The organism is Streptomyces litmocidini (assembly GCF_014649755.1).
GTDB lineage: Bacteria > Actinomycetota > Actinomycetes > Streptomycetales > Streptomycetaceae > Streptomyces > Streptomyces litmocidini.
Map to the genome: position 1 here is coordinate 225,467 of NZ_BMTQ01000007.1, position 56,146 is coordinate 281,612.

Genomic DNA, 56,146 nt, shown 5'->3' on the forward strand with positions numbered 1-56,146 from the left:
ACGGGCGCCGCCAAGGGCACCGCTCGTGCCGCCCCGATGCGGTGGGGCGTCCACGCCGTCCACCGGCCGGGGGCGGACGACCGGCACCGGATGCCGGGCGGGGCGGCGGTGTGCGCGGCGCCGGCGCGCCGTGGGCGAGGGCGACCGGAGCCGGGGTGGCTTGCGCCGGAGGGGGTAGGTGGGGACGGCACACGACCATCCCGTCTGCGAAGGAGACGAGCATGACCGACGACGCCTACCTGTTCCTCGTGGACGACCCGGCGACCCCGCTGGGCGCCTCCGTCACGGCTGTGGGAGACCTGGCGTGCCTGGAGACGCCCGCCGTACGGGCCTGGCTCGACGCGCACGGCGTCACCGCCTCCTCCCCGGGCGTCCGGCTGCTGCCGCCGGAGGAGACGGGCGCCATCCCCGACGGGACGGAGAAGGTGCCGGTCCCGTTGAGCGACGAGGAGCTGAACCAGCTGCGCCACGCGCTGACACCGGGCGCCCTCGCCCGCGTGGAGGAAGAGCTGCTGGCCTACCGCGACTGCGCGGGTGAACGGGACGCCCTGCTGGCGCGGGCCACGGCCGCCGGGATTCCGCTGCACCGCATCGTCGAACTCACCGGCGAGGACACCCGGACCGTGACATCGGCGGCGCAGGGGCAGGACCGTCCGTCGGATCCCGGTCCGCGGCAGCGGTGACGGGGGAAACATGACGCCCGAGGAGACGCGTACGAGGCTCCGAGAGCTGGAGGGCCGGCTCGGCGAGCGCACCCCGGCACCGATCGAGGGACAGACCCGCATCCCCCTCCCCCGACCCACCCGGGGGGACGACGAGGACGAGAGGGCGTGATGGGCGGCCTCGGAGGAGTGGGGGTCAAGGGTGTTTTCTGCGCACAGCGGGCGCGGTCGGGGCCCGGACAGTACGGGGACCAGCCCGCCCTGCGCTGACGAGCTCGTGCGCGGTGAGCGGTGAGACGTCGGGCCCCGGATGGCCGACCAGGGTCGGACGGTGGGGACTGTGACGCGTGCAGGGATCGCCGGCAGCCGCCGGATCACGGGGCTGCCGGCCGGTGCGATCGCTGAACTCATGGCCGAGGCGGACCCGTTGTGGCGTGAGCGTCACCGGGCCAGGCTGGTCTCCCGGCCGCGGAAGCGGGCGGTGGGCGCCGGTGCTTCGCACCGGCTGGTGTTCGTCGACCGGCTCCCGGCCGCTCTCGTCCCTCTCCGCCGCGGGGCCGCTCATGACGTGTCGGCCTGCTGGTTCGGCGTGGACCGCTCCCCCTCACCCGGGCCGTCGGGGAGGTGCGGCCGCTGTGCCGGTGCCCGGTCCGACGTTCGCGGATCCTTCGAAGGGTTCCTCCGAGCGGTCGAGGCCGAACATCCGGTTCACGGCCTGCTTGACGGTGGGACCGCCGTGCTCACGCGGGCCGGGCACCGGGGCTGGGGGCGGGAGCTCGACCGTGAGGGTCTCCACGCGCTGGCCGGGCACAGCCTGGGCGGCGATGCGGTCTCGCTCGCGCTCGGTGGCTGCGAAGAGGACCAGCGGGGCCAGCACGTCGCGCAGGGCGGGGACACGGCCGGCCACGGGGCAGATGACCGCGTACGGCTTCCCACGGACGTACACGGGCACTCCCATCGCGAACTCGGGGATGCCGTCGCGGCCGAGGGCCGGGTAGACGCCGGCCTCGTGGAAGACGAACTCCACCACCGGCTTGACCAAGGCCTTCTGCCGCTGGAGCAGGGCCTCGATCGCCGCCACGTGCTCCCGCTCGGCCGCCGCCCTGGCCTCCCGCTGACGCTGCTGGACCGCCGCCAGGCGCTCCCTCACCTGCTTCCGCCAGGACGTGGCCCGGACCTGTTCCTCTTCGAGCTCGAAGTACCGCCGGGTGACCCACCGCCAGGTCTCGCCCTTCTCCCAGCTCGGCACGCGCAGGCGGTGCGGACGGGTGCTGTTCGCACAGATGGCGGCGACGAACCGGTCGAGCGGGAACGGCCCGGCCGCCGCCCACTTCCCGTGCCCGCCACACGGCACCGCTCCTTCGACACCCCAACTGTTCCGGTCGCAGTCGGCACGGTCGTGGCACCACTCCGGCTCGAAGCGCGCGGCACCGGCCGTGACCTGGACGGCGCCGCCGTCCTCGGGACGAACGATCTGGACGGACGGCACCGCGTCGAGCCAGGGCACGGTCTTGCGGTCGGTGAACCAGCACGCCTCGACGCCGGCGGCGGCGTAACGGTCGGTGCGGGCCTTGACGTCGGTGAGGGAGAGGGAGGCCATCTGCGCCTCCAGGGCGACCCGCCGGGTGCCGTCCGGGGAGGTGGCCATCACGTCCGCGCGCCAGGAGCCGTCCGGGGCGGCGACCTCGTACTCGGCGCTCCAGCCGGCCGCGCGCGCGTGGTGAGCGAGGTCGAGCTTGAGGAGGTGGTGCGCCATGCCCTCGCCCGCGAGCCGCGCCTCGCAGTGCGGGGCGTGGGCGGCATGCCGCAGGAACCACAGCTCGTACGCGCCGTGGGTCTTGTGGACCAGGTGCAGCCGCCAGCCGCACTCGTCACAGGTCAGCGGCGCGGGCGGCTTCGCCTTGTGGATGCTCTCCCGGTCCTGTCCGCACCCGAGGTCGGCCTGAGTGGCGTCGATCCGCCCCCACTCCCCGTGCACCCCGACGAACACCATCGCACTCTCTCCTTCACCGAATCCGTGCCGGGCTGGACTCAACCCGCAGGCGGACCGTAGGGCCCCCTCCGACAAGGCATCCCCCGGATGGAGCAGCGTGATACCCCGTTCGCAGGAGGGCGACCCTTCCTCCCGCGTACCGGTCAGGAACTCCGTTGACGTGCTGCCGGGCCGTATCCGAGGAAGAGGGCCGGACCGCGGACGGCCCGCCGGAGCACCCGGGGTGTTCCGGTGGAGTCCTGCTCGGCACCGAACGGTGCCCGGGCAGGCGGTGACCGCTTCGCGGACACCTGTGGCCGCCCGGTCGGGGGCGCCCGCTCTTCATGCGTCCCGCGCTGGGTGGGGACCGCTCCCCGGATACGGAGAGGTTGTCCGATGCCCTCTCCCCCGCCGCTACCGTTTCGGTCATGACCGAGACGTCCCGCCCGCGCTCCTCCGTCCGCGCCGGCCTCACCGAGGCACCCGAGCACGACGGGCCGCTGTCCGGTGCAGGAGGGCACCGGACGACTCGGGTCGGTACGATCCGGGACGCGTTCGGCGGGCCGTTGCGGCCGGGCCCGGTCACCGGTGGGCGCCGTTCGCGGTTGCCGGTTCGTTGAGCGTCGAAGGTGGGCCGATGTCCTGGCCGGATGTCACGGTGGTCGACGCGTGCGTGCGGCGCGACGGCCGGGGCGGCAGCCCCACGGCTGTCGCCGACGACGACCCGGCGGCGACGGACGCGGACCGGCGTGCGGTCGCTGCTGCGGCCGGCACCTCGCACGCGGCGTTCCTCGGCCCGGGGCGGACGCCGGACGGTGGCCGGCCGGTCCGGTTCTTCACCGCGTGAGAGCCGCTGCTGCTCGTTCTTCACCTTCACCACCACGCCCGGCGAAGACCTGGTCGGCCTGGACATCGCGGTGGACCCGGCCCACGAAGCCGTCCTGGACGCCCTGGCCGCACGGACCTCCGGGATGCCACGGTGAGCGTGGCCCCGCGCAGCGGGCAGGTCGCCGAGGCGGCGGGGGTGAACATCCAGCCCCTGCGTCACCACGAGCGGCGCGGCCTGCCGGCCGAGCCGGAACGCCGCAACGGCGGCCGCCGCCCTTGCGGCGAGGACGCGGTGACCGCGCGGCGGGTGATCAAGGCAGCCCAGCGCCTCGGGTTCACGCCGGAGGAGATCGCCGATCTCACCGCCGTCCGCGCCGCCCCGGCCGCGGCCGTCGAGGTCGTGTCCGTCACCCGTTTCACGCGCGAGGGATGAGTTCGGGCGACGCATCGGGTCTGCCCTGGTATGACTCGCATCATCGCTGACATCTCGGTCTCTCTCGACGGCTTCGTCACCGGGCCCGACCCCGGTCCCGACAACGGTCTGGGCACCGGCGGCGAGGCCCTGCACCGATGGGCGTTCTCCGACGACCCCGACGACCTCCGGATCCTGCGCGAGGGCACCGCCCGCTCGGGCGCCGTCGTCCTGGGCCGCCACCTCTTCGACGTGGTCGACGGGCCGAAAGGCTGGGACGACACGGTCGGCTACGGTGCCGGCGAGGTCGGCAGGCCCGCGTTCGTCGTCGTGACGAGCTCGCTGCCGGATTCGGTGCGGACCGCCGACCTCGACTGGACGTTCGTCACCACCGGGCTGCCCGACGCCGTCGCCGCCGCGCGCGAGCGGGCCGAGGCCGCGTCGTCGGACCGGGGCGAGGACCTCGACGTGGTCCTCATGGGCGGCGGGGCCACGGTCGCCTCGGCGCTGGGGGCCGGGCTGGTCGACGTGCTGGCGCTGCACCTCGCGCCCGTCGTGCTGGGTGCCGGGACGCCGCTGTTCACCGGCGGGGGGCCGCGGGCGCTGGTGCGGCGGAGCGTGGTCCCGACCTCGACCGCGACGCACCTGACCTACGACGTCGTGCGGTGATCCGATGACCACTGTCAGTGTCCGTGGGATCGCCTTGGGCATCGAGTCGTTCGGTGAGGACGACGCGCCGCTCGTCCTGCTGGTGGGCGGGACGACGATGCTCTCCTGGCCCGACGCGCTGTGCGAGCGCCTCGCCGCCGGCGGGTGCCGCGCGGTGCGCTACGACCTGCGCGACAGCGGGGAGTCGACGACGGCGGATCCGCAGGCGCCCGCCTACACCCTGCGTGACCTGGCCGCCGACGCGGCGGCCCTTGCCGGTGCGCTCGGCGGGGGGCCCGCGCACCTCGCGGGGATCGGCGTGGGCGGGATGGTCGCCCAGGTGGCCGTGCTCGACCATCCGGACGCGTTCTCGGCGCTCACCCTGGTCGGCACCCGCGCGGTCGCTCCCGGTCCGCCCGATGACGACCTTCCCGGCCATGACCGGGCGACGATGAGCCGGCTGTTCGCGCGTCCGATGCCCGATTGGACCGACCGCGAGGCGGTCGCGGAGTTCGCCGCCGGCAGCGCGGAGATCCTCGGCGACGACCCCGTCGCCGCGCGCGCGATCGCCGCGCGCGTCTGGGACCGCACGCCCGGCACCACGCCCCCGGTCCAGATGGCCGACCAGATGGGCACGGTGTTCTCACGGCTCGACTGCGCGCCCCGCTGGCGCGAGCGCCTGCCCGGGATCGAGGTCCCCACGCTCGTTGTCCACGGCCGTCGCAACCGGTTCTTCCCCCTCGGCAACGCCGAGGCGATCGCGCGCGAGATCCCCGGGGCACGGCTGCTCGTCCTCGACGAGGCCGCCACCGCGATCCCCGACGCAGCGGTCGGCGAAGTCACCGGGGCGATGCTCACGGTCGGACAGGGGACAGCAGGCGCGACCCGGGCTCGTGGAACTCGATGCGCACCCCGAAGAACACCATGATGCGATCCTGACACGTCACTGCGGGGTGCGAGCCGAGCGGGAGACAGCGGTGTCCGTGCGCGGGTCAGAACCGGGACCGTCCCCGCGGGCGTGGTGGCGGCCGGCCGACGCGGTCTCCCGCGTCTTCACCGGCCCGGCCGGAACGGCCCGCCGCGGGGCCGGGTCACCGGCGGCGGCCGGTGACGTCGTCGTGGCGGCCCAGCGGGAAGCGGGCGCCAGGACGTGAACGGCCCGGACGTTCGCGTCGGGCACCGTCTCGTCGGCCGCCGTGATCAGCGTCGGCGTGATCAGCGTCGCCGTGATCAGCCACGGCGTGATCCAGCGGACCTCCGTGCCGTACGCGGGGCGGCGGGGACGAGGTCCAGGCGACCGGCCTCCCCGTCGAATGCCACGACCTTCACGTGCCCGGCGGGTTCGGGGCGGCCGTGCTGCTTCATGACGCCGGGCCCGGCCCTTGCGGACGGTGGTGCCGCCTGCGGAACGAGGGGCCGCAGGCGGCCCACCGGTCACCGGGCGATCGCCGCCGTCCACGACTCGGGGGGTGTCCGTCGACGGCGGCGCTGTCCCCCGTCTGTCCGCGCCCCCGCACTCCACACCTCGGCCGTCCGGGTGAACCCGGGTGGGTGTGGGGGACGGGTTCGGGGGCACATGGGTGTCGAGCGCATGGGACCGCTCGACCACGGCCTGCGGCCTCCCCCGCCGCACGGTCCGATGGGGTGGAGACCGGCCCGCGCCGGTGAAGGGCGCGGGCCGGTCGCCCCTGTCCTGCCTTCTTCGTGGGTTCGGACCGGCATGCGCAGGATCGGCGGAGCCCAGGGGCTCTGGGTACGGCTCGTCGCCCGTTGCGGGTCGATGCACCCGGGCCGTTTCCTTCGGACCACGTGCCTCCACGCGGACTGCAGGGCGACGGCGTGTGCCATCGCCGACTGCATCCGCACGCCCAGGACATCGCCTCCACGCCGCGCGCCCCGGCCGGAGTCGGGCCCGCCTCCCGGCCGGGGCGCGCGCCCCTGTGGCCGCCACCCGTCAGGCCTGGGAGGCCTTCCACTCCTCCGTGTAGTCGTTGAAGATCGCCCGCAGATGGTGGCCGATCTTCAGGTAGTCCAGGTCGTCGAGGTTGGCCAGGGAGACGCGGACGGACCACTCGGGGCCGTCGAACCCGCCGCCGTTGAGGAGGACGACGCCGGTCTGCTCGGCGAGCCGGAACAGTGGGTCGACCGGTTCGTAGTTCTTCTCCAGGAAGTCGGCGAAGACCTTTCCGTGGACCCGCTCGGCCTCCGCGAGCAGGTCGAGCTCGACGTAGTACCCGGCCCGCTTCGGGTCATCGGCGATCCTCATCTGGGCGCCTTCGAGGAGCAGGTCGAGCCGGCGGTGGACGATGCCCCGGATCCGCTTCTTGTAGGCCTGTCCCTGGGGGAGCAGGTCGAAGAGCGAGAAGAGCGACATCATGACCTGCTGGGGGAGCGAGAGCCCGGCGGTGTGGTTGAGGGCGACCTGCCGTGAGTCGGCGACCAGACGGTCGATGAACCGGATGCTCTCCGGCCGCAGGCTGAGCGTTCCGTACCGCCTGTTCAGGCGGTCTTTTTCTTCTTGCGGCAGGTTCGCGATCATCTCGTCGACGACGTTGTCGTCGTGGAGGCCGATGACGCCGAGCCGGTGGCCGGTGCAGCCGTAGTGCTTGGAGTACGAGTACACGAGGAGTGTGTTGCGGGGCAGGTCGGCGGCGATCGAGCGGAAGCCCTCGACGAAAGTGCCGTACACGTCGTCCGTGACGATCAGCAGGTTCGGGTTCGAGGTGGCGACGATGTCCTTGATCTGGTTCGCGACCCGCTCGCTCAGCGCCAGGGACGGCGGGTTCGACGGGTTGACCAGGCAGACCATCTTCACCGAGGGGTCGGCGAGCTTGGCGACCTCCTCTTCGGGGTAGCGCCACTTGCGCACGCCGGTCTCGGTGAAGAGGCTCGCGCTGACCGTCACGACGTCGAAGTCGTACGTGTCGAGCTCGGGGATCTCGATGTACGGGGTGAAGACCGGCACCATCAGGGCGATGCGGTCGCCCTTCTTCAGGATCCCGTTCTTCATGAGCGAGTCGAAGATGTAGCACATGGCGGCGGTGCCGCCTTCGGTCGCGAAGAGTGACATGGTCCCGGCGGGCGGCTGCCTGTCGAACATCTCGTCGTCGAGGTAGCCGCGCACGATCTGTTCGGCGTGCGGCAGCATCCGGTCCGGTACGGGGTAGTTGTCGCCGATGGTGCTGTCGGTCAGCTCGTGGACGAACGCGTCCTTGTCGAAGCCGAAGCGCTCGATCGCGTACTCCACGCAGCTCTGCAGCAGTTCGATCCCGGGCAGATCCGGGTGTCGCCGCACGAAGGCATCGAAGCGGTCCCCGGATCCGGTCGGCTCGGGCATGCCGCCGAGGTCGTCGGCGGTCCAGACGCGGCGGGACTCGGAGAGGGAGAAGTAGCCGAGCGCGAAGAAGGCCTCACGGGGGCCGGTCGCGACCCAGTTCGGGTTGCCTCGGCCCGCATTGAGCATCTGCGCCTGCGACTTCTCCTTCTGGCCGGGCTCGTCGGCCTGCGCGGCTTGGGCGAGCTGGATGAACTTGTCCTTCAGCTCGAACGGCGAGAGCTGCGCGAAGGACTGGATCTCCTCGCGGGTGAAGGTGGTCTTGGGCACGACGGATCCTTAGTGGTTGAGGATGACGATCACGGCGCCCCAGATGGTCAGCAGCACGTTGCCCACCGCGTAGGGGATGGTGTAACCGAGCGTCGGGACCTGGGACTTGGACTGTTCGTTGATGGCGCCGATCGCAGCGGTCGTCGTCTGGCCTCCGGCCAGCACGCCCATCAGGATCGGGAAGCGGATCTTCTGGACGTAGTGGCCGTACAGGAAGCCCACGATCAGCGGGAGCAGGGTGGCCACCGCACCCCAGACCAGTAGCCCCCAGCCGGCCGTCGAGAGGCCGCTGGTGAAGCTCGGGCCGGCGTTGATGCCGACCACGGCGACGAAGGCGCAGAGCCCGAAGGTGTCCATGAACCATTGGGCGCCGGGCGGCACGTTGCCGTACGTGGGGTACTTGCCGCGGATCCAGCCGAAGACCAGACCCATGATCAGCGCGCCTCCGGAGGTCGAGAGCGAGATCGGCACGCCCGATACGGTCAGCGCCGGGATGCCGATGCAGCCGCCGAGGAAGATGCCGAGGCCCACCCAGAGCATGTCGGTGGCGAAGGAGGTCGGCACGGGCTTGCCGAGCGCCTTGCCCGCCGGGTCCACGAGGCGCTTCGGCCCGGTGAGGATCACCGTGTCGCCGCGTTCGAGCGTCGTGGAGAGCCGGTACGGGAACTCCGCGCCCGAGCGGTAGATCTTGTCGATGTACACGCCCACCATGAACGGCTCGCGGCGCAGGTCGGCGACCGTTTTGCCGAGCTGCGCCTTCTCCGAGGCGACGACGTGCAGCGTCTCGGTCTGGTAGCCGAGCAGCTCGACGTCGTCCGTCTCCGCGCCGATGTGGGTCCGGGCGTCGAAGTCGACGAGCGAGCCGCGCAGCGCGCTGACCGCCACGGTGTCGCCCTCGCGGAGCACCGTCGACTGGGTGTGGTCGAGGATCTTCCCGTCTCGCCGTACCCGGGTGAGGTAGATGCGGTGGCCGAGCGTCCCCTGCTGGTTCTCGAAGTCGTCGATCGTGCGGCCGACGAGGTCGGGGCGGTCGACGCGGTACGCGCGGAGGACGACCTCGTAATACCCCTCGGTCAGGTCCGGGTCGTCGCCCGGGGCGTCCAGCTCCTTGGCGAGCTGCGCCGACTCGGCGGCCAGGTCCTTCTTGTAGAGCTTGGGCAGGACGCCGGCGAGGAGCATCGCGCAGAGGATCGTGCCGAGGGGGTACGTGACGGCGTAGCCGATCGCGACCAGGTTCTCCTCGTTCTTCATCTGGTCCGCGGAGAGTCCCGGCAGGTTGCCGATGGCGTCCTGGGCGACACCGATGACGGCGGACTGGGTGAGCGCGCCTCCGAGGAGCCCGGCCGAGAGCCCGGGGCCGTACCCGAGCATCACGGCGAAGCCCCAGGAGACGAGAAGTCCCGTCACACACACGATGACCGCGTTGACGACCTGCGGCAGGCCGTCCTTCTTCAGGCCGCGGAAGAACTGGGGGCCGACCTTGTAGCCGAGGGCGAAGAGGAACATGGTGAAGAAGAGGTTCTTCACCGTGCCGTCGATCGTGACCTTGAACTGTGCGCCGAGCAGCAGACCGGCGACCAGGCAGCCGGTGACGGCGCCGAGCGCGATCGCCTTGTAGCGGAGCTTGCCGAAGAGGAAGCCGAGTGCGACCGCGATGAAGATCAGCAGCTCGGGATGGGGCCGGAAGACGTTCCGGTCGAGGAAATCGATCATGAGGCCTGCTCACGCTCCGAGGATGCCGACGAGCAGCGGGCCGGTCAGCGGAAGCAGGAAGTTCGAGAGCGTGTACGTGATCGTGTAGCCGAGCATCGGCACCGAGCTCTGGGCCACCTGCGTGATCGAGGTGATCGCGGGCGTCGAGCACTGCTGACCCGCGATGGCACCGATGAGCAGCGGCTTCTCGATCTTCAGGAACTTGCGGCCGACGAACAGTGAGATCGTCGCGGGGATCAGGACCATCGCGATCCCGGCGAACGGCAGCAGCGCGCCGTATTCCTTGAGCAGCGGCCAGGCCTGCGGGCCCGACACCAGGCCCGTGCACGCGATGAAGATCGCGAGGCCCATGTCCTTGAGGGTGGTGGCGGCCTGTGGCGGGAACGCGCCGAAGGTCTGCGTCCGGGAGCGGAACCAGCCGAAGAGGAGACCGGAGATCAGACAGCCTCCGCCGGTGCCGAGCGACATGGGGACGTCGCCGAACGTGACGACGACCTGGCCGAGGAGCGAGCCGCAGGCGATGCCGAGGCCCAGGTAGATGAAGTCGGTGGCGTCGTTGTTGACCACCGAGCCGACCTTGGATGCCAGCTTGCCGAGACCCGCGCGGGCGCCGACCAGGGTGAGGACGTCACCCCGGGCGACGACGGTCTCCGGGGTCGCCGGCAGGTGCTGGTCGTTGCGGAGCACGTCCGTCACGTACACCCCACCGGAGGAGAACTCCGGGTGCTCCCTGGAAAGGGTGTCCAGGGACTTGCCGGCCGCGCTCCTGTCGGTCAGTGAGATCTGGGTGGTGGCGAGCGGTGTGTCCAAGCCGGGGACGGCCGGGGTTTCGGGGCCGATGATCCGGCCCGCCTCGATGATGTTGGCCCGCCGGCCGACGGTGAGCACGAGGTCGGAGAGGGTCAGCTCGAATTCGGGCGGGGGCGGGGTGAGGACCTTGCTGCCCCGCTTCACCGCCTCGACGGTGACGCGGCCGCCCAGCCGTCGCTCCAACTCCCCGACCCGGGCTCCGTCCGCGAGCGTGACCAGGTACGTCCGGCCGACCATGCCGGGCAGCGCCTCGCGCTCGTCGTCCTCCAGGCCGCCGCCCGAGCCGCGCATCTTCTCCCACAGCTCGCGGCAGGCGTCGCGGAGGTTGATCCGCATCAGCATCGGCATGATCTGGCTGGTGTAGATGACGATGGTGACGAGGCCGAAGAGGTAGCAGACGGTGTACGCGGTGGCCACATGACCCTGGTATTCGGCGATCTGTGCCTGCGTCAGGTCGGAGAGGTTGCCGATCGCTTCGGTCGCCGTACCGACGACCGCCGACTCGGTGGCGGCGCCGGCAAGGATGCCGGCGGCGGTGCCGACATCGAGGTCGAACGCCTCGGCGAGACCGAGGGCGATGCCGACGACGCAGAGGACCTCGATGAGGCAGAGGGCGAAGTACCTCAGGCTCTTCTTGTTGAGGTTGGCGAAGAACTGTGGGCCGGCCATGTAGCCGAGCGAGAAGATGAAGAGCGCGAAGAAGATCGTCTTCACGTCGTCGGAGACGGTCACCTTCGCCCAGGCGCCCATGAGGAGCGAGACGATCAGGGTGCCGCAGATTCCGCCGAGCGTGATGGGGCCCACCCGGAGTTTGCCGACGAGGTAGCCGACGGAGAGACAGAGGAAGAGGGCGAGTTCGGGATTGTCGCGCAGGACTCCCATCCGACCTCACCCCGCCAATTCTGGGCTAATGGTGAGAAAAATGGACATAGCGCGAATCTAGCAGGGGGTCGGCGGAAATGGATCAAGGCCTTGCTTCGCACGAGTGAGCTAGCCGCTGTTTCCCGGATCTCATGACAGGGTCGGGGTGTTGAGGTCGGGCTCGGTTGTACGGGTACGGCACGCGACGCGCCCAGGACCTCCTCACCGCGGCACCCGGCGACCCATGGGAACGGACGGTCACCGACTGCCTGACCGTCCTCTGCCACGATGCCGCCGGCCTCCCGCCCGACGACCGACACGCCTCTCCGGCGGAGACGTGCATCTCGGGGCCGTTCGGCCCCAGCGGGATGCCCGTCCCGGGGAACAGACTGGTGACGTCGGATCCGGGAGGCCTCCATGAACGCCCAGCCGAGCGCCGCCACGACAGCCGGGCCCTCTTGCTCGACACGGCCCTGCCCGGGGCCCGGCCCTCCCGCCTGGAGCGCGCCGTGGTCGCCACCGCGCCGGACGCCGTGCACGGCGCGACCCGCGACCCGGACATGTCGTTCGGCACGGCGGTCCCTTTGGGCCCCCGGGGCGCGCACCGCTTGCACCGACCCGATTTCCGCCGCACGGTTCGGCCGCTGCCGGGCGCTGGTCACCCCGGACGTCGGCATCGCGCCGCGAGCGGTCGAAGCCGCCGCGGAGGCCTGAGAACGAAGCACACGAGGAGATGAGACGTGATGCGCGCTGTGATCGTGTACGAGAGCCTGTTCGGCAACACGCGCGAGATCGCCGACGCGATCGGCGAAGGCCTGAAGGAGACGCACCCGGACGCCGAGGTCGAGTGCGTGGCGGTGGTCGACGCGCTGCCGGAGCGCATCGGCCCCACCGACCTGCTGGTCGTCGGCGGGCCGACCCACATGCGGGGCATGACCACCGGGATGAGCCGGAAGATGGGGCTGAAGGCCGAGCAGCAAGCGGCCGAGAAGGAGGAGCGGCCCTTCGCCTCCGAGGAGGGCGCCGAGGGCCCTGGAGTCCGCGACTGGTTCCACGACACGCTTCCGAAGGCCCGCACCGGCACCCACGCCGCCGCGGCCTTCGACACCAGGGCGGACATGCGCCTGGCCGGCGCCGCCGCCGGTGGCATCGCACGACGGCTGCGCAGCCATGGTTACGAACTCGTCGCGGAACCGGAGGGGTTCGTCATCGAGGACACCGAAGGCCCGCTGCGCGAGGGCGAGCGGGATCGTGCGAGGGCGTGGGGGGCGTCTCTCCAGGTTGCCTGACCGATCCGCACGGGAGTCACCGTCGAGGGCGGGAGCCCGTCGAGAGGGCCCTTCCGCGGCAGGGACCGCCGTGCGGAGGCAGTGCGACCTCCTTCTCGTGGAGGTCTCGACCGGGCGGCCGGAGCCGAGAACCGGCCGGACATGAGTCGTGAGGCCCACAGGCGGCAGCAGCTGGTGGGGTGAGGATCAGGTCCGCACGTCCCGGCCGCCTCGCTTTCCGCTCCGCCCGGGACAAGCGGGACACGGCTCGCACGGGCCGAACAGGGTCCCAGGGGGGCCGTCCGGCCCTCCTCCCCCCTCCCGGGACGCGGCCAGACTGGAGTGGACACCGTAGGTCCTCACCCCTCCGGGAGAACGGAATGACCGCCTCGCGCTACACCGTCAGCGACGTCATGACCCACACCGCCATCGCCGTCGGGCGTGACGCACCGTACAAGGAGATCGTCGAGCTCATGGACCACTGGAAGGTGAGTGCCCTGCCCGTCCTGGAGGGCGAGGGGCGGGTGATCGGCGTCGTCTCGGAAGCCGATCTGCTGCCCAAGGAGGAGTTCCGCACCGACGAGCCCCGGCCGGACGAGTCCGCCGCGGCGTCCAAGGCCGGAGCCCTACGGGCCGGGGAGCTCATGTCCAGCCCGGCCGTGACCGTCCATCCCGACGCGACGCTCGCCGAAGCGGCGCGGATCATGGCGACGCGGAGGGTGAAGCGCCTGCCCGTGGTCAACGGCCTCGGCATGCTGGAGGGGGTGGTCAGCCGGAGCGATCTGCTGAAGGTGTTCCTCCGTACGGACGCCGAGATCGAGGAGGACATCCGCCGCTCCGTGCTCGGCGAACCGGCCGCCCCCGTGGGGCTCGACGTCGTGGTCGCGGGCGGTGTGGCCACGATCAGCGGGGCGCTCTCGGACAGGTCCCTGGTGCCGCTGGTCGCCCGCGCCGTGCGGGCCGTGGAGGGCGTGGTCGACGTCCGAATGGATCTCGTCGTCGCCCCCTGAGGCGCTCGATGGCGGACAATCCTCATGAGGGCGGGTGTCCACCGACCGACCACAGGGGTCGCCATGAACGATCTGCCGGCAGCCACCGCACCGACACGGGTGTTCCTCGTCGATGATCACGAGGTCGTCCGCCGGGGCCTTCATGACCTGATCGACGACGAACCCGACATGGAGGTGGTCGGCGAGGCGTCGACGGCCGAGCAGGCACTGACCAGGGGGCCCGCGCTCCGGCCGGACGTGGCGGTGCTCGACGTACGGCTGCCCGACGGCGACGGCATCTCCGTGTGCCGGGAGCTGCGCGCGCGGATGCCCGAGCTGGCCTGTCTGATGCTGACGTCGTTCGACGACGAGGACGCCCTCCTGGACGCGATCATGGCCGGTGCGGCCGGGTACGTCCTCAAGCAGATCAAGGGGGCCGATCTGGTGTCGGCGGTACGGACCGTGGCCACGGGCCAGTCGATGCTCGATCCTGCCACCACCGCCCGGCTGATGCACTCCCTGCGCGATCCCGAGTCGGTGAAGCCGACGGAGGACGAGCGGCTCGCGGTGCTGTCCGAGAGGGAGCGGTCGGTGCTCGAACTCATCGGCGAGGGACTCACCAACCGGCAGATCGCCAAGCGCCTCTACCTCTCGGAGAAGACGGTCAAGAACCACATCTCACGGCTGCTGGGCAAGCTCGGGGTGGAGCGCCGTGTCCAGGCCGCCGTCATCGCCGCGCAGGTCCACGAACACGACGCCGAGGAGAGGTAGTGCGGTCAGGGGTCCTCGGTCGACAGCGGGATCCGCCATTCGAGTACCGTGCCGCCGCCTGGTTCCGCCCGAGAGCGGACCGACAGGGTGCCGCCCAGCCGCTCGGCCCGTTCGGACATGTTCCGCAGTCCACTGCGCCTGCCGCCCCGCCGCACGCCCACGCCGTCGTCGCTCACCGTCACCGTCAGGACGCCCTCCTCGACGACGACCGCCACTTCCACCTTCCGGGCCCGGGCGTGCCGTGCCACATTGGTGAGGGCCTCCCCGAGAACGGCGAGCGCTTCCTCGGCCGCTTCCGGCGGCACATCCGTGTCCAGCAGTCCCTCCATCCGGAGCGCCGGAGCGAATCCGAGTGTCGACGCGGCCGATTCCACCGCTTTGACGACACGGTTCCTGAGTTTCGGGGCACCGCCGGAGGCGTCGTGGTCCCGGAGCCCGAAAATGGTCGATCGGATGATCTTGATCGTGGCGTCCAGGTCGTCGACGGCCCGCGTCAGCCGCTCCACGGCCTCCGGGTGCTCGATGAACCGCCGCGCGCTCTGCAGCGTCATCCCCGTGGCGAACAGACGCTGGATCGCCAGGTCGTGCAGATCGCGTGCGATCCGGTCACGATCCTCCAGAAGGCTCACCTGCTCGGCGTCACGGCGCCTGTCGGCCAGTTCGAGCGCCAGGGCCGCCTGCCCTGCGAAGCCCGGGAGAGCCGAGATCTGGGCGCCCGCGAAAGGGGGCCTCGCCCGGCGCCGGGCGAGGATCAGTACGCCGCTCAGCCGCTCCTTCGTGCCGATCGTCACCGCCACCGCCGGCCCGAAGCCCTTCCAACGCTCCGGCTGCACCGTCACCCGTTCGTCGCTCTCCACGTCGGCCAGCGTGACCAGGCCGTCCTCCGCCTCGAGGGCGGCGGCGGCCAGGGTTCCCTCGCTGCTCGGCAGGGCCACGCCCCGATGCGCTTCGGCCCCCGCACCGCGCGCCAGCGACCCCCGTAGCTCGCCCTCCGTGCCCACCAGGTAGAAGACCCCCATGTCGGCACCCGCGATGTCCACGGCCTGCTCCAGCATCCCGTCGAGCACCAGGGTCTCCTCCGAGCCCGACAGCAGGGCGCTGGTGAGGTCGGCGCTCGCGGCCAGCCACCGCTGCCTGAGCCTGCCCTCCTCGTAGAGACGGGCGTTCTCGATCGCGATGCCGGCCGCGACGGCCAGTGTCGTCACCACGGCCTCGTCCTCGGCGTCGAAGTCCGCCGCCCCCCGCTTCTCGGTGAGGTACAGGTTCCCGAACACCTCCTCGCGGACCCTGATGGGGACACCGAGAAAGGAGTGCATCGGCGGATGGTGCGGCGGGAATCCGTACGAGGCGGGGTGTTCGGACAGCTCGGAGAGGCGCAGCGGCTGCGGGTTGCGGATCAGTTCGCCGAGGATGCCGTGGCCGGAGGGCAGATCCCCGATCCGCTCCCACACGTCGTCGTCGATGCCGATGGGGACGAACTCGGCGAGCTTCCGGTCCTCCCCGATGACGCCCAAAGCCCCGTACTCGGCATCCACGAGGACCACCGCGGCCTCCACGATGCCCCGCAGCACCTGGGGCAGGTCCAGTTCCCGGCCCACGGACATGACGGCCCCGAGGAGCCCGTTCAACCGGTCCCTCGTGCCCCGCACCTCGTCGATACGTGCCTGAAGTTCGTCGAGCAGCTCGTCCAGTTTCAACCGTGGCATCCGTGTGCCCGCGGATTCGGAGCCCTCCTGGCCCATCAAGACCTCCTGTCGCGTCAGGCGCGTGGCAGCACCCGTGGCGCCCGGTCTTCACGGTAGTTCCTGTGCTCCGACGGTTCCTGTCGGGCTCGTCCCTCGGAAGGCGGCCGGGCGAGTCGCGCGGCGAGGAATCCCGCGGGCGCGCGGGCGACGGCGATTCCGATGCCCGCCCGGCCGAGCGGTTCCGTTCACGGCTTCTCCTTCGGGGGCCGAGGGGCCTCCTTCCACCCCGGCAGCCGGCCCCGGGCGGCCGGTGGGCCGCCGGGGGCGATGACGGGACCGAAGGTCCCCGCCCCCGGCCGGGCGGGGCACGGGCCCTGCAGGACGAGCCCGTTCGGTCCCGAAGGGGGACCGTTCGGCCCTCGCAGACGCCCGCGCGCGCGTCGGAGGGTGGTGCTGCGGGGACCACCGTCCCCACCCTCGGACAGGAGGCGCGGCGATGAAGCACATGAAGGTCGGCGGTCTGATGACCGACGACGTGGTCTCCGCCGTCCCCGCGATGTCGTTCAGGGAGGTGGCGAAGACGCTCGCCGAGCACGAGATCAGCGGGCTTCCCGTCGTGGACGACGACGAGCACGTCGTCGGAGTCGTCTCCGAGAGCGACCTCCTGGCCCGCCACGAGCGGGCCGTGCGGGACCTCATGACCACACCGGCCGTCACCGTGCACGCCGAGGAGACGGTGGCGGACGCGGCACGGCTGATGGTGCGACGCGGAGTCGAGCGCCTCCCCGTCGTCGACGAGGAGGAACGGCTGGTCGGCATCGTGACCCGTCGCGATCTGCTCGGCGTCTACCTCCGCCCGGACGCGGAGATACGGCGCCACATCCGTGAGGACGTCCTCTCGGACGCCATGGACCTGCCCGGGTACGCGGTGGACGTGCACGTCCTCGACGGCGTGGTGACGCTGGGGGGCCGCGTCCGGGAGCGGAGCCGGGCGCGGATGCTCGTCGGGCTCGCCGAGCGCGTCGACGGCGTCGTCGCCGTCGTGGACCGGCTGTCCTTCACCGAGGACGACACACGACCCGCTTCCCCCGCCCGGACTCCCCACGACATCTCCTGGTGACCCACCGCAGACAGGACGAACCGTGTCCACCACCGCTCTGACCCGATCACTCGTGACGTCGCTGGTCGAAGACGCCGTCACGGCTCCTTCCATGCACAACGCACAGCCCTGGAGGTTCGTCCACAGGACGGGCCCCGGAACCGTCGAACTGCACGGGGATCCACTGCGCGGCATGCCGCGCGAGGACCCGGACCACCGGGCCCTCCATCTCGGCTGCGGCGCCGCCCTGTTCGGCCTGCGCGTCGCCGCCGTGCACCGGGGCCTGCGTCCCGTGGTCCGGCTGCTGCCCTCTCCCGGCGATCCCTGGCACCTCGCCGACGTACGGTTCGACGGCCCGGACGACGCCGACAGCGATCTGGGCGTGCTCCACGACGCCCTGTCGCAACGGCACACCAGCCGCTTCCCCTTCACCGAGGAGCTGATCCCGCCGGAGGTGACCGACGGACTCCGCGCCGCGGCCCTCCTCGAAGGCTGCCGACTGGTCGTACCGGGGGCCTGGCACACCGACACCGTCATGGACCTCGTCCACGCCTCCGAGCTGTTCGAGGCGGCGGACGAGGCCGTGCGCGCGGAGATCGCCGCCTGGACGCGTACGGGTGCGGCCGGGGAGGGCCCCGACACCGAGGGCATCCCCTCGTACGCCTTCGGCCCGAGGCAGTACGACGTGTCCTCCCCCGTCAGGGACTTCGGCGCCCCCCGCCAGGTGCCCGGCCGTGCCTCGGCGCGCTTCGAGAGGAGGCCGCAGATCGCGCTGCTCGGCACGGTCGACGACACCCCGGAGGAATGGCTGAAGGCCGGTCAGGCCATGCACCGGGTCCTGCTGCAGGCCACCCTGGACGGCCTTGCCACCTCCGTCATGTCCCAGCCGCTGGAATGGCCCGAGCTCCGTTCCGCCGCACGCGATCCCGGCTCGACGGCCGGATTCGTCCACATGCTCTTCCGCTTGGGCTACGGTCCCCGGGGCCGCGCCACTCCGCGCCGGCCGGTCTCCGAGGTGCTCGCCTTCGGCTGAACCGCTCCTCACGGACGGAGCCGCTCCTCACAGCCGGAACCACCGCTCCTGGCCGGGCGCGACAGTGACCCTCCGGTCGCCGGGGAGGAGGACGGCGAGCGGGCCCGCGGGCGAGGCGGGCACCCGGACGGCCAGCCGCCCGGGAAGCATCCGCAGGCGCACTCCTCGGTGGCGGCCGACGCACAGGGTGAAGGCGAACCTGGGGATCTCCGCCAGCGGCACCGGGGCCACCCGAAGGCCCTCCGGGCCCGTTTCCAGGCCGGTGATCCCGCGTTCGACGAGGTCGACCGTGCCGGCCATCGCGCCGAGGTGGATGCCCTCGCCGGTCGTCCCTCCCTGGACGTCGGCCACGTCGGCGAGCAGGGCCTCCTCGCAGTACCGCCAGGCGTCGGCACCCATCTGCCGGGCGAGCAACCACCCGTGGACGAGGCTGCTGAGCGTCGAGCCGTGGCTGGTGCGCCGCAGGTGGTACGCGACGGTCGCACGCCACGTCTCGTCGTCCAGCGCGTACCCGAGCCGGCCGAACAGGCCGTGAAGCTCCTCGGGCCGGAAGAGGTAGCCGAGCATGAGGGTGTCGGCCTGCTTCGACGCCTGGTAGCGGTTGACCGTGTCGCCCTCCGCCTCCAGGATCCGGTCGAGGCGGCGGATGTCGCCGTACCTGGCCCGATACGCCTCCCAGTCGAGCTCCGCCAGGTCCCCGTAGCCTTCGAACTGGCTCACCACCCCCTGGTGGAACGGCACGTACAGGCGTCGGGAGACCTCCTCCCAGCGGTCGAGTTCGCCTTCGTCGAGAGCCAGTTGTTCCGAGAGTTCCGAGCGACGGGCCTCGGGCAGTTCGCCGAGCAGGTCGAGTCCTCGGGCGAGCACCCACGCGGCGGTGGCGTTGGTGTAGGCGTTGTCGTCGATGCCGGGCGTCGAGGCGCCGGGATAGGCGTCGTGGTACTCGTCGGGTCCCACGACCCCGCGGATGCGGTAGCGGCCGGTCCCCGGATCGAAGGCGGCGGCCCCGGCCCAGTACCGGGCGACCTCGAGGAGGATCTCCGCCCCGGCGGAGTGGAGGAATCCGCGGTCGCCGGTGGCCTGCGCGTACCGCCAGACGTTGTACGCGACGGCCGAGCCCACGTGGCGCTGGAGCCGCGAGTGGTCGGCAAGCCAGCGGCCCGAACGCGGGTTGAGGTGCAGGGACTGGGTCTCCTCCCGTCCCGAACTCGCGCTCTGCCAGGGGTACATGGCTCCCCGGCCGCCCGCGAGGCGGGCGGCCTCGCGGGCGGCCGGAAGCCGGCGGTGCCGGTACATGAGCAGCGCCCGGGCCACCTCGGGAAAATGGAGGGCGAGGTAGGGCAGGACGAAGAGCTCGTCCCAGAAGACGTGCCCCCGGTACGCCTCGCCGTGCAGACCACGTGCGGGAACGCCCACGTCGAGGTCCGCCGTGTGCGGCGAAAGGGTCTGCAGCAGGTGGAACACGTGCAGTCGCAGGATGCGGCCCGCCTCTCCCGGCACGTGCAGCTCTCCCTGTTCCCAGACGCGTTGCCACGCCGCCTTGTGGCCGGAGAGGAGCCGGGGGAAGGCAGGGGCACGAGCGATCGCGTCGGTGGCTGCCGAGAGCGGGTCGGCGGCGGGCCGGTCCATCGAGGTGTGCAGGGCCAGGGTCTTCACGACCGTCGCCGAGCGGCCGGGGCCGACCGGCAGGTGGTACGTCTGCGCGGTGCCGGTCCTGGTGGCCGTCTCCCGCGCGGGCCGCGCGGGGCGGGTGACCGTGCGCACGGCCAGGGCGATCCCGACGCCCGGGTCGACGGTGCGGCAGGAGAGCCAGGCGACGCCGTCGGGCTCGAATCCGGTCCGGTGGTCCGTGAGATGACGTCCGTCGAGGTGCCGGTAGCGCTCCACTCCGGCGTTGGTGACGGTCCCGTCGAGGACGGACCGCACCTCGACGGAACCGCTCCAGCCGTATGCGCGGAACAGGGTGCGCTGGGCCGCGAGCCCGGAGTCCCCCATGTGCACGAGGCGGAGGTGGCTGACGCGCAGGCCCCGCCCGCGGGCGTCCTCGAAGAACAGGTGCCGGGTGAGCGTGCCCGCGCGCAGGTCGAGCCGGACGTCGTGATGGCGCAGTTCCCCGGCGTCGGGCGTCAGCCATTCGCCGGCCGGCCCGTCGTCCGGCAGGCAGCGGTAGCGCAGGAGCGTCCAGTTCGGGAGGTTGACGAGGTCCTCGTTCTCGACCCGCTCGCCGGCGACGACCGAGGCGAGCCGGTCGTAGCAGCCGGCCAGGTAGGTCCCCGGGTAATGGGGACCTCCGGCGGGGCACTCGGGAGCGGAGCCCCGGGTGGCGAACCGGCCGTTGCCGAGCGTGCAGAGCGCTTCGACCAGCGGCTCGCGGCCCGCGTCGTAACAGTCGTACCCCCACGTCCAGGGGGTGTTCATCCGCCCTCGCCCCACACGCTCCGGACCAGCGTCGTGAGGTCGGGGACCACCAGGTCGGCGCCCTGCTCCCGCAGGAGGGCCGTGGTGCGGCGCAGCGGGGTGCGGTCGACTCCGGCGACGAGACCGAAACCGCCGCGACGCGCCGCCTCGATTCCGGCGATCGCGTCCTCGACGACCGCGGTCTCCCGCGGGCTGCTGCCGAGGAGGTCCGCCGCCCGTAGGAAGAGCGCGGGATCCGGCTTGCCGGGAAGGCGGAGCCGGGCGGCGTCCTCGCCGTCCACGGTCACCGTGAGGAGACCGGCGAGTCCCGCGGCCCCGATCAGCGCCCGGGCGTGCCGGGACGCGGACACCGCGGCGCACGGCACGTCCGCCGCGTGCAGGGCCGCGAGAGCCGGGCGGGCGTCGGCGAAGGCCGTGACGCCTTCCGTGCGGAGGAGATCCACGAACTCCCGTTCCTTGAGCGCGGCGACGGCCCAGACCGTGCCGCAGCCGGGCGCGTCGTGGGGGTCTCCCGGTGGGAGGTGCAGGCCGCGGGCGGTGAGGAGGGCCGCGGCGCCGTCGTACCGGGACCGGCCGTCGACGAGGCGGCGGTACTCGCCGTCCGCGTCGAAGGGCGGCTGTGTCCCGCTGTCGGACGCCCACCGGTCGAGGCAGGCGTCGAACGCGGTCTTCCACGCCGCCGCGTGCACGACGGCGGAGTCGAGCAGGACCCCGTCGGTGTCCAGGACGACACCGGCCGGCGGCCGGGAGCCCGGGCCCCGGCCGTTCATCCGGCCACCGGCGCGCCGGGGACGCTCACGACCGTGTGCTGCGGACCGCCCAGCGCCACCTTGATCGCCCCGGTCTCCGCGGCACGGCCGAAGACCTCGTACGCCTCCTCCATCCGCCCCAGCTCGAACCGGTGGGTGACCAGCTCCGCCGACGGCAGCCGCCCGGCGGCCATCATGCGCAGCAGCATGGGGGTGGACGAGGTGTCCACGAGGCCGGTGGTGATCGTGACGTCCTTGATCCACAGGTCTTCGAGGTGGAGGGACGCCGGCTTGCCGTGGACTCCGATGTTGGCGACCCGGCCGCCCGGCCGGACCATCCGTGTGCACATCTCGAACGCCTCCGGAACGCCGACGGCCTCCATGACGACGTCGGCGCCCAGGCCCTCGGTGAGATCCGCGACCAGCTGTTCGGGGCCTTCGTCCGCGTTCACGGTGGCGTCCGCGCCGAGGGCACGGGCGGCGGCCAGCCGCGACTCGGCCAGGTCGACGGCGACGATCCGGCCCGGGCTGTAGAAGCCGGCGGTGGCGACGGCGGCGAGACCGATGGGCCCCGCTCCGACGACGACCACCGTGTCGGCGGGGCGCACGGCACCGTTCAGGACCCCGACCTCGTAGGACGTGGGGAAGATGTCGGCGAGCAGGACCGCGTCGGAACCCCCGATCGAGTCCGGCAGCGGATGGACGGACAGGTCGGCGAAGGGCACGCGGACGTACTCGGCCTGGGTGCCGTCGATGAGGTGGCCCAGGATCCAGCCGCCTCCGCCGCGGCACTGTCCGTAACGGCCCTCCCGGCAGAACCGGCACCTGCCGCAGGCGGAGATGCAGGAGATCAGGACGCGGTCCCCCGGCCGCACCGTGCGGACGTCCCGTCCGGTCTCGACCACGGTGCCCACCGCCTCGTGGCCGAGCACCCGGCCCGGCGTCACCTCCGGTATGTCCCCCTTGAGGATGTGCAGGTCCGTGCCACAGATCGTGACGACGTCGACCCGCACGATCGCGTCACCGGGGTCCTCGATCCCCGGGTCGGGTACGTCCTGCCAGGCGATCCGGCCCGGGCCCTGGAAGACGGCTGCTTTCATGGCGCCCACCTGCTTCCTGTCGCGCGTCGCTGCGGTCCCCGTCCACCAGGCTCCACGGAGCCCTCCTCCGGCACATGAGCCGTTCGGCCCCCGGGACGGGCCCGCTCGGACCCTCCGGACGGTCCGGCCCGGACGGGAAAGTGAAGACCGGTCCACTCCGAAGGAGGCCGACCGTGTCCGAGGCGGCCCCGAACGCCGCTCCCGCCGTTCCGCGGCCCGCACCGCTCGGTTTCCCGGGCGGCGTGGGAACGGTCACCGGAAGCACGTTCCTGGTCGAGAGCGACCATGCGCGGATCCTCCTCGGCTGCGGTCTCTTCCAGGGTTTCGCGACCCTGCGGCGCCGCAACCGGGAACGCTTGGCCCGTGACGCCGCGGACGTCGACGCCGTGGTCGTCGCCCGTGCCCACCCGGACCACTGCGGCTGTCCGCCCCGCCTCGTCCGGCGGGGCTTCCGGGGGCCGATCCTCACCAGCGCCCGCACCGCCCGGCGTCGACCGCGAACCGGGCCGGACGGCCGTGGTCCCCCGTTCCGGGGAGGCCGTCCCGGTCCGCCGACCGGGGCCCATCGGCCCCTCGGGTGTGGCCTGCGCGGCCCTCCCGGGCGACAGCAGCCCCGGGCGAGTGTGGGGGAAAGGGCCGGAGGACCTCATGACCCCCACGAGGACGCCGTCGAACGAACTCGCTCCCGAGGCCCGCGACCGCCTGCTGGACGGCCTCGTGCCGCGTCTCGGCGCGGAACCCCCGGCCCACGCCCGATGAGGAGACAGAGTCATGGCCACCCAGCCGTTCACCGTGGCCGACGTGATGACCAAGAAGGTCGTCGCCGTCCAGCCCGGCGCGGAGTTCAAGGAGATCGCCGCCGTCATGGAGCGGTGGAAGGTGACCGCCGTACCGGTCGTCGAGGGCGAGGGCCGTGTCGTCGGCGTGGTCTCCGAGGCCGATCTGCTCCTGAAGGAGGAGTTCCACGACCACCGCCTCGGTCTCGTGGAACAGATGCGGCGTCTCGACGCCACGGCCAAGGCGGGTTCTCGCCGAGCCGGGGACCTGATGACCTCGCCCGCCGTCACCGTCGCTCCTGGTGCGTCCCTGCCCCGGGCCGCACGCCTCATGGCCGCCCATCGCGTGAAGCGACTGCCCGTCGTCACCGAGGACGGCGTGATCCAGGGGATCGTGAGCCGGTCCGACCTCCTCAAGGTCTTCCTCCGCCCGGACGAGGACCTCGCCGCCGAAGTGCGCCGTGATGTCGTCGAGCACCTGTTCCCGCTCTCTCACCACCGGGTCGGGGTCCGTGTCGACGCCGGAGTCGTGACGCTGTCCGGCGAGGTCCGCGACAGCGCGCTCATCCCGCTCGCAGCCCGCCTCGCCCGCGCTGTCGAGGGCGTGGTGGACGTACGGTGCGAGCTCACCGCCGAGGGCCGGACGTAGCCGTGTCCGAGGTGACGGCCACCGACCTGTACGAGGTCACGATGGCGCTCTCGTACCTGCGGGAGGACATGCGGGCCCCGGCCACCTTCAGCCTCTTCGTCCGTGACCTGCCGCCGGGCCGCGGATTCCTCGTCGCCGCAGGGCTCGAACCCGCCCTCGACCGCCTCTCCCGCTTCCGGGTGGGCCACCCGGACGTCGAAGAGTTCGCCGAGGCGCTACGGCGGCCGGTCGAGGACCTCGAACCGCTGCACGGCCTGTTCTTCGAGGGGCAGGTCCGGGCCGTGCCCGAAGGACGTCTCGTGTTCGCGGGCGAACCGCTCCTGGAGGTCACCGCGCCGCTGCCCCAGGCCCAGCTCGTGGAGACCTGCCTGCTGTCCTTCCTCTGTCACCAGACGGCCGTGGCGTCCAAGGCGGCCCGGTGCGTGCTGGCCGCCGCCGGGCGACCCCTGGTGGACTTCTCCCTGCGCCGCACGCACGGACCCGAGGCGGGCATGCAGGCGGCACGCCTCTGCGCGCTCGTCGGTTTCGCCGGTACCAGCAACATCGCCGCCGCCCACCGGTACGACATCCCCGCCGTCGGCACGATGGCCCACTCGTACATCGAGACGTTCGCCTCCGAGGAGCGGGCGTTCCGGGCCTTCGCCCGCACCCACCCCGGCCCGGTGACCCTCCTGGTCGACACCTACGACACCGACCGTGGTGTCGTGACGGCGGCGCGCGTCCTCGAGGGCCTCGGGCTGGGCCCGGGGTGCGCGATCCGGCTCGACAGCGGCGATCTGGGCGCGCTGGCCCGCCGGGCCCGCGCCGTCCTCGACGAGGCGGGGCTGAGGGAGGTGCGGATCGTCGCGAGCGGAGGTCTGGACGAGTACGGCGTCGACCGGCTCGTACGCGAGGGGGCGCCGATCGACGTGTTCGCCGTGGGGACGAAGGTCGGCACGGCCGCCGACGCGCCGTACCTGGACGCGGCGTACAAACTGGTCGAGTACGACGGGCGGCCCGTCATGAAGCTCTCCTCGGCGAAGGTGACGGCCCCCGGCCCGAAGCAGGTCTTCCGCGGCCCCGGCCTCCGCGACGTCATCGGCCTCGCGGACGACGAGCCGCCCGAGGGCACGGAGCCGCTGCTGCGGACCGTGATGCGCGACGGTCGGCGTACGAAGCCGCCCGACACCTTGGACGCCGCCCGGGCCCGCTTCGAGGCCGACGTCGCGGCACTGCCGGAAGAGGCCAGGAGCATCGGGCGCCCGGCGCCGCCCCTGCCTGCGGTGTCATCGCGGCTGGCGGCCTTGACGGCGGCCGTACGCCGTCGGGTCGAGGCGCGGGCCTTGGAGGAAGGTGACGGACGGTGAGGCATCGCGGCGTCACGGATCCGATGGCGCCCACGGCGGTGAGTGTCGTTCCGGGCACGACGCTCAGGGAGACCGTCGAAGACGTGGTCACCCGCGCCCCGGGGCTGGGCCCGTCCGCCCTGTCCGCCGGGGCGGTGGACCGCCTCAGGCACGAAGACGACGACCTGGCGAGGAAGTGACGATCATGAACACCCCGAGCACGTCGTACGCTCCCGTGGTGGTGACGGCCGAACTCGACGGCCGGCTGTCCCGCTGGCTGTGGCTGGTCAAGTGGATCCTGGTGATCCCCCACTGGATCGTGCTGCTCTTCCTCTGGATCGCCTTCCTCGTCGTGACGGTGATCGCTTTCTTCGCCGTCCTGTTCACCGAACGCTTCCCGCGCGGCCTGTTCGACTTCAACCTCGGCGTGCTCCGCTGGTCCTGGCGCGTGTCGTACTACTCGTACGGCGCCCTCGGCACCGACCGCTACCCGCCCTTCAGCCTCGGCCCGGAACCCGACTACCCCGCCCGGCTCGACATCGCCTATCCGGAGCGGCTCTCCCGCTCGCTGGTCCTGGTCAAGTGGTGGCTGCTCGCCGTCCCCCACTACCTGGTGATCGCCTTCTTCACCGGCGGCATGCGCGCCGGCTGGTGGAGCGGCGGCCTGATCACCCTGCTGACCCTCATCGCGGGCTTCGCCGTGGCCTTCACCGACCGGTACCCGCGTGACCTGTTCGCCCTGGTCGTCGGTCTGAACCGCTGGGTCCTGCGCGTCGCCGCCTACGCGAGCCTGATGACGGACGCCTATCCGCCGTTCCGTCTCGACCAGGGTGGTCACGAGCCGGCCGTGGGTGCCACGCGCTGACGACGACGCCGCCTGGCGCGCCTCAGCTCGTCCGTGCCCCACACCAGGAGCGGGAAGGCCGTGATGAGCAGGACGACGTCCAGGGGCAGGGCGGCCGTGCCGAAGAGGTGCTGGAGCGGGGGCGCGTAGACGAGGGCTGCGGTGAACACGAGCTCGAAGGCGATGCCGGCGAGCAGCAGAGGATTCGAGAACACCCCGATGTCGCGGAGTGCGGCGTGGTCGGTGCGGGCGGCGAAGGCGGTTCCGACCTGGCAGGTGACGATGCCGGCGAAGGTGGCCGTGGTGGCCGTCACGTAGGCGTGGTGGAGGGGGCTGCCCGTGCCCGTGGGGTCCCCCGGCTGCCAGCCCGCGCGCCAGAGCACGAAGAAGAAGCCGGCCATGACGAGGGCCGCCGACACCAGGCCCAGGTAGCCCCAGCTGCGGACGAGCATGTCGCGGGAGATCACGCCCTGGTGCGGCGGCCGGGGCGGCCGCCGCATGATGCCGGGTTCGGAACGTTCCCGGCCGAGGGCGAGGGCGGGCAGGGTCTCGGTGCCGAGGTCGATGGCGAGGATCTGCAGCACGGTGAGCGGCAGCGGGACCGCGCCGGCGGAGAGCGCGAAGACGAGGAAGGGCACGATCTCCGGGGTGGCGTGGGCGAAGATGTAGACGATGAACTTGCGGACGTTGTCGTAGACGCGGCGCCCGGATTCGACGGCGGTCACGATGGTGGCGAAGTCGTCGTCGGTGAGCACCATGGTGGCGGCCTCGCGGGCCACGTCGGTGCCCGAGCGGCCCATGGCCACCCCGATGTGGGCGCGGTGCAGTGCGGGGGCGTCGTTGACGCCGTCCCCCGTCATGGCGACGATCCGGCCGTGGGCCCGCAGGGTGTCCGCGACCTTGAGCTTCGTCTCGGGCGAGGAGCGGGCGAAGACGACCTCGGCGTCGCCTTCCACGAGGAGCCGGTCGAGCTCGTCGTCGCCCAGCGACTCGGAAGCCGCGACCACCTGCAGGCCGGGCACTCCGATGCCCACCTCCCGGGCGACCGCCGCGGCGGTGGCGCCGCTGTCCCCCGTCACGACGTGCACGCGCATCCCGGCCTCGTGGCAGCGGCGGACGGCCTCCGCCACCTCGGGGCGCGGCGGGTCGTAGAGCCCGACGAGACCGAGCAGCGTCAGTCCCGATTCGGCGTCCTGTCGGCGCGACGGCGGCTCCGCGCCCGACGGCAGGTCGCGCGCGGCGACGGCGAGGACCCGCATGCCGCTCTGGGCCAGCTCCTCCGCCGCGGAGCGGGCCGCGTCGGTGGCGGAGCCGGGACGGACGCGGGCCAGGACCGTTTCAGGCGCCCCCTTGGCGACGATCCGCAGGCGCCCCGTCGCCTCGTCGTCCTGCACGACCGACATCAGCCGCAGCCTCGGATCGAAGCGGAACAGCCTGCGCCGTCCCGCGTCGCGTCGGGTGAGGTCCACCGGGGCCCCGTGGTCGGCGGCCCCGGTGACGAGGGCCGCCTCGGTCGGATCGCCGTGCAGCTCGCCCTCCTCCTCGCGGGTGACGGTGGTGCACAGCGCGCTCGCCCGCACCAGCTCCTGCGTCCAGGGGCCCGGTTCCGCTCCGTGCTCCGCGGTCCAGAGAGCTCTCAGCCGCATGCGGTTGCGGGTCAGCGTGCCGGTCTTGTCCGTGCAGACGACGTTCGTGGAGCCCAGCGTCTCCACCGCGCTGAGCCGTTTCACCAGGGCGCCCTCGCGGGCCAGCGCGCGGACGCCGACGGCGAGGGCCAGCGTGATGGTCGGAAGCAGTCCTTCGGGAACGTTGGCGACGAGGAGCCCGATGGCGAACATGAGGGAGTCGGTGACCGGCAGGCCGACGGCCACCCCCAGGACCAGGAACACGGCCCCCATGCCGGTGGCGACGCCGGCGATGAGCCAGGCGACCTTCTTGACCTGCCGTTCCAACGGGCTCGCCTCGCGCCGGGTCCGTTGGCTGAGGGCGGCGATCCGGCCGATCTCGGTGTGGTCACCGGTGGCGAACACGGTGGCCCGGGCCTGTCCCTCGACGCAGGTCGTCCCGCTGAAGACGAGGTTCGGCTCCTCCAGCAACGGGGCGCCGAGGAGACCGGCCGCGGCCATGCGTTCGGCGGGGACGGACTCCCCCGTGAGCATCGACAGGTCGACCTCCACTCCGCCTTCGGTGACGCGCGCGTCGGCCGGGACCTTGTCGCCCTCTTCCAGGAGGATCACGTCGCCCGGCACCAGGTCGCGGGCCTCCACGGTGAGGGGCCGGCCGTCGCGTACGGCGAGGGCGTGCTCGGGCAGATAACGGGCGAGGGTCTCCACCGCCCGCTCGGCCTGCCGTTCCTGGAGCAGCGCGAAGGCCGCGTTGACGGCGATGACCGCCAGGATCGCCCAGCCGAGCACCCCGAGATCCGCGACGAAGGCCAGTGCGGCGGCGGCCCAGAGCAACAGGGCGAGGGGGTGGGCCAGCTGCCCGACCAGCTCCCGCGCGAAAGAGGAGCGGGCCTTGCGCCGTACCTCGTTGGGCCCGTGAACGGCGAGCCGGCGGGCGGCCTCGCGGGCGGAGAGACCGTCCGGCCCGGTGGCCAGTTCCCGGCGCAGCCGGGGCAGGGGCTCGCTGGGGTCGAAGGGCAGCGCCTCGGTGGGCGTGGCGGCCCGGCCCGTGGCGACGCGGTCAGTCATCGTCGATCCCCGGGGCGCTCCCCCGGCGGAGCCGACCGGACCACACGGGTTCGACCTGTTCCCACTCCCGTTCCCAGACCGCGAGCCGGCGGGCTTCGGTCCGCCGTCGTACGAGGAGGAGGGAGCCGGCCACGATCCCTCCGACGGAGGCCGCGGCGACGCTCCCGCCCGAAAGAGAGGTCAGCGCGCGGTCGACGGTGCTGCCCGGTGGACGGGCGGGGGCACCGGTGTCGTCCACCCAGATCGTCACCGTGCGGCCCCGGGGCGTCCGGGGAGGGACGTGGACGGTGCCGGATCGACGGACGTGCTCGGGCTGTTCCCAGACGGCGGGCGCGACCGCCCGCGGTGTCGATCCGTACCGGACGGCGACGGGCGGGTTCTTGGCCGGTCCGGTGGTGGTCGCCCGCACCTGGTGGCGGTGGGCGGCGAGTTCATGGTCGGCCCTGGCTCCGGCGCTCCACAGCATCCCGGCGGCGACAGCCCCGCAGATCAGGGAGACCAGCAGGACGAGGACCAGTGCGGCGCGCTCGCCGGCTCCCCGCCCTGGCCGCGTGCGCAGCGGGTCCGACCGCTTGTGGTGGTCCATGTCGCACCTCCGGGCGGAGTCGCGCCGTGCTCGCTGCCGCATGCGACCAGGACGCGCGGGGAATTCACGATGTGGATCCTTCGGGCGGGGTGCCTCCCCGCTTCACCGGGATGCTGCGTGCGGCGCCGCTCTTCTCCTCGGGCATGGGGACGCGGATGGTGAGGATGCCGTCCGCGTACGACGCCTCGACGTCGTCGGCGGGGATCGTGGCCGGGAGGCGTACGGTCCGGCGGAACGATCCGTAGCGGAACTCCGAGTGCTCCTTGTCCTCCTCGCTCTCACTGTGCTCCGCGCTCACCGTGATCAGGTTGTCGTCGACGGTGATGGTGAGGTCGTCCGGGTCCATCCCGGGCAGTTCGGCCCGCAGCACGTACCCGCCGGCGTCGCTGGACACCTCCACGGGAATGGAGTGGGCGGCCGTCGCGGGTCGCCAGCCGGGCAGCCCCGGAAACTCCCGGTTGAACCAGTCGTTGAAGTCGGGGAAGAGGCTGTGCCTGCGTTCCACCTTGCCTCCGGCCATTGTTCTGCTCCTCGTTCCGGGGCCCAGGGCGGTCGCGGTGGGCCCGACTGGGTGCGGACGGACGGTGGACCGGGTTGCGAAGCCGGTCCGGCTCCGTGCCCCCATCGTCCGTCCGCCGGGTCACGTGGCGCAGCGTCCAAGGGGGCCGTCCGACGGGGCCGAACGGGCCGTACCCGGGCCGACCGGCCCATGGCGCCACGGCTTCGGTGCCGTCGGCGGCAGACCTCTTCGACGAAGTGGCCCACCTTTTCTCCGGCAGGCGCTTCGCCACGTCCGCCTCGCTGATCACGCCGACCGGGCGGTGGTCGTCGGTCACGGGTACGCGGCGGATGCGGTGGTCCTGCGTGGTGCGGAGCACCTGCTCGCCGTCGGCGTCCGCGTCGACCGTGACGGGCTTGCCCCGGGCGAGGAGGCCGGCCGTCATGTGGTGGGGTCCTTGCCCTGGGCGAGGCACTTCACCACGATGTCCCGGTCGGTGACGATGCCGTGGAGCACGGAGCGCCAGTCCTCTTCGTACGGCCTCGTCGGCTTCGTACGGCCTCGTCGGCTTCGTACGGCCTCGTCGGCGGCCCGGACGGGAGCGGGGACCGGCTGCTCGCGGGGGTCGACTCCGAGCAGCACCTCGTTCATGTCTCCTCGACCCTGGTGGCGAAGGCGGGCGGGACGATCTCCACCGGGCAGTCCGCGTGGTGGATCAGGACGTGGGCGACGCGCCCCAGGGACGGACCCGCGCCCAGGACGCGGTGTTCCCTGCCCATCACCAGCAGATCGGTGTGGGCCGTCGCCTCCACCAGGATCCCCGGCGTGCTCGTGCCCGTCTCGACGTGATGGCTGACGTCGAGCCCGGGGTAGAAGTCGCGCACGCGGTCGGCGAGCGCCTTGATCTCGTGCACGCGCTGCCGCGCGATGTCGTCCAGGTCGTCCAGCATGGTCGCGACGCTGCCGATGTGGGTGAACACGTTCCAGACGCTCACCAGTCGCAACGTCGCCTTGCGGGCCTCCGCCTCGGCAGCCGCGACGAGCAGCCAGCCGACGTCCGAGGCGCCGTGCACGGCCGCCGTCACCGAGCCCGACCCGGGACGGTCGCCGTCACCGCGGACGACGATCGCGGGCGTCTCGGCGCGGGCCGCCACCCCCAGGCCGACGGAGCCGAGCATGAGGGTCGAGAAACCGCCGAGCCCCCGGTTGCCCACCACGATCGTGCCCGCGCGGCCGGCGGCCGCCCGGAGACCGGCCACGGGCTCCTGGCGGCTGAGCTCCTTCGTGACGGCGAGGTCGGGAAAGCGCTCCTGGACCGCGCTCACGGTCTCGATCAGCAGGTCGCGGCCCCTTTCGCGTACCGCCTGGATCGCCTCGGCATCGGCGAAGAGGGCCCGACGGGTGGTGTCGTCGGCATGGACGAGGTGCAGGGTCCGCCCCCGCCGGTCCGCCTCGGCGGCGGCCCAGAGCACGGCGGTGCGCGCGGAGGGAGACCCGTCGACTCCCACGACGACGTTGCCGAGTTCCGGTCGAGCGGGGATCTCACTGGTCATGGTGCCTCCTCCGGGATGCGCCCGGCGCTCGGGAGCACGTCCCGAGGGGTGACGCCTCCCACGCTGGCACCGTGGCGGCCCTCCCGGGGATGGGCCGTTCGGCCCCGATCGAGACCTGCCCGGCCCTGCTGCCGGGAGGCCTGGACCACCGGCCTGAAATGCGGGGTGTCCTCTCCCGTTCGGACCACGCGCGGGACAGAGCGGACACGACCGGGGCGGAAGCGGTACGCGGACGTGGACGCGACGGCCACGGCGGTGGGGCTCGGCCCGCCCGCGTACCAACCGGTCGAGGCGTCACGGGACGCGCGGCTCGTCGTCGTCGGACGCCGGAGCCGGAGAGTCCCCCTCGGCGCGCGTCTCGGCCATGTCGCCCACGCGGTCATCCACCACGGCCCCGCGCCGGTCGCCGTCGTCCCCTTGACGTGAGCGACCGGCGGCGACTCCGTCGTCGGCCGCGCACCGGACGTGCTCCAGGGGCTGCGACCGAGGAGAGGGGCCGGGCGGTGCGGGTCCTCTCCTCGGTCCACGGACGGTTCAGGGGCCGGGGCGCACCCGGCAGGGCAGGACCCGGACGCGTACGCGTCCGGGTCTCGGGGATCAGCGACGGGACGGCCCTTGGCCTGCGGTTCCGGGCGGCGTGCCGGGCGCGCCCGGCACGCGGATGCGGCGCCCGGTCACCCGGCGTGGTGAGAGCGTCACCACGGTGTCCCGCCCGTCCCCGGCCCACGGCTCCGAGTGGACGGCGTCCCTGATCCTCCGTACCGAGGCCTCGTCCGACACCGTTCGTGCCGGGCCGACGAGGAGCACGCTCCAGCCCTGGCTGAAGGCCTCGTCCAGGCGGTCCTCCTCGAAGGCGACTTCCGCACCGGACGCCGCGCTGCGCGCGAGGGACGAATCCGGGGCGGTCATGAAGACGATCTCCCGGTCGACGACCTGGTAGTTCACGGGGACCACCGTGAGCCCGTCCCCTCCTTCGACGGCGACCCGGCCGACGCCGTGGCCGTCGAGCAGCTCCCAGCACTCCGCCTCGTCGATCTCCTCCATCCGTGCCCGGTGACCGGCACGGGATCCCCCCGGCGCGAGGTCCGCCGTGGATCCGGTGAGATCCTGGACGGTGGTGTCCAGCGCGTTCGCGAGCCGGACCAGGAATTCGATCCCCGGGGTGGGCATCTGCTCCTCCACGTAGGCGAGGTAGCCGGGCGTGGAGCCCGCCCGTTCGGCCACGTCCTCCCGGGACAGGCCGAGTTGTGCGCGCCTGGCCGCGACGCGGCGGCCGAGGTCGCTCGTGGCACGCGGGGCGTGCCGGTCGTCGCTCGTGTTCATCACGGCTGTCCTTCCGTGCTCGTGGAATGCCGCTGGGGTACGACGGCGACCGGGCACGTGGCGTGGTGCAGGACGCGGTGAGCGACCCTGCCGAGCTCCAGACCGACGAGCCCGTCCCGGCGCCGGGCCCCGACGACCAGCAGGTCGGCGGCCGCGGAGCGCTCGGTCAGCACCCTGTGCGCAGGACCCTCGATCGTGGTCCTGCGCAGGCGCACCCGGGGATGCCCGGACGCCGCGGCCTCCAGGGCCTTGTCGAGCAGTCCGGAGGACCGTTCCGCAAGGCGGATCCCTCCGTCGCCGCTCAGCAGCGGGTGGTCGACCGGTTCGTGGGCCGGCCGTCGCCAGGTGTGGACGACGTCGAGCTCCGCGTCCCGGGCCGCCGCCTCGCGGAAGGCGAAACGCACGGCGGGCGAGTCCACGTCGTGCTCTCCGACGCCGAGCAGCACGCGTCCGTGGCGTGCCTCCAGGGCGTGCCGGTCCCCCCTCACGACGACGACCGGGCAGTGGGCCCGAGCGGCCACGACGAGGCCGACGGAGCCGAGCAGGAGGTCGGCGAACTCTCCGCGCCCACGGGATCCGACGACGAGGAGCGCTCCTTCCTGCCCCTCCCTGAGCAGCGCGGTGGCCGCGTCCTCGGCCAGGACCTCCGTGGTGAGGGGGAGGTCGGGTGCGCGGCGCCGGACGCGTTCGGCCGCGGTGCCGACGATGTCCTCGGCGAGGACCTGGGCCGAGGGCCGGTCCGTGGACTCGGCCGGCACGACTCCTTCGTACCGTTCCCACAGCGAGGCATGGACGATCCGCAGGGGAAGCCCGTGCCGTACGGCTTCGTCGACCGCCCAGTCCAGGGCCGTGAGACTGGCGTCGGACCCGTCGACCCCCGTCACCAGAGGCGATTCCATCGTGCCCACCCGCCTTTCCGCGTCATGTGGTGGCCTGCTGCCACGCTCGCACCGGGCCGGGGGGCCGGATAGGGCCGGTCGGTCCCGGTGGTGGCCCGCCCGGGGCACAGGGGGAGGCGACGGCGCGGCAGCACGGGAGGAGAGGCCCGTGCGCTTCTCCCGGATCCTGATCGCGCGGTGCGTGGCCCGAAGCCGCTTCCGGCGCTCCCGTTTTCCACCACGCGTCCCGGTCGGCCGCCGGCCAGAGGGCCGACCGTCCCGGAAGGGGACCGTTCGGCACTGCCCGAGGGGCGGCTCCGCGCAGCAGGATGAGGTCCACGAGGGCCGCCGCGTCCTGCGGAGGAGGACCGTCATGCAGCACCGTACGGTTTTCGAGGTGATGACCCACGACGTGGTCACCGCCACCCCACCGACCCCGTTCAAGCCGATCGATCGAGTACGCCTACGACGACCTGGCGCTCGGCGTGGAGCCACCGCGATGAGCGCCCTGCGGATGGCGCCGGTCAGTCCCGACGACGACAGCGCGTGGGCCACGTGCTCCTGGCGACACGTTCACGCGGGGAAGGAGAGGACGATGCGGCACCGGAGGATCGACAAGCTGATGACCCGTGAGGTGGTGAGCGTCCACGGCGACGCACCGTTCAAGGAGATCGTCCAGGTGCTGTCGCGGCACCGGGTCACCGCGCTGCCGGTGGTCGACGGGGAGAACCGGGTGGTCGGAGTCGTGTCGGAGGGCGATCTGATGCGGAAGACGGCCGACCGGGCCGCCGCTCCGGGAGACGTGCCGTGCGTGCCGGGGCTCGAGGCGTGGGAGCGCGCGAAGGCCGAGGGGACGCGCGCGGAGGAGCTGATGTCCGCGCCCGCCGTGTGCGCCCGCCCCGACTGGACCGTGGCGGAGGCGGCACGGCTGATGGAGGTCCAGGGGATCAAGCGGCTCGTCGTCGTCGACGACGAGGACCGGCTGGTGGGCATCGTGAGCCGCCGTGACCTGCTGGGCATCTTCCTGCGCCGGGACGACGACATCCGCCGGGAGATCGTCGAGGACGTGCTCGGTGGCACTCTGCGTCTCGACCCGGCCTCGCTCACGGTCGACGTGCGGGACGGGCGGGTCGACCTCACCGGGAAGCTGCGGTTCCGCGGGATGATCCCGGCGGTCGAGCGCATGTGCGCGATGGTCGACGGAGTGGTCTCGGTCTCCTCGACCCGTCTCACCTACGACATCGACGACACCGAAGAAGGAGGTGGGCGATCATGACACAGGGCGTCGTGGTCGGCCTGGACGGCACGGACCAGGCGGACGCCGCCGCGCAGTGGGCGGCGGAGGAGGCGGTGCTGCGCGGCACCGGAGTGCGCCTGGTGCACGTGAAGGAGATGTCGCCGGAGGCCCTGCTGCCGTTCGCGGCACGGGAGCCCGACGAGCCGTGGGCGGAGGATCTGCTCGCCCGCACGGCGGCCGGGCTGCGCGAACGCCACCCGGACCTGTCGGTGACCACCAGGCTGTTGCCGTCGGAGCCCGTGGCGAGCCTGGTCGCCGCGGCCGAGGAGGGCGACCTGCTCGTCCTCGGCTCGCGCGCCCTGGGCGGCACGGCCGGATACCTCGTCGGCTCGGTCGGGATGACGGTCGCCGGCCTCGTCGACCGGCCCGTCGTCCTCGTACGGGCCCTCGGCGCATCGGCTTCCCGGGGGCCCGTCGTGGTCGGCGTGGACCTGCGGCAACCCGTGGACACGGTCCTGGGATTCGCCTTCGAGGAGGCGGCACGGCGTCTCGCCCCGGTGCAGGTCGTCTACGCGCAGCGGCTTCCTGTCTACGGGACGCTCGGCCCTTCCATGGTCCCGGACGTCCGGCCCGCCGTCGCCCCCGAGATCCAGCGATCGCTCGACGACCTCCTCGAACCCTGGCGGGCGAAGTTCCCCGACCTGGCGGTGACCGGGCGTGTGGCGCTCGGCTCGGCCGGCCAGGAGTTGGTGCACGCCGCCGAGGACACGGCGCTCGTGGTCGTCGGCCGTCACGCCCGGGGGTCGGCGCTGGGCACGCACATCGGCAGCGTGGCCCACGCGGTGCTGCACCACAGTCGCTCGCCGGTCGCCCTCGTGCCCCACGACTGACCTCGGAGCCGACCGACCGTCGGACGCCGTGGCCCTGTACCCCGGACACGAGGTCACGGCGTCGGCGTGCGACGCCCGCGCCCCGGGCCCTTCGGCGGCAGCCGCTCCGGCGCGGCCGGCGACGGCCCCCGCGCCCTCCGCGTCGAGCGGTCGGCTCGGGGGAGCACGTCGGGGCGTCGGCCCGGCTCCCCGGTCGCCCGCTCGGTCACGTCGGTCACGCTCCCCGGTCGCCCGCTCGGTCACATCGGTCACGCTCCCCGGTCGCCCGCTCGGTCACATCGGTCACGCTCCCCGGTCGCCGGGCACGCCCGCGCCCGCGTCCCGGCCGGTCACGGGCTTCCCGATTCCGCGTCACGCAGGGCTGACAGACGTCGGCGGTACTCCTCCTCGTCGATCTCACCACGCGCCAGCCGCTCGCCCAGGATCTGCTCGGCCGACGCGGTCGGACCGGAGCGCCGAGGCCGTTCCGCAGCGCGGTCCAGCGAGCGGAAGAGCATCACCGCGCCGGTGATGAGGAGCCCCCAGAACAGCACCGTCCCGGCCGACATGGCGAACCAGCCCCATCCGTTCATGCCGTTGCCGTACCAGAACATCATCGCCACTCACACTCCCGAGGGCGGGCCGCCAGGAGCCGGACACTCCCGCACGCCGCCCGTGCCCGTCACGTCCACCGTGCCCGGCGCAGGACGGCCCCGTACAGGGCCGACCGGCCCCCGGCCCGGGACCGGACGGTCACGGCAGGTCCCGACGTCACCCGCACCACCGAGGCGCGCAGGCCCGTCGGCCGGACGCCGGCCCGGCCCCCTGATTCCGTGTGGGGCCGTTCGGCCCACCGGCGGGGCCTGAGTGGCCGTAGCCGTCGGTCGTTCCCGGGTCTCGTATGGGAGACATGAACAGCGACCAGCCCCTCCTCGTCGCCACCGGTGTCCGCAAGGTCTACCGGACCGGGTCCGTGGCGGTCGTCGCCCTGGACGACCTGAACCTCGCGGTGCGCCACGGGGAGCTCGTGGGCGTCATGGGGCCGTCCGGGTCCGGAAAGACCACCTTGCTGAACTGCCTCTCCGGGCTCGACGGCATCGACGGCGGCCGGGTGGAGGTCGACGGCCACGACCTGTTCGCGATGTCGGACGCGGCGCGCACGGAGCACCGGGCCCGCACGATGGGCTTCGTCTTCCAGGCGTTCAACCTCATTCCGGTCTTCTCGGCCGTGGAGAACGTGGAACTCCCCCTGCTGCTCGTGGGCACCCGCCCGCGCGAGGCACGGCGCAGGGCCCTGGACATGCTCGACCGCGTCGGCCTGGGGCACCGGGTCGAGCACCGGCCGAGCGAGATGTCCGGTGGTGAGCAGCAGCGGGTGACCATCGCCCGCGCCCTCGCCGGCCGGCCGGCCGTCGTCTGGGCGGACGAACCGACGGGCAACCTCGACAGCGCGATGGCCGACCAGGTCATGGACCTGCTGTGCGAGCTCAACCAGGACGAGGGCCAGACGATCGTCCTGGTCACTCATGACAGCGCCATCGGCGCACGCGTCCCCCGGCTGATCCGGATGCGCGACGGGCGACTGGTCGAGGACGTCCACCAGGCCGTCACCACCCCGGTGGCGATCCGTGACCTCCCCCTGGGCTGACCATGTACCCGAACCTCCTCGTCCCGCTGCTCATCGCCCTCGCGCTCGCCCTGGCGGCCCTGGCGCTGGTGGCCGTCCGGCAGCCGGTGTCACGACGGCTGGCCTTCCGGCAGGTCGCCCGGCGGCGCACCGAGGCCGCGCTGGTGATCGGCGGGTCGATGCTCGGAACGGCCATCGTCATCGGGGCCCTGGTCGTCGGCGACACCTTGAACTTCTCCGTGCGGCAGGAGGCGTACCGCACTCTGGGACCGGTGGACGAGCGCGTCGTCGCACCCCCCGGACCGACCGGGCGCGCCGTCACCGGACGGCTGGCCGCCCTGGCCGACGATCCGGACGTCGACGGAGTTCTGAACGCCCGGGCCACGCAGGCGTCGGCCGTCAGCGGTGCCGGTGACCGCACGGCCGCCGAGCCGCGCGTCCTGGCCTGGGAGGTGAACTTCGCCGAGGCGTCGCGCTTCGGCGCGGCGGGGGGTGACTCCGGTCTCGGCGGACCGGACCCGAAGCCCGGCCGGGTCGTGGTCAACGAACCGCTGGCCCGGTCCCTGGGCGTGGGAGCCGGGGATCCGGTCACGGTGTACCTGTTCGGGGCACCGCGCTCCTACCGCGTGGACCGCGTGGTGCCGGAGCGGGGCCTGGCCGGTGTGGGCCTGGGCGGCAGGCTGAACCGCGATGTGTTCCTGCCGCCGAAGGCCCTGGACTCCGCCGCCCGGGCCGCCGGAACGGAGCCGCGCTCGGTCACCTTCGTGTCCAACCGCGGAGGCGTCGAGGGCGGCGACGCCCTGACCGACCGGGTGACGGCCGACATCCGGCAGGCCCTGGGGCCGCTCGCGGAGCAGGCGGCGGTCGACACGCCGAAGCACACCGTCCTGCGGGACGCGAAACAGGCCGGGGACTCCCTCGGAGCCCTGTTCCTCATGATCGGCAGCTTCAGCATCATCGCGGGCGCGCTGCTCCTGGTGAACATCTTCGTGATGCTCGGCGAGGAGCGGAAGTCCCAGATGGGGATGGTGCGGGCCGTCGGGATGAAGCGCTCGCGCCTCGTCGGGTCCTTCACCCTCGAAGGGGCGACGTACGCGTTGCTGTCCGCGCTGCCGGGCGCGGCCGTCGGGGTCGCCGTCGGCTGGGGCGTCGCCGTGGTGGCGGCGCAGATCTTCCAGGGCTGGTCGGTCGGCGGAAGCAGCATCCGCATCGCGTTCGCGGTCACGCCCACCAGCGTCCTCAACGGACTGGCCATGGGCCTGCTCATCGCCTTCGCCGCGATCCTCGCGACCAGCGTCCGCATCAGCAGGTTCAACATCATCGCCGCGATCCGCGACCTCCCCGCGACGCCCGGGCAGGGCCCGCGCCGCCGACTGCTCGCGGTCTCCAGCACCCTGGCCGTCCTGTGCGCGTTCGTGGCCGTCCCGGCCGTGGCGCGCAGCCAGCCCGACGCGACGTACCTCATGCCGGCGCTCGCCCTCGTCTTCGCCGTTCCGGCGCTGCTGCGCGTCCTTCCCCGGCACACGGTCACCACCCTGGTCGCCGGATCCGTGCTCATCTGGACGCTCCTCGCGCCCGTCATACGCCCCCGGATCTTCGACACGCCGTCGATGTCCGTGTACGTCATCCAGGGCGCCCTGGCCGCCTTCTCCGCCGTGGTGCTCGTCAGCGACAACCAGAAGACGCTGCTCCGCCCCGTACGCCGGCTCCTCCAGCGCCCGACGGAAGGCGGCCTCGCGGCGCGGCTCGCGGTCGCGTACCCCTTGGCCAAGAGATTCAGGACCGGCGCGACGCTGGTGATGTACACCCTGATCGTGTTCGTCCTCGTGCTCCTGACGGAGATCTCGGGCATCCTCCGCGCCGGCGTCGACGGCGTCGTCGCCGACGCCACCGCCGGCTACTCCCTGCGGCTCGACTACAACCCCGAGGTCGCGGGCGATCGGCTCGTCTCCGATCTGCGCGGCGGCCCGTCGGCCGCCGGCGTCTCCGCCGTCACGCCCCTGCTCAACGCCACCGGGCGGGCCACCGATCCGGGTGGCCGCAGCCCCCGGCCGCTGGACACCGCCGTCGTCGGCGTGCCCGACGGGGCGATCACCGGCATCACGTTCCGGGAGCGGCTGCCCGGCCTGGCCGACGACCCCGCGGTGTGGCGGGCCCTCGCCTCCGACCCCCGCTACGTCGTTCTCGACGGCTTCTTCGGCAGCACCGGCGGCCCGGCGGGCGACTCCTACGACCCCGGGGACACCCTCAGCCTGACGGACCCCCGGACGGGCCGCAGCGAGCAGAAGACCATCGCCGGCGTGCTCAGCAACGGGAGGGTCTTCTACCCCGGCACCGGCGCCAGTTCGACCACCTACCCCGTCGTGATGGGCGAGCGGGCGACGCGCGAACTGTTCGGCACCCAGGCCCAGAACGCCTCCGCATTGGTGAGGACCAGCCCCGGCACCTCTCCCGACGCGCTGGCGACCCGGCTGCAGGGCGAGCAGCTCTCGTCCAGCCTGGTCGCCACGCCCATCGAGTCGGACATCCGCCGCCAGTTCGACTCCAGCACCGCCTTCTTCCGCCTCATGCAGGGCTTCCTCGTCCTGGGCCTCGGCGTGGGCATCACCGGCCTCGGCGTCGTCATGGTCCGAGCCGTACGCGAACGCCGACGCACCATCGGCATCCTGCGGGCCCTCGGATTCCGGGCGCGGACCGTCCGACGGTCCTTCCTGTGGGAGAGCACCTTCGTCGCCGTGGAGGGAATCGTGCTCGGTTCGCTGCTCGGTGTGCTGACCACCTGGCTCATGTACAGCAACAGCGCCGCGTTCGAGGGCCTCGAAGGAGGATTCCCGGTCGAGTGGACCAGCATCTGCGGCCTGGCCGCGGCCACCTTCGTCGCCTCGCTCCTGGCCACGATCGGGCCGGCCCGGCGCGCGGCCGCCATCCGCCCGGCCCTCGCGGTCCGCGTCACCGAATGACGAGCGGCTCGGTTCCACCAGGCCACGGGTCAGGACGTCCGGGCTTCGCCGCTGTCACCACCGGAGGCGCCGTCGTCGTCGCGCCGCGTCGGCAGCCTCAGGGTGAAGCATGTGTGGCCGGGGCGGCTGGTGACCGTCGCCCGGCCGTCGTGGGCACGGGTCACGGCGTCCACGATGGCAAGGCCCAGCCCGGTCGAGCCGCTCGCCCGGGAGCGCGAGGAGTCGCCCCGGGTGAACCGGTGGAAGACACCGGGCAGCAACTCGGCCGGAATGCCGGGGCCGTCGTCCGTGACGGTGAGGGTCACCCCCTCCGCGTCGGCGGCGAGGCCGACGGTGACTCGGGTACCGGGCGGGGTGTGCCCGCCGGCGTTCGCGAGCAGGTTGCCGAGGACCTGGTGGAGGCGGTCGCCGTCGCCGGTGACGTGGACGGGCTCCTCGGGAAGGTCCAGCTCCCACCGGTGCCCGGGGTGCCGGGCGGTCGCGTCCGCCACGGTGTCGAGAACCACCCGGGTCAGGTCCACGGCGTCCCGGCGCAGGCTGCGTCCCGCGTCCAGCCGGGCCAGCAGCAGCAGTTCGTCCACCAGGAGGCCCATGCGGCGGGACTCGGCGTCGATGCGTTCGAGCGCGTGCCGGACCTCGTCGGGCAGAGTGTCCCCGTGATGGCGCAGGGCGAGTTCGGCGCGGGCCCGCACCGTGGCGACGGGGGTGCGCAGCTCGTGTCCGGCGTCGGCGGCGAAGGTGCGCAGCCGTTCCTCGACGACGTGGCGGCGGTCCAGGGCGTCACCGACATGGCCGAGCATCCGGTTGAACGCGCCGGTGAGTCGGCCCGCCTCGGTGTCCGGCCGGGTGCCGGGCAGCGGTGGCGGCATGGCGACCTGCCCCGCGGCGAGCGGAAGCCGGGTCACCTCGTCGGCGGTCGCGGCCAGGCGTTCGAGGGGACGCAGGGAGAGCCGGGTCCAGGCCGCGGTGGTCACCCCGGCCGCGGTGAGGACGATCGCGAACACGACCGCCTCCACGGCCGCGAGCCGCTCCACCGTCTCCTCGACGGGGTGCAGGGACAGTCCCGACAGCAGGACGTCGCCGTCGTCCCCGCTCCAGGCGGCGACGCGGTACGTCCCGAGGGACGCGAGGCGCAGGGTGCGGGGCCGGGCGTCCGCGGGCACGGCGGCGAGCGCCCGCGCGTCGTCGGCGGTCAACGGCACCCTGACGTCGCCGGCGCCGCGTACCACGGCGGCCTGTGCGATCCGGCCCCGCAGCAGCCGGGCCCCGAGCGTCCCGTCCGCCTGTCCCCGGGTGTCGCCCCGGCCGTCGGCGTCGGGCCGGTCCTCGTGTTCGAGGCTGACGGCGAACCGGCCGCCGCTCGCGACGATCTGCTGGTCGAGACGGTTGACCAGGAAGCTGCGCAGGGCGAGTACGGTGACCACGCCGACGACGGCGCAGGCGAGGGCGAGGAGCACGACGAGCCCGGTGGTCAGCCGGGCGCGAAGGGAGTGCGGCAGGCGGGGGCGGAAGCGCCGCCCACGGGCACGTGCCGGGCGCCGCGGGGTCATCGGCGCTCGGGGCGCAGCACGTAGCCGACACCGCGCACGGTGTGGATGAGCGGCGGGCGACCGGCGTCGATCTTCTTGCGGAGGTAGCTGATGTAGAGCTCGACGACATGGGCGCGGCCGCCGAAGTCGTACCGCCATACGTGGTCCAGGATCTGCCGTTTGGACAGCACGCGGTGCGGGTTGCGCAGGAGGTAGCGCAGCAACTCGAACTCGGTGCGGGAGAGGTCGACGGGGACGCCGCCGCGGGCGACCTCGTGGCCCTCCTCGTCCATGACGAGGTCGGCGAGGACCAGACGGGGCCCACCGCCCTGTGTGGCCTCCGCGAGCCCGGCCCTGCGCAGCAGCCCCCGGAGCCGGGCCAGTACCTCTTCGAGGCTGAACGGCTTGGTGACGTAGTCGTCGGCGCCGGCCGTGATCCCGGCGATCCGGTCCTCGACGGCGTCGCGCGCGGTGAGGAAGAGGACGCACAGGGCGGGACGGGCCGCGCGCAGCCGGGCCAGCACGTGCGGGCCGTCGTGGTCCGGCAGCATCCAGTCGAGGACCACCGCGTCCGGCCCGAAGTCCTCGGCGACCGCGGTCGCCTCGGCGGCCGTTCCCGCGGTGCGCACCTCCCAGCCCTCGGTGCGCAGGGCTGCGGCCAGCACCTCGGTGAGGTCCTGCTCGTCGTCGACGACCAGCACCCTGGGCCGGGTGCCGTCGGGGCGGCGCACCTCGGTACGCGGCGATGGGTTCATGGTCCTTCCAGGATGCCGGACGGCGCGGGGCCGGAGATCCGTTCCACCTCTGAGTTTCCTCTGAACGGATCCTCGCCGCCCGCCCGTGCCCCGCCCGGCCCGGCACCGGTCCGGGGCCGGCGGACCGCTCCGTACGGGGTCCGGTTCAGAGGCTTCTCACAGGATCACGGACCACAGTGGACGAGGCCCCGGCGCCCTGCCGGGCCACGGGCCCGAAGGCGAGGAAGCGCATGAGCACGGAAGTCGCACGGGCGGTGCGGCCGGGTGGCCGGCGTCGTGCCGGTCGCGCCGCCGCCGGGTCCGCGGCCGTCGCGGCGCTCTCGGTCCAGGCGGCGATCTGGGCCGGGGCCGCGGCGGTGCTCGCCCTGTGGTGGGTGGACACCGCCTCGGTGGTGGGTCCTGCGGGCTGGTTCACCGGCGCGGGCCGGATCACCGGTCTGCTCGCGGGATACGCCTGCGCGGTGCTGGTCGTCCTCATGGCACGGGTGCCGTTCCTGGACCGCACGGTGGGCACCGACCGGATGACGCGCTGGCACGCGGCGGCGGGTCGCTCCACCATCGGGCTGACACTGGCCCACACGGTGCTGATCGTCGAAGGCTACGCGCTCACCGGCCGGACGGATCCGGTCACCGAGGGAGCCCGGGTGGTCCTGCACTACCCGGACATGCTCAAGGCCACGGCGGCGCTGCTGCTCCTGCTGCTCACCGCGGTGGTCTCGGCACGTGCCGCGCGCCGCCGGTTGAGCCACGAGACCTGGTACTACCTGCACCTCCTCACGTACGCGGCGGTCTTCCTCGCCTTCGGACACCAGATCGCGAACGGCGCGGACTTCGACCGGCCGGCCGTGCGGGCCGGCTGGTACGTGCTGTACGTGGGGGCCGCGGCGCTGATCGTCTGGTTCCGGATGCTCGCGCCGCTGCGGCTTTCGCGGCGGCACGCACTGCGGGTCGCGGGCGTCCGGCGGGAAGCCCCGGACGTGGTGTCGGTGCTGGTCGTCGGCGAGCGCATGGACGAGCTCACCGTCCGACCCGGGCAGTTCTTCCGCTGGCGGTTCCTGGCGCCGGGGCTGTGGTGGACCGCGTCGCCGTACTCGGTGTCCGCCGTCCCCGACGGACGCGGCCTGCGCATCACCGTGAAGGCGCTGGGCGGCCACAGCTCGGCACTCGCCACGGTCCGCTCCGGCACCCGGGTCTGGGCCGAGGGCCCGTACGGAGCCCTCACCCCGGACCGAGCGGCGGGGCGGCCCGCGCTGCTGCTCGCGGCCGGGGTGGGCATCACCCCCCTGCGGGTGCTGTTCGAGACGCTGCCGAAGGACCCGGTGCTGATCCACTGGGCGCGACGGCCCGAGGACCTGGTGCTCCGCCACGAGATCGACGCGATCGCGGCCCACCGAGGCGCACGCGCCCACTACTCCGTGAGCCACCCGGCGGGTTACCACCTGCCGCTGGACGCCGTCACGTTGCGCGGCCTCGTCCCGGACGTGGCGGGGCGCGCCTGCTTCCTGTGCGGGCCGCCCGGCTGGACCGCGGCGGCAGAGACGGCGCTGCGCGAGGCGGGGGTGCCCGCCCACCGGATCCACCACGAGTCGTTCGCGTGGTGAACCCGCCGGATCGACCCGCAACACTCCCCTGATCACCGGCCCCGAGGAGGCCCCATGCGCCGTCTTCTGCTCTCCACCGCGGTCACCGTGGCCGGAGTCTGCTCCCTGCTGGCCCTGAAACCGCACCAGCCGGCCGTCGCCTCGGCGGGTGCCGCGCCGACACAGCCCGGTTCCGTCGGCACGACGGCGGGGGCCTCGGCGTCCGGCACGTACACGGGGGACGTCGTCGACACCCGGTACGGACCGGTGCAGGTACGGGTCACGATCACCGACGGCCGGCTGACCGACGTCACCGCGGTCCGGACCCCGTCGGAGAACGAACGCGACCGGGAGATCGCCGGCTACGCGGTGCCGACGCTCACCGGCGAAGCCCTGACCGCGCAGAGCGCGCACATCGACACGGTATCGGGTGCCACCTACACGAGCGAGGGCTACATCCGGTCCCTGCAAAGCGCTCTGGACCAGGCCCGTGGATGACCGGGCCGCGGCGGGGACGGCCTCCTGGCGGCATGCCGAACCGGTGATGGGCACCGTGGTCTCCTTCGCCCTCCGCCACCGGCGGACGCCGGAGCTGCGGACCGCGCTGGGCAAGGCCGTGGCGCTGCTGCACGAGGTCGACCGGGAGTTCTCCCCGTTCCTGCCGGACAGCGCCGTGAGCCGATTGCGGCGGGGCGAGACGGGCCGGGCGGACACCACCCCCGCCGTACGGCGCGTGCTGGAGCTGTGCGACCTCGCGCACGGCCGTACCCGGGGTGCCTTCGACGCCTGGGCGGACGGCCGGCCCGATCCGTGCGGTCTGGTGAAGGGCTGGGCCGCCGAACGGGCCTGGCGGGTGCTGTGGGAGGCGGGCGCCACCGACGCGTGCGTGAACGCGGGCGGCGACGTGCGGGTCGGCGGCGCACCGGGGCCCGCGGGCGCCTGGCGCATCGGGATCGCCGACCCCCGGGCGCCGGGGCGGCTGCTGGCGGTGGTGGCGGGCCGGGACCTCGCGGTCGCCACCTCGGGCACGACCGAGCGCGGCGCGCACGTCATCGACCCGCGCACCCGGATCCCGGCGACCGGGCTGCTGGGGGCGACCGTGACGGGCCCGGAACTGCTGTGGGCCGACGTCTACGCGACGGCGGCGGTGGTACTGGGGGCTCGCGAGGCCCATCGGTGGATCACCGCCCTGCCGGGGTACGCCCTCCTCACCGTCGCCGCGGACGGCGAGGTGCGGGCGTCCTCGGATTTCCCCTTCGCCCCGCTCGAACAGGAGCCGGGGTGATGAGGTGCGTAGGCGTCGCAAGCAGATGACGCCGCAGGCGAGTCGGGGCGGGCCGAGGTGGAGGTCCGCCCCGGTCCGGTCCCGCAGCCGCCGCCAGGCCGTCGCCCCGCTGCAGCCGGTCCGCCCGGCCGGCACGTCTCTCCGACCCACGTTCGTGCGCGGCACGTAGACGATGCCCCGCAGGGCCGCACGGTCCTCCGCCGTCAGGAGTCCGGGATGCCGATGGCGCCGCCGGGCGTCGACCGTCCGGCCCAGCCCTCCGCCACGTCACCGAGGGGGTGGAGCTCCTGGTCGCTCTCGCCCCCGCCCTGACCGGCGCCGTGCGAACCGCGTCGACGACGGCGCGTCCGATCCTGGACGGCACGCTCCTGCCCCTCAACCGCGTCACCACGAACCAGCCGTTCCACTCGGACAGGCACAAGAATCACGGAAGGGACGTACGGGCCATCGCCCGGCCCCCTTCGGTCGACTGCCGTGGTTCTCCCGCGCGTACCGACGGCGGCGTGCATGACCCCTTTGGGCCTGCTGCGGTGCAGGGCACGAATCGGCTTTGCAGTATGGCGTCTGACGACCCCGACCCCGTGTGACGAGCCGAGCGGTCTCCCCGTGTGCCCACCGGCACCGCCTTGGAAGGACGACATGTCCATACGCAATCGCGGCACTGTCGCCGCAGCCGCCACGTTCCTGGCCGGTTTGACGATACTCAGCGCGGTTCCGGCCCACGGCGCGCCCGGCCCGGTCGCGATCCGCCAGAAACCGGCAGCGGGAAAGGACGTCCCCCTTCGGGTGAGCCGGCCGCAGTCCGGCCTGTCGCCGGGACGACCTGCCGGTGAGGCGGGGCCCGCAGAGGCGAAGGCCGACCTGCGCACCGTCGCCTCCGGCGACACGTTGTGGGGCATGGCCCAGCAAGCCCTCGGGGACGCCACGGGGTGGGGCCGCGTCTACGATCTCAACCGGCGGACCATCGAGCGCGAGGCCCTGCGGCACGGACACTCCTCCAGCGACCGGGGCCACTGGATCTTTCCGGGCACCGTGCTCGCCCTGCCCCAGCCCTCTGCGGCGCGGACGCTGCCGACCTCGCGGTTCGTGCCCGCTTCCTGCCCGACCACGTACGGAGAGCTGAAGGACACCCGCTGCGGCTTCCTCGTCGTTCCGGAGAACCGGGCCCGCCCGTCGTCGCGCACGCTTCGCCTGGCCGTTGCGCGCGTCCGCTCCTCGTCCCCGAGGCCGCACGCCGATCCGATCGTGTTCTTCACCGGCGGGCCCGGTGCGGACGGCCTGGCCGACATCGCGGGACTGACCGAGGCGGGGCTGAACCGCGACCGTGATCTGATCGTCCTGTCGCAGCGCGGGACCTACTCGTCCGAGCGGCCGCTGACGTGCCCGGAGATCGACCGGTTCTACGGCGAGCGCGTCCGTCTCCGTTACGACGCGCCGTCCACCGGAGACCGTTACGCCCGGGCGGCGGCCCGGTGCCGTGACCGGCTGACGGCCCAGGGAATCGACCTGGCCGCCTACAACACCGGCGAGAACGCCGCCGACGTGGCGGATCTGCGCAGGGCCCTGGGAATCCGGGAGTGGAACGTCCTGTCTCATTCCTACGGCACGCAACTGGCGCTGGTCTACCTGCGCATGTTCCCCGAAGGCATCCGCTCGGTGACGATCGACGGCGTCGTACCACCGTCCGTGGCGACGCCCGGGTGGACGTGGAGCAGCATGAGGGAATCGTTCGACAACATCGTGAGCGCCTGCGCGGCGCAGCCCTCCTGCCGGCAGCGCCACCCGGACATCGGCGCCACCTATCTGCGCATGGTGCGTCAGCTGGAGGCTCACCCGGTCACCACGTACGTGACGGTGCCCCAGGTCGGACGGGTGAAGGTGGTCCTCGACGGCGGAGCACTGCTGAACTGGATGGTGCGTGCCAGCCACGCTCCCGAGACCTTCGCGGTGGGCGTGGACGAGCTGGCCCACGGTCACCCCGAGCGCATCGCCCGGCAATGGGCGTCCGCCTGGCTTCCGGGCTCGCAGGGGAAGTTCGCCCACGGGTTCTCGCTGAGCGTGTGGTGCAGTGAGTGGGTTCCGTTCGAGACCCCCCAGGAGCAGCTCGCCAAGGGCCGGCAGGCCTTCCCCGAGCTCCCCCGCTCGGTCCTGGCCCAGGCGCCCCAGCTGCCGTTCCTGCGCCAGGCGTGTCAGGCATGGAACGTCCCGAAGGCACCCGACTCCGTGCGTGAGGTCACTCGGAGCAGCATTCCCACGCTTGCCGTCTCCGGGAGCTTCGACGCGCAGACGGGGGCGCAGTGGGGACGCTACGCGGCCCGGACGCTCTCCCGCTCCACGGTGGTGACGCTGGCCGGTGTCGCCCACGGCGCGTACGACACGCCGTGCGGGTCGAAGGTGATCACCTCCTTCTTCGACGACCCCGAGCACCCCGACACCCACTGCGTGAACACCGTGGAACCGCCGCCGCTCGCCGTCGACAGCGAGGGAGCCGACACCGATGGATGAGGACCTGCTGCCGGTCGGCTCCGGCACTCCGCGCTCCGCTGCATCGCCCGGACGCACAGGGGGCCCGCGGTGGTCCCGCCGCGGCTTTCTGAGCGCCGCGGCCGCCGCCGGCTGCGCGACCGTCCCGCTGGGAACGCCGGCGGCCGGAGCCCCGCGATCCGCTCCCCAGGGGGGTGACACGGGCGGCACCGGGGACCATCTGTTCAGCGCCCTCGACGCCAAGATCGAGGAGGCCATGCGGACGTACGCGATTCCCGGCGCGGCTGTGGGTGTGCTTCTGGACGGCCAGGAGTACGTCAAGGGTTACGGCGTCACCAATGTCGACCATCCGGTTCCGGTCGACGGTGACACCGTCTTCCGGATCGGGTCGACCACCAAGACCTTCACCGGTACGACGCTGATGCGGCTGGTCGAACGGGGCGAGGTCGAGCTGGACGCCCCGGTACGCCGCTACCTCCCCGACTTCGCCGTGGCCGACCCGTTCGCCTCGGCCCAGGTCACCGTGCGCCAGCTGCTCAACCACAGCGCCGGATGGCTCGGCGACGACTACCAGGACTTCGGTCCCGGCGACGACGCGCTGGCCCGCTTCGTGGCGTCCATGGCGCGCCTTCCTCAACTGACCGATCCGGGAAAGGTGTTCGCCTACAACAACGCGGCACTGTGTGTGGCCGGCCGGATCATCGAGGGGGTGACGGGCAAGACCTACGAGACGGCCGTGCGTGAACTGGTCATCGATCCGCTCGGCCTCGACCACACCCGCTTCTCCAGCGACGAGATCGTGGGCTTCACCGTCGCGGCGTCGCACAACGTCGTCGACGGCGAAGCCGTGCTGGAACCGTCCTTCTGGCCCCAGCCACGCAGCCTCGCACCGACCGGCGGTCTGATCTCCAGCGTGCGCGACCAGCTGAGCTGGGCCCGCTTCCACCTCGGAGACGGTACGGCCCCCGACGGCACACCCGTGCTGAGCCGGCAATCGCTGCGTCAGATGCGCTCCACACCCGGGCCCGGCGGCACGCTGGTCGTGGAGCTCGACGGCATGGGAGTCACCTGGATGCTGCGCCCGACCGCCCAGGGGAGCCGGATCGTGCAGCACGGCGGGACCTGGCCGGGCCAGATCTCAGGCTTCATGATGGTTCCCAGCCGCGACTTCGCACTGACGCTGCTGACCAACTCGGAAGGCGGCACGCGGCTCAGGGACGAGCTGTTCACCGACGACTGGGCTCTCAGCCGGTACGCCGGTGTGACCAACCTGCCGGCCACCGCCATGACCTTGCGCGGCCAGGAACTCGCTCCCTACGAGGGCCGTTACATGGCCCAGCGGATCAACGACGAGGGCGCCATGGAGGACGTCGTCACCGAACTGACCCGGCACGACGGGCGGCTGCACGGTACCCAGACGGCCCACGGCCCGGCCGACCAGGACGAAGCCGCCTCCGAGGAGGAGGACTCGGTCCAGGACCGGACGACAGAGCTGGGAGCCGCCTTCTACCAGCAGGACTTCGCCCTCGACCTCGACGCCGAGGGCAGACCGATCGGCACCCGCTCCGACTTTGTGCGCGGACCCGACGGGAAGGTGCTCTGGTGGCGCAATCACGGAAGGCTGTACCGCCACCAGACACAGTGACGACCCGGGGACCGACGACCGGTGACGGCTGGTGGGTCAGGGCCACGAGACGTTGAGCGGCAGATCTCGGGGGAAGACGGCCATGGCCCGACCATCGGCAGGAAGTGCGGTTGCCATCGGTGCGGAGCCGAGGTTCCGGGCGGCGGCTCGAGACGCTCCATCCCGGATCACTGGCCTGCGGTTTCCATCGACAAGCGCCGCGGAGGGAAACTCAGGACGATCCTCCTTCCGCGCTGTCAAGCTTGTTCGCTTCTCCAGTGCAGCAAGCTCGCAGCGCCATCCCATATGACCAGACGGAGGAGATCCGGATCCGCCCGGCGGGTCGGCCGACACGGCCGGCCCGCCGGTCACGTTTCACCCTGGCTCAGACGGCGACAAGTCGGTCCGGCTGGAACTCCGCATCAGCGGTCGGAGTGAGCACCAGTGAGCTCTTTCAGAGTGGCCACTGATGGAGTGACCCAGGCCGAGTCAGCATGAGGACCGCAACGCACAGGGCTCCCGCGCCGTTGAGGGAGGTGTTCGAAGTCTCAACCCATCGGCACAGGAGCCCTGTTGGTTCCCCATCCTGCCGCGCTCGACCTGCCTCATGCTCTGGTCGAGTGGGTATCCATGCCTCATCGTCACCCGTGAGGGTGACCGCCGCTGCAAGCTGCCGCTCCATCAGCGTGCCCTCGTGGGCCTGGTCTACCTCCGCCGGCACGACCCGCTCGCGCAGATCGCCGCAGGCTTCGGCATATCCGTCGGCACCGCCCACGCTTACGTCCAGGCCGTCGTCCAGCACCTGTCCGGCCGGGCACCGGGCCTCCTGCGGGTCCTGCGCGAGGACGATCCGGACTACGTCCTGCTCGACGGGACGCTCGCCGAGTGCGACCGCGTCGGCGACAGCCGGGCGGACTTCTCCCAGAAGCACCGCCGCCATGGCGTGAACGTGCAAGTCGTGGCCGATCCGACGGGCGAGCTGCTGTGGATCTCACCCGCGCTGCCCGGCCGCACCCACGGCCTGACCGCCGCCCGCACCCACCGCATCATCCGGATCTGCGAACGCCAGGGCGTCCCCGTCCTCGCCGACCGCCCCTACATCGGGGCCGGCCCCTGGGTGACCACACCGATCAGACGCCTCCCAAACCGGGACCTCAGCACGACCCAGCAGACGATCAACCAAGCCCTGTCAGCGGCGCGAGCACCGGTCGAACGAAGCATCGCAAGGCTGAAGTCCTGGCGCATCTTCCGCAAAGCCCGCTGCAGCCCCAACCTCATGACCGCCATCGCCGCAGCCATCCTCACCCTGGAGCGTCAACGCTGAAAATGCCCTGTGAGCGCCGGGGAAACCCGGACCTCGTCGCCCGTGCCTGTCAGGACGTCGACCGCAGGGACACCACCGACGTCACACGGCCACCTGGTAGCGCACTCGCCTCCACCCAGCGCACCGTCGGCCGCGCTCTCACCCAGACCGGGGTGTCCGTCGAGCACGGCACGGTTCCCTTGCAGTCCTCGTGGATCTTCCACGGAGCCCGCATCCAGCGCCTACCGCGCGACCGTCATTGCCAACGCCGCCTTCGCTCCGAGCGAGACAACACCGAGAACGCTCCCTTATGGGGCGGTCAGGCTCGCTGAATGCCACTGGTGTCGTAGAGGATCCCGCGAGGACCGTTCTGGATCTGGACTTCCAGGGCGTTTCCCCACCGGGACAGAGCGAGGTACCAGACCCCGGGTTCAAGAACGGCGGGCGCACCGATGTCCACGCTGAGCCGACGTGACGTCGGCACAGCAAACCAGAAGGGGTTCGACGAACCCGAAGACAGCTCAGGGAGCGGGCTGGTCGTCTCCGCGTCTTCAGATGCCGCAGGACGCGGCGCCGACGGCGCGGGGTACACGCGGGGCGTCATAGTGTCTTCGAGCGCCTCAGCACTTGGATACGGGTATACGTGAGGCATCGGAGATGCCGGCTGCCCGGGGTAGGCCTGACCCCCGCCGAAAATCTCAGGTGTGGCGGAGCCCCGGAGATGGACCGCCTGCGTGTGCATCAACAGGTTGAGGTCAGCTGCTGCTCTTTCGACGAGGTCAGCGAGTTCCGACGGAGACCTGTCGAGCGACTGGCCGGCTTCCTTCTGCAGGAGCACCCTCCTGATCAGGGTGCTGGTCTCCGTGAGGGAGGTACGGGCACTCGCCAGGGGCCGGGTGTCGACGAGTTCGGCTTCGGTGGCGACCATCCGGAAGAAGCCGGTGTTCACTTCAGTCAGCAGTTCGCGAAGCGTGGTGTCGAAGAGGCTGATGTCGATCGGCCGGCCGGCCTCCAGATCCTGGATGACATGTCCCAGAAAGAGTGCGCAGGACCTGGAGGCCGTGCGTGCGGCCGCCGTCGTTTCAAGTGCTTGCGTCCTGGTCTGCGCCTGCCGGTCCAGAAATTCCTTCCGCTCGGCCGATCTCCGGCCGGAGCGTTGGACGAGCGCAGCCCCGAGCGCGGTGATGGCAGCGCCTCCGAGCGCGCCCACTACTCCGACGATCACCTCTAAGGCGGCCACTCGGACATCTTGAATGACATGCCCGACGCTCACAAGAGGGGCTGGGGAAAACAGCGTTGCCCCCTCCAGGACGAGGACGGCTTCGGCGATGACGGTCATGCGCTAGGGGCTGATGCGGGAACTGCGGAAGATCCGCCAGGACTTCAGCCGTGCCATCGCGCGCTCGACCGGAGCCCTGGCCCGGGTGAGGGCTCGGTTGACGGTGCTCCGGGTCGGGGGAGCTATACGCCCGGTGGCCGTCTGAGGCCGGTGGTGACCCAAGGGCCGGCACCCGGTCTGTCGCCGACCTCACCCTCACAGCTTCCTTCACCCGATCGGTGTCACGCTGAAAACGCTCAGTGACTGCACCCGGTATCAGCCCTCCGGAATATCCATCCGGATGACATCCGAATCGTCGACGCCACTCCCCTCCGTCGCAGAATCGAGGAGTACGTACTTCCCTCCGAGAGAAATACTGACCCGGCTGCCCGTTCGCCTTGAAACGGAAGCCGACTCGTGAAGGCATCGATCCGTCCACGATCTTCGCTGACCCGCTCGCGCATTACACAGCGGAGCGACCGCTTATGCCACACAATGGACTTTCGATACAATCCTTGGTCTTTCCAACAGGATGACGTTGCCGCTACGGGTACCGTTCCGCAACCCGCCGCAGCCGTGCGGGAGGACCCCCGCCCTGCCGCGCGGGGGTGCCACGTCCCGGGAGCCGTCCCGTGGACATCCCCCGATCACACCGCACGCCCGTGCGGTGGCCCGCGAACGCCGGCGCTCTGCACGCCCGACCAGCACGGAAGACGTATCTCCCGCTCGCACGTCAGGCCCTGGGCGAAGGACGAGGGCGCCCCGGTGTGCAGCGAGGCGTTCCTGACCGCGTCCGGCGACACCATCCGCGAGCGGGGGGACGAATGCGGATGACCCGGACGACGGCTGCGTGAAGAACTGGCAGGGGACCCAGGAGGACCCGATGAAGGGCCTGCTGAACGCCATGAGCCGCAACCCGGATGATGCCGACCGCGAGCGGCATCGGGGGCCGGAGTTTCGGCTCGTCGGCCAGTGGAGCCCGCTGGCGAACAGGGGGCCGTGCCCCCGTGCGCAGCCGCCCACGAGCCGCGCATCCGTCAGATCTGCGTGACCTTCGCAGCCGCAAGGTCGATACTGCCCCCAGGGGCCGGCCGGACCTGCCCCCATCGACGAGGATCCGCGCCTGACCAACCGTCACCGAAGGCGGCATCCACTCAGCATCAGTACCGACAGAACCCGCCGCCGACCGCCACGGACCACCAAGGTCATTTTTTACACGAACTGCCGATGACCTGCGAAAACACAGGTCCCGAGCCCATCTACTAGCCTCTCGAGGAGACCCCTTTGAAGATGCTGATCAACGTTCCGGAGACCGTCGTCGCCGACGCCCTGCGGGGGATGGCCGCGGCGCATCCCGAGCTGACCGTGGACGTGGAGCGGCGCGTGGTGATGCGGCGGGACGCGCCCGTGGCGGGGCAGGTGGCGCTGGTGTCCGGCGGCGGGTCCGGGCACGAGCCGCTGCACGGCGGTTTCGTGGGCCCCGGCATGCTGGCCGCCGCCTGTCCGGGCGAGGTGTTCACCTCGCCCGTGCCCGATCAGATGGTGCGGGCCGCCGCCGCGGTCGACAGCGGTGCCGGGGTGCTGTTCGTCGTCAAGAACTACACCGGCGACGTGCTGAACTTCGAGATGGCCGCGGAGCTCGCCGAGGACGAGGGCATCCAGGTCGCCAAGGTCCTCGTCGACGACGACGTGGCGGTGACGGACAGTCTGTACACGGCGGGCCGGCGCGGCACCGGCGGCACGCTGTTCGTGGAGAAGATCGCGGGCGCGGCCGCCGAGGAGGGCGCCCCGCTGGAGCGGGTGGAGTCGATCGCCCGCCGGGTGAACGAGCGGTGCCGGTCCTTCGGGGTGGCCCTGAGCGCCTGTACGACCCCCGCCAAGGGCAGCCCGACCTTCGACCTCCCGGAGGGGGAGCTGGAGTTGGGGATCGGCATCCACGGCGAGCCCGGCCGGGAACGGCGGCCCATGATGACCTCGCGGGAGATCGCGGACTTCGCCGTCGACGCCGTCGTGGAGGACCTGCGCCCGTCCGGGCCGGTCATCGCCCTGGTGAACGGGATGGGCGCGACGCCTCTCCTGGAGTTGTACGGGTTCAACGCCGAGGTGCAGCGGGTGCTCGCCGAGCGGAAGGTCCCGGTGGCCCGGACACTGGTCGGGAACTACGTGACCTCGCTCGACATGGCGGGATGCTCGGTGACCCTGTGCGAGGTCGACGAGGAGCTGCTGCGGCTGTGGGACGCGCCGGTGCGGACGCCCGCGCTGCGCTGGGGCCGGTGACCGGGATGGGAAGGGGGAGCGGGATGGCGGAGACCGTGGACGCGGGGTTCCTGGTGCGCTGGCTGGTCGCGGTGGCCGAGGCCGTCGACCGGGAGGCGGACCGGCTCACCGAGCTGGATTCGGCCATCGGCGACGCCGATCACGGGGCCAATCTCAAGCGGGGGTTCGCCTCCGTGACGGAGACCCTGGCGAAGGAGCCGCCCGCGAGCCCGGGCGCGGTGCTCGTCACCGCCGGACGGCAGCTCGTCTCCACCGTCGGCGGCGCTTCGGGGCCGCTGTACGGGACGCTGCTGCGGCGCGCCGGGAAGAGTCTGGGCGAGGACGGGGAGGTCACCCGGGAGCGGTTGGCGGAGGCCCTCGACGCCGGTGTGGCCGCCGTGTCGCAGCTGGGCGGTGCCCGGCCGGGCGACAAGACGATGCTGGACGCGCTCGTGCCGGGCGTGGAAGGGCTGCGGAGTTCGTACGAGGCGGCCCGCGCCGCCGCCGAGGAGGGCGCCCTCGCGACCGTGCCCCTCCGGGCCCGCAAGGGCAGGGCCAGTTATCTCGGGGGGCGGTCGGTCGGGCACCAGGATCCGGGGGCGACGTCGTCGGCGCTGCTCCTCGCGGCCCTCGCCGACACCGCGCGGACGGAGGAGGCGTGATGAGCCCCGCGACCGGGGGCGCGGCGGCCCCCGTCGGCATCGTGCTCGTCTCGCACAGCGCGGCGGTCGCGGCGGCGGTCGCCGACCTGGCCCGTGGTCTCGCGGGCGGCGGTGACCTCGCGCCGGTCCTGCCCGCGGGCGGGACGCCGGACGGTGACCTCGGGACGAGTTCCGAGCTGATCCGCCGGGCCGCGAAGGCCGTGGACCGGGGGGCCGGGGTCGCGCTCCTCGTCGACCTGGGCAGCGCGGTCCTCACCGTGAAGGCGCTGCTCGCCGAGGGCGACGAACTGCCCGAGGGCTCCCGCCTGGTGGACGCGCCGTTCGTCGAGGGCGCGGTGGCCGCGCTGGTGACGGCGAGCGCCGGCGGGGATCTCGACGCGGTGGTGGCGGCGGCCTCGGAGGCGTACGCCTACCGCAAGGAGTGACCGGGGGGATCGAGTGCGCGGAGTGACGGGAGGGACGCGACGCGTGGTGGCCGTGTTGTGATCCAGCAGGTCAACCCACTAATGTCGCAGAGCCTTGGTGTACGGGAAACCGGTGCAGTACCGGTGCGGCCCTCGCCACTGTGATCGGGAGGTCCGGCTCCACCCCCGGGGGGAACACCCCGGGGAAGCCACTGGACCGTCGTGGGAGACCGCGGCGGTGTGGGAAGGCGGAGTCGGGCCGCATGACCGTCAGCCAGGAGACCGGCCAGGGTGCGTTGTCCATCCACGAGGTGCTGGAGAGGGTCTCCCGATCATGCATATAGCCGAGGGGTATCTGCCCCCTGCGCACGCCGCCGCCTGGGGCGTCGCGGCCGCTCCGTTCGTCGTCCACGGGGTGCGCGCGCTGACCCGCGAGGTGCGGTCGAACCCCGAATCCACTCTGCTGCTCGGCGCCTCCGGTGCCTTCACCTTCGTCCTGTCGGCA

49 protein-coding genes, 3 pseudogenes and 1 riboswitch (1 of these 53 only partly in view) are annotated in these 56,146 nt (G+C 72.5%); of the genes and pseudogenes, 30 read left to right on the forward strand and 22 right to left on the reverse strand.

All coding sequences use genetic code 11. The annotated features are described in order from the left end of the window. The first annotated feature begins 221 nt into the window (after nt 1-221). Both IE180_RS17925 and IE180_RS17930 read left to right on the forward strand, forming a co-directional pair. A complete protein-coding gene (locus IE180_RS17925; RefSeq protein WP_190157883.1) occupies nt 222-683 on the forward strand; it encodes a DUF6003 family protein in 462 nt (153 codons plus the stop codon). A gap of 10 nt (nt 684-693) precedes the next feature. Beyond that, on the forward strand, nt 694-834 hold the full coding sequence (locus tag IE180_RS17930) for a hypothetical protein (RefSeq protein WP_190157884.1): 141 nt from the start codon (nt 694-696) through the stop codon (nt 832-834). Between the two features lie 432 nt (nt 835-1,266). Here IE180_RS17930 and IE180_RS17935 read toward each other — a convergent pair whose 3' ends face one another. Beyond that, nucleotides 1,267-2,655, reverse strand: coding sequence for a competence protein CoiA family protein (locus tag IE180_RS17935; RefSeq protein WP_190157885.1), 1,389 nt, complete (start codon nt 2,653-2,655; stop codon nt 1,267-1,269). A gap of 616 nt (nt 2,656-3,271) precedes the next feature. On the opposite strand from IE180_RS17935, the gene IE180_RS17940 reads away from it, so the two are divergent. The 4 genes from IE180_RS17940 (at nt 3,272) to IE180_RS17955 (ending at nt 5,450) form a co-directional block, all read left to right on the forward strand. Beyond that, complete coding sequence (locus IE180_RS17940; RefSeq protein ID WP_229860561.1) at nt 3,272-3,481, forward strand: hypothetical protein; 210 nt, start codon at nt 3,272-3,274, stop codon at nt 3,479-3,481. 132 nt (nt 3,482-3,613) lie between these two features. Further along, nucleotides 3,614-3,895: a MerR family transcriptional regulator gene (locus IE180_RS17945; RefSeq protein ID WP_190157886.1), complete on the forward strand. Its 282-nt coding sequence runs from the start codon at nt 3,614-3,616 to the stop codon at nt 3,893-3,895. 30 nt (nt 3,896-3,925) lie between these two features. Next, nucleotides 3,926-4,543, forward strand: coding sequence for a dihydrofolate reductase family protein (locus tag IE180_RS17950; RefSeq protein ID WP_190157887.1), 618 nt, complete (start codon nt 3,926-3,928; stop codon nt 4,541-4,543). A 4-nt stretch (nt 4,544-4,547) separates the two neighbouring features. Further along, a complete protein-coding gene (locus IE180_RS17955; RefSeq protein WP_190157888.1) occupies nt 4,548-5,450 on the forward strand; it encodes an alpha/beta fold hydrolase in 903 nt (300 codons plus the stop codon). Nucleotides 5,451-6,476: 1,026 nt separating this feature from the next. Here IE180_RS17955 and IE180_RS17960 read toward each other — a convergent pair. The 3 genes from IE180_RS17960 to aspT (IE180_RS17970) are packed head-to-tail and all read right to left on the reverse strand — an operon-like array spanning nt 6,477 to nt 11,531. Beyond that, the gene (locus tag IE180_RS17960; RefSeq protein ID WP_190157889.1) at nt 6,477-8,126 is read right to left on the reverse strand and encodes a bifunctional aspartate transaminase/aspartate 4-decarboxylase; all 1,650 of its coding nucleotides are present in this window, start codon (nt 8,124-8,126) and stop codon (nt 6,477-6,479) included. A gap of 9 nt (nt 8,127-8,135) precedes the next feature. Beyond that, entirely contained in the window at nt 8,136-9,839 is a 1,704-nt protein-coding gene (gene aspT, locus IE180_RS17965) for an aspartate-alanine antiporter (RefSeq protein ID WP_190157890.1), read from the reverse strand. Nucleotides 9,840-9,848: 9 nt separating this feature from the next. Further along, complete coding sequence (gene aspT, locus IE180_RS17970) at nt 9,849-11,531, reverse strand: aspartate-alanine antiporter (RefSeq protein WP_190157891.1); 1,683 nt, start codon at nt 11,529-11,531, stop codon at nt 9,849-9,851. A 722-nt stretch (nt 11,532-12,253) separates the two neighbouring features. Between aspT (IE180_RS17970) and IE180_RS17975 the strand changes: the two genes are divergently transcribed. The 3 genes from IE180_RS17975 (at nt 12,254) to IE180_RS17985 (ending at nt 14,538) form a co-directional block, all read left to right on the forward strand. Beyond that, a complete protein-coding gene (locus IE180_RS17975) occupies nt 12,254-12,799 on the forward strand; it encodes a flavodoxin family protein (RefSeq protein WP_190157892.1) in 546 nt (181 codons plus the stop codon). A gap of 359 nt (nt 12,800-13,158) precedes the next feature. Continuing rightward, nucleotides 13,159-13,788: a CBS domain-containing protein gene (locus IE180_RS17980; protein WP_190157893.1), complete on the forward strand. Its 630-nt coding sequence runs from the start codon at nt 13,159-13,161 to the stop codon at nt 13,786-13,788. Nucleotides 13,789-13,851: 63 nt separating this feature from the next. Then, nucleotides 13,852-14,538 carry a response regulator gene (locus IE180_RS17985; RefSeq protein WP_190157894.1) on the forward strand — a complete coding sequence of 229 codons (687 nt, stop codon included), beginning with the start codon at nt 13,852-13,854 and terminating at the stop codon, nt 14,536-14,538. Between the two features lie 5 nt (nt 14,539-14,543). Here IE180_RS17985 and IE180_RS17990 read toward each other — a convergent pair whose 3' ends face one another. Then, entirely contained in the window at nt 14,544-16,280 is a 1,737-nt protein-coding gene (locus IE180_RS17990; RefSeq protein ID WP_190157895.1) for a sensor histidine kinase, read from the reverse strand. A gap of 439 nt (nt 16,281-16,719) precedes the next feature. On the opposite strand from IE180_RS17990, the gene IE180_RS17995 reads away from it, so the two are divergent. Continuing rightward, nucleotides 16,720-17,343 carry a CBS domain-containing protein gene (locus tag IE180_RS17995; RefSeq protein ID WP_190157896.1) on the forward strand — a complete coding sequence of 208 codons (624 nt, stop codon included), beginning with the start codon at nt 16,720-16,722 and terminating at the stop codon, nt 17,341-17,343. A 22-nt stretch (nt 17,344-17,365) separates the two neighbouring features. Next, nucleotides 17,366-18,355, forward strand: a complete 990-nt coding sequence (locus tag IE180_RS18000; protein WP_229860564.1) for an Acg family FMN-binding oxidoreductase — start codon at nt 17,366-17,368, stop codon at nt 18,353-18,355. A 27-nt stretch (nt 18,356-18,382) separates the two neighbouring features. Here the strand turns inward: IE180_RS18000 and IE180_RS18005 are convergent, their stop codons facing one another. Genes IE180_RS18005 through IE180_RS18015 form a run of 3 tightly spaced genes read right to left on the reverse strand, consistent with a single transcriptional unit; the run spans nt 18,383 to nt 22,622 of the window. After that, complete coding sequence (locus tag IE180_RS18005) at nt 18,383-20,773, reverse strand: glycoside hydrolase family 65 protein (RefSeq protein ID WP_190157897.1); 2,391 nt, start codon at nt 20,771-20,773, stop codon at nt 18,383-18,385. Next, nucleotides 20,770-21,543, reverse strand: coding sequence for an HAD family hydrolase (locus tag IE180_RS18010; RefSeq protein WP_190157898.1), 774 nt, complete (start codon nt 21,541-21,543; stop codon nt 20,770-20,772). Before IE180_RS18010 ends, IE180_RS18005 begins: the two co-directional genes overlap by 4 nt. After that, on the reverse strand, nt 21,540-22,622 hold the full coding sequence (locus IE180_RS18015) for an alcohol dehydrogenase catalytic domain-containing protein (protein WP_190157899.1): 1,083 nt from the start codon (nt 22,620-22,622) through the stop codon (nt 21,540-21,542). Before IE180_RS18015 ends, IE180_RS18010 begins: the two co-directional genes overlap by 4 nt. A gap of 771 nt (nt 22,623-23,393) precedes the next feature. Between IE180_RS18015 and IE180_RS18020 the strand changes: the two genes are divergently transcribed. Genes IE180_RS18020 through IE180_RS18035 form a run of 4 tightly spaced genes read left to right on the forward strand, consistent with a single transcriptional unit; the run spans nt 23,394 to nt 26,237 of the window. Next, on the forward strand, nt 23,394-24,047 hold the full coding sequence (locus IE180_RS18020) for a CBS domain-containing protein (protein ID WP_190157900.1): 654 nt from the start codon (nt 23,394-23,396) through the stop codon (nt 24,045-24,047). Between the two features lie 2 nt (nt 24,048-24,049). Then, nucleotides 24,050-25,393, forward strand: a complete 1,344-nt coding sequence (locus IE180_RS18025; RefSeq protein ID WP_190157901.1) for a nicotinate phosphoribosyltransferase — start codon at nt 24,050-24,052, stop codon at nt 25,391-25,393. 38 nt (nt 25,394-25,431) lie between these two features. Next, complete coding sequence (locus IE180_RS18030) at nt 25,432-25,572, forward strand: hypothetical protein (protein ID WP_190157902.1); 141 nt, start codon at nt 25,432-25,434, stop codon at nt 25,570-25,572. Between the two features lie 5 nt (nt 25,573-25,577). After that, nucleotides 25,578-26,237 (forward strand): DUF4389 domain-containing protein, encoded by a 660-nt coding sequence (locus IE180_RS18035; RefSeq protein WP_190157903.1) that lies wholly within the window; start codon nt 25,578-25,580, stop codon nt 26,235-26,237. On the opposite strand, the gene IE180_RS18040 is transcribed toward IE180_RS18035, so the two are convergent. The 6 genes and pseudogenes from IE180_RS18040 to IE180_RS18060 all read right to left on the reverse strand — a co-directional run bounded on the left by IE180_RS18040 (nt 26,207) and on the right by IE180_RS18060 (nt 31,547). Next, nucleotides 26,207-28,909: a cation-translocating P-type ATPase gene (locus IE180_RS18040; protein ID WP_190157904.1), complete on the reverse strand. Its 2,703-nt coding sequence runs from the start codon at nt 28,907-28,909 to the stop codon at nt 26,207-26,209. The genes IE180_RS18035 and IE180_RS18040 overlap by 31 nt on opposite strands. Then, nucleotides 28,902-29,495 carry an Rv1733c family protein gene (locus IE180_RS18045; RefSeq protein WP_190157905.1) on the reverse strand — a complete coding sequence of 198 codons (594 nt, stop codon included), beginning with the start codon at nt 29,493-29,495 and terminating at the stop codon, nt 28,902-28,904. The genes IE180_RS18040 and IE180_RS18045 overlap by 8 nt, the downstream gene beginning before the upstream one ends. Before the next feature lie 64 nt (nt 29,496-29,559). Further along, nucleotides 29,560-30,015, reverse strand: coding sequence for an Hsp20/alpha crystallin family protein (locus IE180_RS18050; RefSeq protein WP_190157906.1), 456 nt, complete (start codon nt 30,013-30,015; stop codon nt 29,560-29,562). 313 nt (nt 30,016-30,328) lie between these two features. Further along, nucleotides 30,329-30,439: pseudogene (locus IE180_RS36475) on the reverse strand (CBS domain-containing protein); the annotation flags it as partial. Further along, nucleotides 30,436-30,645, reverse strand: a complete 210-nt coding sequence (locus IE180_RS36480) for a hypothetical protein (protein WP_229860566.1) — start codon at nt 30,643-30,645, stop codon at nt 30,436-30,438. The pseudogene IE180_RS36475 and the gene IE180_RS36480, both read right to left, overlap by 4 nt. Continuing rightward, on the reverse strand, nt 30,642-31,547 hold the full coding sequence (locus IE180_RS18060) for a universal stress protein (protein WP_190157907.1): 906 nt from the start codon (nt 31,545-31,547) through the stop codon (nt 30,642-30,644). Before IE180_RS18060 ends, IE180_RS36480 begins: the two co-directional genes overlap by 4 nt. Before the next feature lie 234 nt (nt 31,548-31,781). Here IE180_RS18060 and IE180_RS36485 point away from each other — a divergent pair, with 234 nt between their 5' ends. Continuing rightward, entirely contained in the window at nt 31,782-31,973 is a 192-nt protein-coding gene (locus IE180_RS36485) for a universal stress protein (RefSeq protein ID WP_373302793.1), read from the forward strand. Between the two features lie 171 nt (nt 31,974-32,144). On the opposite strand, the gene IE180_RS18070 is transcribed toward IE180_RS36485, so the two are convergent. Together IE180_RS18070 and IE180_RS18075 are read right to left on the reverse strand one after the other, a co-directional pair. Next, entirely contained in the window at nt 32,145-32,870 is a 726-nt protein-coding gene (locus IE180_RS18070; protein WP_190157909.1) for a helix-turn-helix domain-containing protein, read from the reverse strand. Next, nucleotides 32,870-33,769 (reverse strand): universal stress protein, encoded by a 900-nt coding sequence (locus IE180_RS18075; protein ID WP_190157910.1) that lies wholly within the window; start codon nt 33,767-33,769, stop codon nt 32,870-32,872. Before IE180_RS18075 ends, IE180_RS18070 begins: the two co-directional genes overlap by 1 nt. A 574-nt stretch (nt 33,770-34,343) precedes the next feature. Between IE180_RS18075 and IE180_RS18080 the strand changes: the two genes are divergently transcribed. Both IE180_RS18080 and IE180_RS18085 read left to right on the forward strand, forming a co-directional pair. Then, complete coding sequence (locus IE180_RS18080; RefSeq protein ID WP_190157911.1) at nt 34,344-35,024, forward strand: CBS domain-containing protein; 681 nt, start codon at nt 34,344-34,346, stop codon at nt 35,022-35,024. Further along, nucleotides 35,021-35,875: a universal stress protein gene (locus tag IE180_RS18085; protein WP_190157912.1), complete on the forward strand. Its 855-nt coding sequence runs from the start codon at nt 35,021-35,023 to the stop codon at nt 35,873-35,875. The genes IE180_RS18080 and IE180_RS18085 overlap by 4 nt, the downstream gene beginning before the upstream one ends. 329 nt (nt 35,876-36,204) lie before the next feature. Here IE180_RS18085 and IE180_RS18090 read toward each other — a convergent pair whose 3' ends face one another. Beyond that, nucleotides 36,205-36,471 carry an SHOCT domain-containing protein gene (locus IE180_RS18090; protein WP_190157989.1) on the reverse strand — a complete coding sequence of 89 codons (267 nt, stop codon included), beginning with the start codon at nt 36,469-36,471 and terminating at the stop codon, nt 36,205-36,207. Between the two features lie 293 nt (nt 36,472-36,764). On the opposite strand from IE180_RS18090, the gene IE180_RS18095 reads away from it, so the two are divergent. Both IE180_RS18095 and IE180_RS18100 read left to right on the forward strand, forming a co-directional pair. Then, nucleotides 36,765-37,502: an ABC transporter ATP-binding protein gene (locus tag IE180_RS18095; RefSeq protein ID WP_190157913.1), complete on the forward strand. Its 738-nt coding sequence runs from the start codon at nt 36,765-36,767 to the stop codon at nt 37,500-37,502. A gap of 2 nt (nt 37,503-37,504) precedes the next feature. After that, nucleotides 37,505-40,441: an FtsX-like permease family protein gene (locus tag IE180_RS18100; RefSeq protein WP_190157914.1), complete on the forward strand. Its 2,937-nt coding sequence runs from the start codon at nt 37,505-37,507 to the stop codon at nt 40,439-40,441. 29 nt (nt 40,442-40,470) lie between these two features. On the opposite strand, the gene IE180_RS18105 is transcribed toward IE180_RS18100, so the two are convergent. Together IE180_RS18105 and IE180_RS18110 are read right to left on the reverse strand one after the other, a co-directional pair. Continuing rightward, nucleotides 40,471-41,991 carry a sensor histidine kinase gene (locus IE180_RS18105; RefSeq protein WP_190157915.1) on the reverse strand — a complete coding sequence of 507 codons (1,521 nt, stop codon included), beginning with the start codon at nt 41,989-41,991 and terminating at the stop codon, nt 40,471-40,473. Continuing rightward, nucleotides 41,988-42,725, reverse strand: coding sequence for a response regulator transcription factor (locus IE180_RS18110; protein WP_308434412.1), 738 nt, complete (start codon nt 42,723-42,725; stop codon nt 41,988-41,990). The genes IE180_RS18105 and IE180_RS18110 overlap by 4 nt, the downstream gene beginning before the upstream one ends. Before the next feature lie 230 nt (nt 42,726-42,955). Here IE180_RS18110 and IE180_RS18115 point away from each other — a divergent pair, with 230 nt between their 5' ends. From IE180_RS18115 to IE180_RS18125, 3 genes are read left to right on the forward strand one after another with little or no spacing between them, the layout of a single operon-like run. Beyond that, nucleotides 42,956-44,326: a ferredoxin reductase family protein gene (locus IE180_RS18115; protein WP_190157916.1), complete on the forward strand. Its 1,371-nt coding sequence runs from the start codon at nt 42,956-42,958 to the stop codon at nt 44,324-44,326. A gap of 54 nt (nt 44,327-44,380) precedes the next feature. Next, nucleotides 44,381-44,803, forward strand: coding sequence for an FMN-binding protein (locus IE180_RS18120; RefSeq protein WP_190157917.1), 423 nt, complete (start codon nt 44,381-44,383; stop codon nt 44,801-44,803). Continuing rightward, complete coding sequence (locus IE180_RS18125) at nt 44,796-45,590, forward strand: FAD:protein FMN transferase (RefSeq protein WP_229860568.1); 795 nt, start codon at nt 44,796-44,798, stop codon at nt 45,588-45,590. The genes IE180_RS18120 and IE180_RS18125 overlap by 8 nt, the downstream gene beginning before the upstream one ends. Nucleotides 45,591-45,793: 203 nt before the next feature. Here IE180_RS18125 and IE180_RS18130 read toward each other — a convergent pair whose 3' ends face one another. Next, complete coding sequence (locus IE180_RS18130; protein WP_190157918.1) at nt 45,794-46,009, reverse strand: hypothetical protein; 216 nt, start codon at nt 46,007-46,009, stop codon at nt 45,794-45,796. A 478-nt stretch (nt 46,010-46,487) separates the two neighbouring features. Here IE180_RS18130 and IE180_RS18135 point away from each other — a divergent pair, with 478 nt between their 5' ends. The 3 genes and pseudogenes from IE180_RS18135 to IE180_RS18145 all read left to right on the forward strand — a co-directional run bounded on the left by IE180_RS18135 (nt 46,488) and on the right by IE180_RS18145 (nt 51,022). Continuing rightward, on the forward strand, nt 46,488-48,095 hold the full coding sequence (locus IE180_RS18135; RefSeq protein WP_190157919.1) for an alpha/beta fold hydrolase: 1,608 nt from the start codon (nt 46,488-46,490) through the stop codon (nt 48,093-48,095). Beyond that, nucleotides 48,088-49,719, forward strand: a complete 1,632-nt coding sequence (locus IE180_RS18140; RefSeq protein WP_190157920.1) for a serine hydrolase domain-containing protein — start codon at nt 48,088-48,090, stop codon at nt 49,717-49,719. The genes IE180_RS18135 and IE180_RS18140 overlap by 8 nt, the downstream gene beginning before the upstream one ends. 552 nt (nt 49,720-50,271) lie before the next feature. Further along, nucleotides 50,272-51,022: pseudogene (locus tag IE180_RS18145) on the forward strand (transposase). A 298-nt stretch (nt 51,023-51,320) separates the two neighbouring features. Here IE180_RS18145 and IE180_RS18150 read toward each other — a convergent pair. Next, entirely contained in the window at nt 51,321-52,340 is a 1,020-nt protein-coding gene (locus IE180_RS18150) for a hypothetical protein (protein WP_190157921.1), read from the reverse strand. A 3-nt stretch (nt 52,341-52,343) separates the two neighbouring features. Next, nucleotides 52,344-52,513 (reverse strand): annotated as a pseudogene (locus IE180_RS18155) (IS5/IS1182 family transposase); the annotation flags it as partial. A gap of 1,090 nt (nt 52,514-53,603) precedes the next feature. Between IE180_RS18155 and dhaK the strand changes: the two are divergent. From dhaK to IE180_RS18175, 4 genes are all read left to right on the forward strand, one after another. Then, complete coding sequence (gene dhaK, locus IE180_RS18160; RefSeq protein WP_190157922.1) at nt 53,604-54,596, forward strand: dihydroxyacetone kinase subunit DhaK; 993 nt, start codon at nt 53,604-53,606, stop codon at nt 54,594-54,596. A 23-nt stretch (nt 54,597-54,619) separates the two neighbouring features. Continuing rightward, nucleotides 54,620-55,237 (forward strand): dihydroxyacetone kinase subunit DhaL, encoded by a 618-nt coding sequence (gene dhaL / locus IE180_RS18165; protein ID WP_190157923.1) that lies wholly within the window; start codon nt 54,620-54,622, stop codon nt 55,235-55,237. Next, nucleotides 55,237-55,662 (forward strand): PTS-dependent dihydroxyacetone kinase phosphotransferase subunit DhaM, encoded by a 426-nt coding sequence (locus IE180_RS18170; RefSeq protein ID WP_190157924.1) that lies wholly within the window; start codon nt 55,237-55,239, stop codon nt 55,660-55,662. The genes dhaL and IE180_RS18170 overlap by 1 nt, the downstream gene beginning before the upstream one ends. A gap of 78 nt (nt 55,663-55,740) precedes the next feature. Further along, nucleotides 55,741-55,946, forward strand: a riboswitch (cobalamin riboswitch). Between the two features lie 29 nt (nt 55,947-55,975). After that, nucleotides 55,976-56,146, forward strand: the 5' portion of a protein-coding gene (locus tag IE180_RS18175; protein WP_190157925.1) for an energy-coupling factor ABC transporter permease. Its footprint extends 528 nt past the window's final position; 171 of the gene's 699 nt are visible here — the first part of the coding sequence; it begins with the start codon at nt 55,976-55,978; its stop codon lies off the right edge, out of view.

Coding starts and splice junctions, on each gene's coding strand:
- IE180_RS18135 (WP_190157919.1), top strand. CDS start 46,488: ATGGCCCAGCAAGCCCTCGGGGACGCCACGGGGTGGGGCCGCGTCTAC.
- IE180_RS18005 (WP_190157897.1), bottom strand. CDS start 20,773: ATGAACACCCCCTGGACGTGGGGGTACGACTGTTACGACGCGGGCCGC.
- IE180_RS18090 (WP_190157989.1), bottom strand. CDS start 36,471: ATGATGTTCTGGTACGGCAACGGCATGAACGGATGGGGCTGGTTCGCC.
- IE180_RS17925 (WP_190157883.1), top strand. CDS start 222: ATGACCGACGACGCCTACCTGTTCCTCGTGGACGACCCGGCGACCCCG.
- IE180_RS17995 (WP_190157896.1), top strand. CDS start 16,720: ATGAAGCACATGAAGGTCGGCGGTCTGATGACCGACGACGTGGTCTCC.
- IE180_RS18110 (WP_308434412.1), bottom strand. CDS start 42,725: ATGAACCCATCGCCGCGTACCGAGGTGCGCCGCCCCGACGGCACCCGG.
- IE180_RS18150 (WP_190157921.1), bottom strand. CDS start 52,340: ATGACCGTCATCGCCGAAGCCGTCCTCGTCCTGGAGGGGGCAACGCTG.
- IE180_RS17955 (WP_190157888.1), top strand. CDS start 4,548: ATGACCACTGTCAGTGTCCGTGGGATCGCCTTGGGCATCGAGTCGTTC.
- IE180_RS18080 (WP_190157911.1), top strand. CDS start 34,344: ATGCGGCACCGGAGGATCGACAAGCTGATGACCCGTGAGGTGGTGAGC.
- IE180_RS17975 (WP_190157892.1), top strand. CDS start 12,254: ATGCGCGCTGTGATCGTGTACGAGAGCCTGTTCGGCAACACGCGCGAG.
- IE180_RS17985 (WP_190157894.1), top strand. CDS start 13,852: ATGAACGATCTGCCGGCAGCCACCGCACCGACACGGGTGTTCCTCGTC.
- IE180_RS17950 (WP_190157887.1), top strand. CDS start 3,926: ATGACTCGCATCATCGCTGACATCTCGGTCTCTCTCGACGGCTTCGTC.
- IE180_RS18140 (WP_190157920.1), top strand. CDS start 48,088: ATGGATGAGGACCTGCTGCCGGTCGGCTCCGGCACTCCGCGCTCCGCT.
- IE180_RS18100 (WP_190157914.1), top strand. CDS start 37,505: ATGTACCCGAACCTCCTCGTCCCGCTGCTCATCGCCCTCGCGCTCGCC.
- IE180_RS17990 (WP_190157895.1), bottom strand. CDS start 16,280: ATGGGCCAGGAGGGCTCCGAATCCGCGGGCACACGGATGCCACGGTTG.
- IE180_RS18085 (WP_190157912.1), top strand. CDS start 35,021: ATGACACAGGGCGTCGTGGTCGGCCTGGACGGCACGGACCAGGCGGAC.
- dhaL (WP_190157923.1), top strand. CDS start 54,620: ATGGCGGAGACCGTGGACGCGGGGTTCCTGGTGCGCTGGCTGGTCGCG.
- IE180_RS18015 (WP_190157899.1), bottom strand. CDS start 22,622: ATGAAAGCAGCCGTCTTCCAGGGCCCGGGCCGGATCGCCTGGCAGGAC.
- IE180_RS18070 (WP_190157909.1), bottom strand. CDS start 32,870: ATGAACACGAGCGACGACCGGCACGCCCCGCGTGCCACGAGCGACCTC.
- IE180_RS17930 (WP_190157884.1), top strand. CDS start 694: ATGACGCCCGAGGAGACGCGTACGAGGCTCCGAGAGCTGGAGGGCCGG.
- IE180_RS18020 (WP_190157900.1), top strand. CDS start 23,394: ATGGCCACCCAGCCGTTCACCGTGGCCGACGTGATGACCAAGAAGGTC.
- aspT (WP_190157891.1), bottom strand. CDS start 11,531: ATGGGAGTCCTGCGCGACAATCCCGAACTCGCCCTCTTCCTCTGTCTC.
- IE180_RS18120 (WP_190157917.1), top strand. CDS start 44,381: ATGCGCCGTCTTCTGCTCTCCACCGCGGTCACCGTGGCCGGAGTCTGC.
- IE180_RS18045 (WP_190157905.1), bottom strand. CDS start 29,495: ATGGACCACCACAAGCGGTCGGACCCGCTGCGCACGCGGCCAGGGCGG.
- IE180_RS18010 (WP_190157898.1), bottom strand. CDS start 21,543: ATGAACGGCCGGGGCCCGGGCTCCCGGCCGCCGGCCGGTGTCGTCCTG.
- IE180_RS18050 (WP_190157906.1), bottom strand. CDS start 30,015: ATGGCCGGAGGCAAGGTGGAACGCAGGCACAGCCTCTTCCCCGACTTC.
- IE180_RS17980 (WP_190157893.1), top strand. CDS start 13,159: ATGACCGCCTCGCGCTACACCGTCAGCGACGTCATGACCCACACCGCC.
- IE180_RS18095 (WP_190157913.1), top strand. CDS start 36,765: ATGAACAGCGACCAGCCCCTCCTCGTCGCCACCGGTGTCCGCAAGGTC.
- IE180_RS18115 (WP_190157916.1), top strand. CDS start 42,956: ATGAGCACGGAAGTCGCACGGGCGGTGCGGCCGGGTGGCCGGCGTCGT.
- IE180_RS17935 (WP_190157885.1), bottom strand. CDS start 2,655: ATGGTGTTCGTCGGGGTGCACGGGGAGTGGGGGCGGATCGACGCCACT.
- IE180_RS18105 (WP_190157915.1), bottom strand. CDS start 41,991: ATGACCCCGCGGCGCCCGGCACGTGCCCGTGGGCGGCGCTTCCGCCCC.
- IE180_RS18060 (WP_190157907.1), bottom strand. CDS start 31,547: ATGACCAGTGAGATCCCCGCTCGACCGGAACTCGGCAACGTCGTCGTG.
- aspT (WP_190157890.1), bottom strand. CDS start 9,839: ATGATCGATTTCCTCGACCGGAACGTCTTCCGGCCCCATCCCGAGCTG.
- IE180_RS36480 (WP_229860566.1), bottom strand. CDS start 30,645: ATGAACGAGGTGCTGCTCGGAGTCGACCCCCGCGAGCAGCCGGTCCCC.
- IE180_RS18170 (WP_190157924.1), top strand. CDS start 55,237: ATGAGCCCCGCGACCGGGGGCGCGGCGGCCCCCGTCGGCATCGTGCTC.
- IE180_RS18075 (WP_190157910.1), bottom strand. CDS start 33,769: ATGGAATCGCCTCTGGTGACGGGGGTCGACGGGTCCGACGCCAGTCTC.
- IE180_RS18040 (WP_190157904.1), bottom strand. CDS start 28,909: ATGACTGACCGCGTCGCCACGGGCCGGGCCGCCACGCCCACCGAGGCG.
- IE180_RS18035 (WP_190157903.1), top strand. CDS start 25,578: ATGAACACCCCGAGCACGTCGTACGCTCCCGTGGTGGTGACGGCCGAA.
- IE180_RS17940 (WP_229860561.1), top strand. CDS start 3,272: ATGTCCTGGCCGGATGTCACGGTGGTCGACGCGTGCGTGCGGCGCGAC.